General features: G+C 68.9%; 53 protein-coding genes and 2 pseudogenes. 29 read left to right on the top strand and 26 right to left on the bottom strand.

The features are described from left to right. The first annotated feature begins 347 nt into the window (after nucleotides 1-347). Complete coding sequence (locus tag BIV24_RS04070) at nucleotides 348-818, top strand: GNAT family N-acetyltransferase (protein WP_245766662.1); 471 nt, start codon at nucleotides 348-350, stop codon at nucleotides 816-818. Nucleotides 819-991: 173 nt separating this feature from the next. Here BIV24_RS04070 and BIV24_RS04065 read toward each other — a convergent pair whose 3' ends face one another. Next, nucleotides 992-2332, bottom strand: coding sequence for a DUF2254 domain-containing protein (locus BIV24_RS04065; RefSeq protein WP_071364738.1), 1341 nt, complete (start codon nucleotides 2330-2332; stop codon nucleotides 992-994). Between the two features lie 202 nt (nucleotides 2333-2534). On the opposite strand from BIV24_RS04065, the gene BIV24_RS04060 reads away from it, so the two are divergent. Both BIV24_RS04060 and BIV24_RS04055 read left to right on the top strand, forming a co-directional pair. Beyond that, nucleotides 2535-2798, top strand: coding sequence for a CopG family transcriptional regulator (locus BIV24_RS04060; RefSeq protein ID WP_071364737.1), 264 nt, complete (start codon nucleotides 2535-2537; stop codon nucleotides 2796-2798). After that, nucleotides 2795-3208 (top strand): type II toxin-antitoxin system VapC family toxin, encoded by a 414-nt coding sequence (locus BIV24_RS04055; RefSeq protein WP_071364736.1) that lies wholly within the window; start codon nucleotides 2795-2797, stop codon nucleotides 3206-3208. The genes BIV24_RS04060 and BIV24_RS04055 overlap by 4 nt, the downstream gene beginning before the upstream one ends. A gap of 62 nt (nucleotides 3209-3270) precedes the next feature. Here BIV24_RS04055 and BIV24_RS04050 read toward each other — a convergent pair whose 3' ends face one another. The 4 genes from BIV24_RS04050 to BIV24_RS04035 form a co-directional block, all read right to left on the bottom strand. Continuing rightward, on the bottom strand, nucleotides 3271-4011 hold the full coding sequence (locus BIV24_RS04050; RefSeq protein WP_245766661.1) for an amino acid ABC transporter ATP-binding protein: 741 nt from the start codon (nucleotides 4009-4011) through the stop codon (nucleotides 3271-3273). Next, complete coding sequence (locus BIV24_RS04045) at nucleotides 4008-4907, bottom strand: amino acid ABC transporter permease (protein ID WP_079167987.1); 900 nt, start codon at nucleotides 4905-4907, stop codon at nucleotides 4008-4010. Before BIV24_RS04045 ends, BIV24_RS04050 begins: the two co-directional genes overlap by 4 nt. Before the next feature lie 11 nt (nucleotides 4908-4918). After that, complete coding sequence (locus BIV24_RS04040; protein WP_071364734.1) at nucleotides 4919-5788, bottom strand: ABC transporter substrate-binding protein; 870 nt, start codon at nucleotides 5786-5788, stop codon at nucleotides 4919-4921. A gap of 216 nt (nucleotides 5789-6004) precedes the next feature. Next, nucleotides 6005-6865 carry an SAM hydroxide adenosyltransferase gene (locus BIV24_RS04035; RefSeq protein WP_071364733.1) on the bottom strand — a complete coding sequence of 287 codons (861 nt, stop codon included), beginning with the start codon at nucleotides 6863-6865 and terminating at the stop codon, nucleotides 6005-6007. Between the two features lie 963 nt (nucleotides 6866-7828). Here BIV24_RS04035 and BIV24_RS04030 point away from each other — a divergent pair. Both BIV24_RS04030 and BIV24_RS33790 read left to right on the top strand, forming a co-directional pair. Continuing rightward, the gene (locus tag BIV24_RS04030; RefSeq protein WP_071364823.1) at nucleotides 7829-8959 is read left to right on the top strand and encodes a hypothetical protein; all 1131 of its coding nucleotides are present in this window, start codon (nucleotides 7829-7831) and stop codon (nucleotides 8957-8959) included. A gap of 530 nt (nucleotides 8960-9489) precedes the next feature. Further along, nucleotides 9490-9987: a hypothetical protein gene (locus BIV24_RS33790; RefSeq protein WP_177198615.1), complete on the top strand. Its 498-nt coding sequence runs from the start codon at nucleotides 9490-9492 to the stop codon at nucleotides 9985-9987. A 108-nt stretch (nucleotides 9988-10095) separates the two neighbouring features. Here BIV24_RS33790 and BIV24_RS04025 read toward each other — a convergent pair whose 3' ends face one another. The 3 genes and pseudogenes from BIV24_RS04025 to BIV24_RS36180 all read right to left on the bottom strand — a co-directional run. Then, nucleotides 10096-10773 (bottom strand): DUF429 domain-containing protein, encoded by a 678-nt coding sequence (locus tag BIV24_RS04025; RefSeq protein ID WP_071364732.1) that lies wholly within the window; start codon nucleotides 10771-10773, stop codon nucleotides 10096-10098. A 548-nt stretch (nucleotides 10774-11321) separates the two neighbouring features. After that, complete coding sequence (locus tag BIV24_RS04020) at nucleotides 11322-13364, bottom strand: TerD family protein (RefSeq protein ID WP_071364731.1); 2043 nt, start codon at nucleotides 13362-13364, stop codon at nucleotides 11322-11324. A 244-nt stretch (nucleotides 13365-13608) separates the two neighbouring features. Continuing rightward, nucleotides 13609-13858 (bottom strand): annotated as a pseudogene (locus tag BIV24_RS36180) (tyrosine-type recombinase/integrase); the annotation flags it as partial. A 147-nt stretch (nucleotides 13859-14005) separates the two neighbouring features. Here BIV24_RS36180 and BIV24_RS04015 point away from each other — a divergent pair. After that, complete coding sequence (locus BIV24_RS04015) at nucleotides 14006-14359, top strand: antibiotic biosynthesis monooxygenase family protein (RefSeq protein ID WP_071364730.1); 354 nt, start codon at nucleotides 14006-14008, stop codon at nucleotides 14357-14359. 287 nt (nucleotides 14360-14646) lie between these two features. Here the strand turns inward: BIV24_RS04015 and BIV24_RS04010 are convergent, their stop codons facing one another. The 3 genes from BIV24_RS04010 to BIV24_RS04000 all read right to left on the bottom strand — a co-directional run bounded on the left by BIV24_RS04010 (nucleotide 14647) and on the right by BIV24_RS04000 (nucleotide 17971). Continuing rightward, entirely contained in the window at nucleotides 14647-15654 is a 1008-nt protein-coding gene (locus tag BIV24_RS04010) for a tyrosinase family protein (protein ID WP_071364729.1), read from the bottom strand. Nucleotide 15655: 1 nt separating this feature from the next. Continuing rightward, nucleotides 15656-15985 carry a hypothetical protein gene (locus BIV24_RS04005; protein ID WP_071364728.1) on the bottom strand — a complete coding sequence of 110 codons (330 nt, stop codon included), beginning with the start codon at nucleotides 15983-15985 and terminating at the stop codon, nucleotides 15656-15658. Between the two features lie 492 nt (nucleotides 15986-16477). Then, a complete protein-coding gene (locus tag BIV24_RS04000; RefSeq protein WP_071364727.1) occupies nucleotides 16478-17971 on the bottom strand; it encodes an MFS transporter in 1494 nt (497 codons plus the stop codon). 170 nt (nucleotides 17972-18141) lie between these two features. Between BIV24_RS04000 and BIV24_RS03995 the strand changes: the two genes are divergently transcribed. Then, nucleotides 18142-18513 carry a YciI family protein gene (locus BIV24_RS03995; RefSeq protein ID WP_071364726.1) on the top strand — a complete coding sequence of 124 codons (372 nt, stop codon included), beginning with the start codon at nucleotides 18142-18144 and terminating at the stop codon, nucleotides 18511-18513. Beyond that, nucleotides 18510-19754, top strand: coding sequence for an RNA polymerase sigma factor (locus BIV24_RS03990; protein ID WP_071364725.1), 1245 nt, complete (start codon nucleotides 18510-18512; stop codon nucleotides 19752-19754). The genes BIV24_RS03995 and BIV24_RS03990 overlap by 4 nt, the downstream gene beginning before the upstream one ends. A gap of 611 nt (nucleotides 19755-20365) precedes the next feature. On the opposite strand, the gene BIV24_RS03985 is transcribed toward BIV24_RS03990, so the two are convergent. After that, nucleotides 20366-21382 carry a DNA-directed RNA polymerase subunit alpha gene (locus BIV24_RS03985; protein WP_071364724.1) on the bottom strand — a complete coding sequence of 339 codons (1017 nt, stop codon included), beginning with the start codon at nucleotides 21380-21382 and terminating at the stop codon, nucleotides 20366-20368. Nucleotides 21383-21600: 218 nt separating this feature from the next. Here BIV24_RS03985 and BIV24_RS03980 point away from each other — a divergent pair, with 218 nt between their 5' ends. Continuing rightward, nucleotides 21601-21822, top strand: a complete 222-nt coding sequence (locus BIV24_RS03980; protein WP_071364723.1) for a hypothetical protein — start codon at nucleotides 21601-21603, stop codon at nucleotides 21820-21822. Between the two features lie 484 nt (nucleotides 21823-22306). Beyond that, the gene (locus tag BIV24_RS03975; protein ID WP_245766660.1) at nucleotides 22307-22753 is read left to right on the top strand and encodes a hypothetical protein; all 447 of its coding nucleotides are present in this window, start codon (nucleotides 22307-22309) and stop codon (nucleotides 22751-22753) included. A 68-nt stretch (nucleotides 22754-22821) separates the two neighbouring features. Here BIV24_RS03975 and BIV24_RS35015 read toward each other — a convergent pair whose 3' ends face one another. After that, complete coding sequence (locus tag BIV24_RS35015) at nucleotides 22822-23259, bottom strand: hypothetical protein (RefSeq protein WP_245766659.1); 438 nt, start codon at nucleotides 23257-23259, stop codon at nucleotides 22822-22824. A gap of 493 nt (nucleotides 23260-23752) precedes the next feature. Next, on the bottom strand, nucleotides 23753-25153 hold the full coding sequence (locus BIV24_RS03965) for a M1 family metallopeptidase (RefSeq protein ID WP_071364720.1): 1401 nt from the start codon (nucleotides 25151-25153) through the stop codon (nucleotides 23753-23755). Between the two features lie 260 nt (nucleotides 25154-25413). Between BIV24_RS03965 and BIV24_RS03960 the strand changes: the two genes are divergently transcribed. Then, complete coding sequence (locus BIV24_RS03960) at nucleotides 25414-25980, top strand: GNAT family N-acetyltransferase (RefSeq protein ID WP_071364719.1); 567 nt, start codon at nucleotides 25414-25416, stop codon at nucleotides 25978-25980. Further along, nucleotides 25977-26237, top strand: a complete 261-nt coding sequence (locus tag BIV24_RS33785; protein WP_143064557.1) for a hypothetical protein — start codon at nucleotides 25977-25979, stop codon at nucleotides 26235-26237. Before BIV24_RS03960 ends, BIV24_RS33785 begins: the two co-directional genes overlap by 4 nt. A 592-nt stretch (nucleotides 26238-26829) precedes the next feature. Here the strand turns inward: BIV24_RS33785 and BIV24_RS03955 are convergent. Next, nucleotides 26830-27378, bottom strand: a complete 549-nt coding sequence (locus BIV24_RS03955; RefSeq protein ID WP_071364718.1) for an SMI1/KNR4 family protein — start codon at nucleotides 27376-27378, stop codon at nucleotides 26830-26832. A 453-nt stretch (nucleotides 27379-27831) separates the two neighbouring features. Between BIV24_RS03955 and BIV24_RS03950 the strand changes: the two genes are divergently transcribed. Then, nucleotides 27832-28935, top strand: a complete 1104-nt coding sequence (locus BIV24_RS03950; RefSeq protein WP_071364717.1) for a hypothetical protein — start codon at nucleotides 27832-27834, stop codon at nucleotides 28933-28935. Nucleotides 28936-29286: 351 nt separating this feature from the next. On the opposite strand, the gene ku (BIV24_RS03945) is transcribed toward BIV24_RS03950, so the two are convergent. Beyond that, nucleotides 29287-30321, bottom strand: coding sequence for a non-homologous end joining protein Ku (ku, locus tag BIV24_RS03945; protein ID WP_245766658.1), 1035 nt, complete (start codon nucleotides 30319-30321; stop codon nucleotides 29287-29289). 231 nt (nucleotides 30322-30552) lie between these two features. After that, a complete protein-coding gene (locus BIV24_RS03940) occupies nucleotides 30553-30774 on the bottom strand; it encodes an IS3 family transposase (RefSeq protein WP_071364716.1) in 222 nt (73 codons plus the stop codon). 64 nt (nucleotides 30775-30838) lie between these two features. Between BIV24_RS03940 and BIV24_RS35005 the strand changes: the two genes are divergently transcribed. The 4 genes from BIV24_RS35005 to BIV24_RS03920 all read left to right on the top strand — a co-directional run bounded on the left by BIV24_RS35005 (nucleotide 30839) and on the right by BIV24_RS03920 (nucleotide 34541). Continuing rightward, the gene (locus tag BIV24_RS35005) at nucleotides 30839-31957 is read left to right on the top strand and encodes a site-specific integrase (RefSeq protein WP_079167985.1); all 1119 of its coding nucleotides are present in this window, start codon (nucleotides 30839-30841) and stop codon (nucleotides 31955-31957) included. Nucleotides 31958-31977: 20 nt separating this feature from the next. Next, the gene (locus tag BIV24_RS03930; RefSeq protein ID WP_079167995.1) at nucleotides 31978-32487 is read left to right on the top strand and encodes a DUF6262 family protein; all 510 of its coding nucleotides are present in this window, start codon (nucleotides 31978-31980) and stop codon (nucleotides 32485-32487) included. Between the two features lie 93 nt (nucleotides 32488-32580). After that, entirely contained in the window at nucleotides 32581-33624 is a 1044-nt protein-coding gene (ku, locus tag BIV24_RS03925) for a non-homologous end joining protein Ku (protein ID WP_071364715.1), read from the top strand. A 113-nt stretch (nucleotides 33625-33737) separates the two neighbouring features. Further along, nucleotides 33738-34541, top strand: coding sequence for a hypothetical protein (locus BIV24_RS03920; protein ID WP_071364714.1), 804 nt, complete (start codon nucleotides 33738-33740; stop codon nucleotides 34539-34541). Nucleotides 34542-34793: 252 nt separating this feature from the next. Here BIV24_RS03920 and BIV24_RS31220 read toward each other — a convergent pair. Then, nucleotides 34794-34919, bottom strand: a pseudogene (locus tag BIV24_RS31220) (non-homologous end joining protein Ku); the annotation flags it as partial. Between the two features lie 232 nt (nucleotides 34920-35151). Between BIV24_RS31220 and ligD the strand changes: the two are divergent. Then, nucleotides 35152-36033: a non-homologous end-joining DNA ligase gene (ligD, locus tag BIV24_RS03915; protein ID WP_071364713.1), complete on the top strand. Its 882-nt coding sequence runs from the start codon at nucleotides 35152-35154 to the stop codon at nucleotides 36031-36033. A gap of 21 nt (nucleotides 36034-36054) precedes the next feature. Here ligD and BIV24_RS03910 read toward each other — a convergent pair whose 3' ends face one another. Then, nucleotides 36055-36858, bottom strand: a complete 804-nt coding sequence (locus tag BIV24_RS03910; RefSeq protein ID WP_071364712.1) for a nuclease-related domain-containing protein — start codon at nucleotides 36856-36858, stop codon at nucleotides 36055-36057. Nucleotides 36859-36954: 96 nt separating this feature from the next. Here BIV24_RS03910 and BIV24_RS03905 point away from each other — a divergent pair, with 96 nt between their 5' ends. The 5 genes from BIV24_RS03905 (at nucleotide 36955) to BIV24_RS03885 (ending at nucleotide 42586) form a co-directional block, all read left to right on the top strand. Further along, entirely contained in the window at nucleotides 36955-37461 is a 507-nt protein-coding gene (locus BIV24_RS03905; RefSeq protein WP_245766657.1) for a protein-tyrosine phosphatase family protein, read from the top strand. Between the two features lie 105 nt (nucleotides 37462-37566). Next, nucleotides 37567-38289, top strand: a complete 723-nt coding sequence (locus tag BIV24_RS03900) for a hypothetical protein (protein WP_425442514.1) — start codon at nucleotides 37567-37569, stop codon at nucleotides 38287-38289. 80 nt (nucleotides 38290-38369) lie between these two features. Beyond that, on the top strand, nucleotides 38370-39575 hold the full coding sequence (locus tag BIV24_RS03895; protein ID WP_107459193.1) for an ATP-binding protein: 1206 nt from the start codon (nucleotides 38370-38372) through the stop codon (nucleotides 39573-39575). A 72-nt stretch (nucleotides 39576-39647) separates the two neighbouring features. Then, nucleotides 39648-41015 (top strand): FtsW/RodA/SpoVE family cell cycle protein, encoded by a 1368-nt coding sequence (locus BIV24_RS03890; protein ID WP_071364711.1) that lies wholly within the window; start codon nucleotides 39648-39650, stop codon nucleotides 41013-41015. Then, entirely contained in the window at nucleotides 41012-42586 is a 1575-nt protein-coding gene (locus BIV24_RS03885; protein WP_079167983.1) for a penicillin-binding transpeptidase domain-containing protein, read from the top strand. Before BIV24_RS03890 ends, BIV24_RS03885 begins: the two co-directional genes overlap by 4 nt. Nucleotides 42587-42589: 3 nt before the next feature. On the opposite strand, the gene BIV24_RS03880 is transcribed toward BIV24_RS03885, so the two are convergent. After that, a complete protein-coding gene (locus BIV24_RS03880) occupies nucleotides 42590-43696 on the bottom strand; it encodes a ferritin-like domain-containing protein (protein ID WP_071364710.1) in 1107 nt (368 codons plus the stop codon). A gap of 134 nt (nucleotides 43697-43830) precedes the next feature. Between BIV24_RS03880 and BIV24_RS03875 the strand changes: the two genes are divergently transcribed. The 4 genes from BIV24_RS03875 (at nucleotide 43831) to BIV24_RS03860 (ending at nucleotide 47397) form a co-directional block, all read left to right on the top strand. Continuing rightward, nucleotides 43831-44760 (top strand): AurF N-oxygenase family protein, encoded by a 930-nt coding sequence (locus BIV24_RS03875; RefSeq protein ID WP_071364709.1) that lies wholly within the window; start codon nucleotides 43831-43833, stop codon nucleotides 44758-44760. Nucleotides 44761-44902: 142 nt separating this feature from the next. Beyond that, on the top strand, nucleotides 44903-45646 hold the full coding sequence (locus tag BIV24_RS03870; protein WP_071364708.1) for a TetR/AcrR family transcriptional regulator: 744 nt from the start codon (nucleotides 44903-44905) through the stop codon (nucleotides 45644-45646). A gap of 169 nt (nucleotides 45647-45815) precedes the next feature. Further along, nucleotides 45816-46130: a hypothetical protein gene (locus tag BIV24_RS03865; protein WP_071364707.1), complete on the top strand. Its 315-nt coding sequence runs from the start codon at nucleotides 45816-45818 to the stop codon at nucleotides 46128-46130. Nucleotides 46131-46233: 103 nt separating this feature from the next. Next, entirely contained in the window at nucleotides 46234-47397 is a 1164-nt protein-coding gene (locus BIV24_RS03860; protein ID WP_071364706.1) for an NlpC/P60 family protein, read from the top strand. Here the strand turns inward: BIV24_RS03860 and BIV24_RS03855 are convergent. From BIV24_RS03855 to BIV24_RS03835, 5 genes are read right to left on the bottom strand one after another with little or no spacing between them, the layout of a single operon-like run. Then, complete coding sequence (locus tag BIV24_RS03855) at nucleotides 47358-48623, bottom strand: styrene monooxygenase/indole monooxygenase family protein (RefSeq protein WP_071364705.1); 1266 nt, start codon at nucleotides 48621-48623, stop codon at nucleotides 47358-47360. The genes BIV24_RS03860 and BIV24_RS03855 overlap by 40 nt on opposite strands. A gap of 40 nt (nucleotides 48624-48663) precedes the next feature. Then, nucleotides 48664-49302, bottom strand: a complete 639-nt coding sequence (locus BIV24_RS03850; RefSeq protein WP_071364704.1) for a GTP-binding protein — start codon at nucleotides 49300-49302, stop codon at nucleotides 48664-48666. Next, nucleotides 49283-49690: a DUF742 domain-containing protein gene (locus BIV24_RS03845; RefSeq protein WP_425442521.1), complete on the bottom strand. Its 408-nt coding sequence runs from the start codon at nucleotides 49688-49690 to the stop codon at nucleotides 49283-49285. Before BIV24_RS03845 ends, BIV24_RS03850 begins: the two co-directional genes overlap by 20 nt. Before the next feature lie 20 nt (nucleotides 49691-49710). Further along, nucleotides 49711-50214: a roadblock/LC7 domain-containing protein gene (locus tag BIV24_RS03840; RefSeq protein ID WP_071364702.1), complete on the bottom strand. Its 504-nt coding sequence runs from the start codon at nucleotides 50212-50214 to the stop codon at nucleotides 49711-49713. Beyond that, entirely contained in the window at nucleotides 50211-53165 is a 2955-nt protein-coding gene (locus BIV24_RS03835; RefSeq protein ID WP_071364701.1) for a sensor histidine kinase, read from the bottom strand. The genes BIV24_RS03840 and BIV24_RS03835 overlap by 4 nt, the downstream gene beginning before the upstream one ends. Before the next feature lie 369 nt (nucleotides 53166-53534). On the opposite strand from BIV24_RS03835, the gene BIV24_RS03830 reads away from it, so the two are divergent. Next, nucleotides 53535-54323, top strand: coding sequence for a protein phosphatase 2C domain-containing protein (locus tag BIV24_RS03830; protein WP_071364700.1), 789 nt, complete (start codon nucleotides 53535-53537; stop codon nucleotides 54321-54323). Nucleotides 54324-54342: 19 nt separating this feature from the next. On the opposite strand, the gene BIV24_RS03825 is transcribed toward BIV24_RS03830, so the two are convergent. Next, nucleotides 54343-54849 (bottom strand): MarR family winged helix-turn-helix transcriptional regulator, encoded by a 507-nt coding sequence (locus BIV24_RS03825; protein ID WP_071364699.1) that lies wholly within the window; start codon nucleotides 54847-54849, stop codon nucleotides 54343-54345. A 462-nt stretch (nucleotides 54850-55311) separates the two neighbouring features. Between BIV24_RS03825 and BIV24_RS03820 the strand changes: the two genes are divergently transcribed. Further along, entirely contained in the window at nucleotides 55312-56130 is an 819-nt protein-coding gene (locus tag BIV24_RS03820) for a lysozyme (RefSeq protein WP_071364698.1), read from the top strand. Nucleotides 56131-56183: the final 53 nt, after the last annotated feature.

The raw sequence follows: 56183 nt of genomic DNA, 5'->3' as shown, positions 1-56183 counted from the left end.
GCCCACGCGGAGGCGGAAGCCGTGCGCCGCCAAGTGGCCAGGAATCGTTCGACCGTTCACACCCCCGACAACCGACCGGACGGGCCACCAACTCCCTGACCACGGCGGCAGGCAATGCCGGCAGTCCTGCAGTGCCACGTCAGACCGAGTTGCTCTCCACCAGGAGCTGCCTTGGACGCGGTCACAGCCCGGCGTGCCAGTCCCGCTCCAGATCGCCTGTGTCGAATACGCTGCGAAAATGTCCAACCTGGCGTCCTCGACAACGCGGCCGCCAGGGAATACCGCCCGGTGGCGGCTCTGCACGTAGGCCCGGTTGGCGCAGCTGCCGGATACGGAAGGGACGTGGCATGAGATCCCCAGGCGTGCACTTGCGGGAGATCACCGACGACAACCGGGATGCCGTTCGCACCCTCCGGGTCCGACGTGGCCAGAAGCAGTTCGTCGCCTCCGTGTCCAAGTCGCTCAAGGAGGCGGCAAGGAAACCGGAGGCCAATCCCTGGTACCGCGCCGTGTACCGCGGCGACGAGCCAGTCGGCTTCGTGATGCTGTCGTGGAAACCGCCGGCTGGTCCTTACCAAGGGCGGCACTTCCTCTGGCGCCTCCTCGTCGACAAGCGGTACCAGGGGCGAGGGATCGGCAGAGAGGCGCTCCTGCAGATCGCCGCCCTGGTTCGCGCGGACGGCGCAACCGAGCTGCTGACCAGCTACCAGCCCGGCGACGGCGAACCGTGGCCCTTCTACCAGAAGTTCGGGTTCGAGCCCACCGGGGAGATCGACGACGGCGAGATCGTTCTGCGACTCACCTTCCCCGCTCGGTGAGCTCGTACGGAAACGCGGACGGTTGTGACCTCCGGTGGTCACATGCCCGGCCCCGGAGCGCACGACCACGTCGGCCAGGCGAGCCGAGAACGTGGCACGGGAATCGCGCCGGAGGTCGGCACAGGGGACAAGCCGTGGCGCTGCAGGACTGCCGGGATTGCCTGCCGAGGTGGTCAGGGAGTCGGTGGCCCCTCTGGTCGGTTGTCGGGGGTGTGAACGGTCGAACGATTCCTGGCCACTTGGCGGCGTACGGCTTCCGCCTCCGCGTGGGCGAGGGCGAGGTCGGTCGGCTGCGCCACCTCTCGCTCGGCGTCGGCGATGACGATGCGGGCCTGTTCCTCGATCGCCGCCAACCGCTCGGCATCGTCGGCGACCACGTCGGCGCAGTTGTGCAGCAGGCGGAGCAGGGCATGGGCGAGGGTCGGTTCACGGGCCCCGTAGCGTCGGATGAGCCCGCACATCACGGCGAGGTATTCCGGAAACCGCCGCCCAGGAATGATCACGGCGGCCCCGCCGGCGTCGCGGACGACGTGGTTGCCCAGGGGGCGCCGGGCGAGCACACAGAAGATCACGGACAGATGGTCGATGGCCTGCACCGCCGTGTACGGATCGTTGACCGCCGGAGACAGCGCCTTGCAGGCCACGTCGACCAGTTGCCGGATTCCGAGCGCAGCGTCCTGTTCCAGGGTGCGCTCGAATCCGATACGGACACCGGCGTCCATCATCTGCGAGAACTCCTGAGGGGCCGGAGCGGGATCATGCGGTGAAGCCCGCCAGATCCACGCCAGTGTCGTTCCCGCGACGACGTGTTCGCCCACCCGGGGCCGCAGCCGCAGACAGACACCGTGCTCGGCCGCGGTCCGCAGCAGCAGGTGCGGGCGCACCACCTGTACGTACCCGGAGCGGTGGGAGGCAATGGCCACGGCCCACTCCGGCACGTCGACGACATCCTCGCCACCCGCGAACACCCCGTCGCGGATCACCCGGACGGTGTTGCGCTCCACCACGCTCATGATCGCGTCGACCTGGATGGAGTGCACCAGATGGTCGGCGAAGAACACCAGCAGGCCGAGGCTGACGAACAGCAGGACGAGCGCGCCGCTCACCGCAAACCGGGGAAAGTTCGCGGAGCGGCCCCCTCCCGAAACACCGACCGTGTAGAGACCGGCCGCGCTGTAGGCGAAGGTGGCCACGAAGACGCTGAGCACGATCTGATTGGGCCGGTCGCGGAGAAAGTTGCGCAGCAGCCGCGGCGAGAACTGGGTGGACGACAGTTGCAGCGCGACCACGGCCAGGCCCAGCAGCACGGCGATGACCGTCACCATCGTCCCGGTGATCCCGATCAGCAGCGCCCGGGCATCGTCGGCGGTCCCCTGAAACGCCAGCGGCGAGCCCGAGCCGGTCTTGACGAGGGACAGCATCGACCCGGTGACCAGTGCGGCCACCACGGACAGGGTGGGAAGCACCCACAGCGACCCGCGAACGTACTCCGCCAGCGCATCACGTCGGATCATGGGCAACCCCCGCGCATCGATGCTTGGCCGGGTATGGCCAGTATCCGACGTGCGCGTCGACTGTCCAAGTGATCACTGAGATCACTGAGATCACGGCGTTTCGACAGTCCGCGTCCTCGGTCGATCCTGCTCAACGGGGTCGCCCCATAGCGAGCAGATGGATGGACACCCCTCAAGGATGACTGGCGGTAGGATAAAGGGTATGAGCGAGCCTACCGGCAAGTACTCGATCACCATGCCGCGCGACATCGCGGAGGCCGCCAAGGCCCGCAGCGGCCCCTCCGGCCTGTCCGCCTACGTGGCCGCCGCCGTCGCCCGCCAGATCGAACGCGACAACCTCAACGAACTCATCCAGGTCGCCGAAGCCGAGATCGGCCCCGTCACCGACGAGGAGATCCAGGCGCTGCGCGACCAGCTCCACCAGGCCCGCCTCGAGCAGACCCGCGGCAGGGCTGACGCGGTATGACCCGCTCTCCCGCCGTACCCGGCGGCACCTTGGTCCTCGACAGCGAGGGGCTGTCCAGGGCCGTGCTGCGCGACCGTACGGTCACCGGCTGGTTCGCCCTGGCCCGCGCCGACGACCTGAGGGTGATCACGTCCGCGGCCACCCTGGTCGAGGTGGTCCATCCCCGGATCAATCGCCCCGCCCTGGAGTGGACCCTCTCCCGCCTCATCGTGGAGCCGGTCACCGAGCCGATCGCCCGGCACGCCGCCGCCCTCCTTGCCGACACCGGCCGGCACGGCCACAAGTACGCCGTCGACGCCATGCTCAGCGCCACCGCCCTCGCCGCCCCCGGCCCCGTCACGATCCTCACCTCGGACCCCGAGGGCCTGACCGCCCTGTGCAGCGGCCAGGCCACCGTGATCAAGATCTGACCCAGGCCCTCGTCGGCGAGGGCCCCCTTCAGCCCTGCCGAGGGATCAAGGACTTCGGGGCACTAGCGTTCCAGCACGCGGGACAAGAAGCGCCGGGTCGACTCGTGGCGGGGGTCGGTGAACACCTGCTCCGCGGTGCCCTGTTCGCGGATCACGCCGTCCTGGAGGAAGCAGACCTGGTCGGCGGCCTGCCGGGCGAAGCCCATCTCGTGCGTGGCCATCAGAATGGTCAGGCCGCGCTCCTTCAGGTCCGTGACCACGTCCAGCACCTCGCCCACCAGTTCGGGGTCGAGCGCCGAGGTGATCTCGTCGAAGAGCAGCACCTGCGGATCGGTGGCCAGGGCCCGGGCGATCGCGGCCCGCTGCTGCTGGCCGCCGGAGAGCCGCTCCGGGTAGTCGTGCGCCTTGTCCGCGAGGCCCAACCTGGCGAGCAGTTCGCGGGCCGACTCCTCGGCCTGCCTGCGCGGCACCTTGTGCACCTGGCGCGGGGCGAGCGTGATGTTGTCCAGCACGTTCAGGTGCGGGAACAGGTTGTACGCCTGGAAGACGATGCCGATCCGTCGGCGGGCCAGGTTCGCGTCCAAGCGGGGATCGGTCAGCTCGGTCCCGCCGAGATGGATGGTGCCGTCGTCGACGACGTCCAACAGGTCGATGCAGCGCAGCAGGGTGGATTTGCCTGAGCCCGATCCGCCGATCAGGCAGACCACCTGGTGCTCGGCGACTTCCAGGTCGATCGAGCGCAGGACCAGGCGTGAACCGTACGCCTTACGCAGGGCGCTGATCCGCAGCAGTGGCTCGTTCACTGTCCAGCCTCCGCCCAGGTGCGCTGTGCAGCGCGGCGCTGCAGTCGGTCGGCGTACCTCGTCAAGGGGATGGTCATCGCGATGAACAGGGCTGCCGCCCCCAGGTAGGGGGTGTAGTTGAAGTCGTAGTTCGCCTTGATCTGCGCGACCCTCAGCGCCTCCAACGGCCCGAGGACGGCCACCAGGGCGGTGTCCTTCTGCAGTGCGATGAAGTCGTTGAGCAGGGGCGGCAGGACGTTGCGCACCGCCTGCGGGAGGATCACCCGCCGGAGGGTCTGCGACTCGCTGAGCCCGAGCGCCCGCGCGGCGTTGCGCTGCGCGGGGTGAACCGAGTTCAGGCCGGCCCGTAGCACCTCACCGACGTAGGCGGTGTAGGAGAGCACCAGCGCGATCACCCCGAGCAGCCAGGGCTGGGAGGGGGTGCCCTGCAGCTGGAGCGCCGGCAGGCCGAAGCCGACCAGGAAGACCAGCAGCAGGGTCGGCACTCCGCGGAAGACGTCCACGTACAGGGTCGCGGCCAGGCGCAACGGCTGCAGGCCGGGCGCCCGGGTGACCCGCACCAGGGCGATCAGCAGGCCCAGGACGAGGATCAGCACCTCGGCGATCAGGAACATCTGGACGTTGAGCCAGAAGCCGTCCAGGATCGCGGGGAACGTCTTGCGGAACTCCGCGCCGTCCAGGAACCGGCTGTGCAGCCGGTCCCAGCCGGGCGAGGCGACCACGGTCGCCGCCACCGCCACCAGGCTGACCAGGGTGCACAGGCTCGCGGTCCATCTGTTGCGCCGCTGGCGGGCGCGGCGGAACCGCTCCCGCTCGCGCTGCCGCTCGCTCGGCCGGTACTGCTCGTCCTGCGGGTTGGCCTGCTGATCCAGCTCGGCCGTGGTCTCGTGCTTCACTGTGCGACCCGCTACGGCTTGAGCTCGGGGGCGTTGGCCGAGGCCGACAGCCACTGGGAGGTGATCTTGTCCAGCGTGCCGTCGGCCTTGAGCGCGGCGAGCGCCCGGTTGACGCAGGGGGTCAGCCCGCTGCCCTTGCCCAGCAGCAGGCCGAACTGCTCCGGCGTGCCGCCGTGGTAGCCGAACTGGCCCAGGATCTTGCCACCGTGCACCTGTGTGCCGGCCAGGTAGAACACCGTCGGCAGGTCGGTGACGAGCGCGTCGATCTGGCCGTTCTGCAGGGCGTTGATCTCGTCGTTGGTGGTGTTGAAGACGCTCGGCTGCCGGCCGGGCTTTATCTCGTCGAGCACCGCCTGGTAGCTGGTGGTGGCAACCTGCACGCCGATCTTGGCGTCCTTGAGCGCGGCCAGTGAAGTGGCGCCCGCGTACTTGGACTTGTTCAGTACCAGGACGGCCTGATTGGCCGTGTAGTAGCTGGTGGAGAAGTCCACCGCCTTCGCCCGCGCCGGGGTGCTGGAGATCTGGTTGATGTCGAAGTCGAAGTTCTTCGGTCCCGGGGCGTAGGAGTTGTCGAACGGTTCGACCACCCACTTCACCTGGCTCCGGCTGAAGCCGAGCTTGTCGGCCACCGCGTAGGCCACGGCACTTTCGAAGCCCTTGCCGTTGGACGGGTCGTTGTGGTCGAACCACGGCGTGTAGGCCGGGGAGTCGGTGGCGACGGTCAGCTGCCCCTGCCGGTGGAGGCTCGGGCTGGTCGCGCAGTTGCCGGAGGCCGTCGCGGTGGCCGTGGCCGTGCTCTGGGGCTGGGGCGCGCAGGCGGCGGCCGTCAGCACCACGACGGCGCCCAGCAAGGCGGCGAGGGAGGTGCGGGAAAGGGACATGGGGGTTGGTTCCTTTGGAGATGCTGTCCGGAACGGACGGTGCGAAAGAAAAGCGGGGGCAGTGCGCTCAGCGACACAGATCGGCGGCGCAACGCACGTGGCCAACGTGCCGACGGCGCACGAGGCGGAGGATTCCGGACATGCGCTTCAGCATTCCGGGCGGTGCGCTGCAGTGTCCATCGAGGCGGCCGTCGTTCGAGACGCCGCGACAACGCGTCAGCCGGTGGGATGGAGGACCCGGTCGCCTTCGCGCAGACCGAACAGTTCGGCTGCGGAACCGCCCCGCACCACCAGTTCGGCGAATCCCAGGCCCGAACTTCCGGTGGTGATACCCGGCTCGCCGTACGGCACATCGGGCAGCCGGTCGTAACAACGCACCTGGATCCGGCGGCCGTCGCGGGCGCTGTGGACGGACAGGCCAGCCGCCGCCCGGTGGCCGGGGATGGCAGCGACGGGGCGGTCCAGCTTGCAGTTGCCGAAGTTGTCCACCACAGCGACCCGCACCGCGCCGGCCGTCTCGGCGCCCACCGCCCGCTGGTCGGGCCCGCCCACGACATGCGGCCGCGCGGGGACCGGGCGACCGTCCACCAACCAGCGGGCCAGCAGCGGCACGTACCAGAGGCTGCGGAACTGGGTCCGCCCGATCTCCTCGGCCTCGGCCGGCGACAGCTCGGCCCACTCAGCGGCCGCCGTCTCCACCACCTCGCGCACGTCGGTGACCTGAACTTCCGTCAACTTAAGGTAGGTCGACAGCGGCGCGAGGACTCGGGGATTCAACGTGCTGATCACCAGGTGCTGCTTGTGGCGGAAGTAGCAGAACGGCGCCCCGTTGGGCCAGGAGCCGTCCCGCGGCGCGATATTGACCAGCACCACGACCGGGTGCGTCGGCCCGCCGACGAGATCGGTGGCGCGCAGCAGGTCGAGCAGCGTGAGCGCGGCGACGCCCTCCGGGTCCGGCCCGGTCAGCGGAAGGACACTCGGCGTGGCCCCGAAGAGGGCGGCGATCCTGGCCGACTGTCGGGCCACCGCGTTGGGGTCGGCGCAATCGGTGAGCGAGATGACCGGGGGGTGGGTCATGGTGAGGTCTCCTGCGGATGGAGTCGGCCGCACGCGGCAGCCACGGGGACGACTGGGGGTGGGTGAGGAGCGCGGGAGGCAACGGGGACAACAAAAAACGGACCCCCGTTGCCGGAGGGTCCGTCGCGTCCTGCGCGCACACGGCTTCGCTAGCGAAGCGCCTCCGAAATTCGGGGCATCATTCGCATCATGGCGAGGGTGGCGGTGTGCAGCATGGAGGGCACGTTAGCACCGCAAATACCCACCCGGTCCACCCTGACCAGCATGTGGACCGGGACCGTCGCGGGGAGGGGCTACGCGGGCCGGGCGGCAAGGACCGCGTTGGCGAGTGCGAACCGGGTGACCCGCTTCTTCAACGCCAGTGAAGTCGAGCACCGTCTGGTCCCGCGGGGTGGACCGCGGCACCGTACAAAGCGCTCGCCGGGGTTGTGGATCTGGACCGGTATCACGGCCAGTAGGCGACGACGGCGGTGGCCGACGCGCTGGCCGAAGCGACAGTCGCCCGGGTAAGGGGAGCAGGCGGGGGGCAGCGAGGTTGCCGGCCGTTCGGCGGGCCGCGCTGACGTGCGGGGTGCGAGCGATGGGGGTCCCCCTGTTCGAGCGCAGTCGAGAACTTGGGGGAGGGTGTGCGACGACTCGTGCGGCGCACTGGGCGCGTGGCTGCGCCGAACGGTGGCGGGAGGCGAAGTCGGCCGGCAAAGCCGTGCCGGTCTGCGACAGTTCCTCTCCTGTGCTGCTCTCAGCGTGGAGAGGCTCTTCGTCTTGTCGCTGCACCGCAGCCTGCCCGCGGCGGCCAGTTACACCGCCGCCGCGAGTTCCGCTCTCGCATCGTGCTCCATCGCCCGCTCGGTCCACACCGCCTCCACAGCACACACCTCCCCACAACCGCTCGCCTCCCTCACCCCACGGCGTCCGCTCGGCTTCGCGTCCGCGCCCACCCGCGGCGGCGATAGGGTCCGCCCTGTGAGCGAGTACCAGTACTACGAGTTCCAGGCCCTCGATCGACCGCTGAGCCGCGAGGAGCAGGAGCAGCTGCGGGCCATCTCCACGCGTGCCCGGATCACGGCCACCAGCTTCACCAACACCTACAACTGGGGCGACTTGAGCGGCAGTCCACGCCGCATGGTCGAGAGCTACTTCGACGCCCACCTGTACGTCACGAACTGGGGCACCCACCGGCTGATGCTGCGTCTGCCCAAGGAAGCCCTGACCTTGCCCACGGTGAAGCCGTACTGCCTCGACCACCACGTCGACGCCTGGACCACCCGCACCCACCTCCTGCTCGACCTCACCAGCGAGGACGAGGGCGGCGATTGGGTCGAGGACGCCGACGACTCCCTGGCTGCCCTCATCGGCGTACGCGACGAACTCGCCACCGGCGACCTGCGCCCTCTCTACCTCGCCTGGCTCTCCGCGCTCACCGCCTGGGAACTCGAAGACGACGAAGAAGAGGAGTACCAGACCTGCCCCGAGCCGCCCGTCCCCGCCGGGCTCGGCGAACTGACCGCACCGCAGCGCGCGCTCGCGGACTTCCTGCGCGTAGATGACGACCTGCTGACAGTAGCGGCCCAGGCCAGTCCCACCGCGCCCAAGGAGCCGGCCAAACCCACGAAGAAGGAACTCGCCCCGCTGATCGCCGCCCTCCCACAGAAGGAAAAAGACGCTCTGCTGCTGCGGCTCGCCCTCGGCCCGGAAACCGGGTTGCGCACCGAACTCCTGCACCGCCTGCGCGGCACCGCAGCCCCCACCACGGTCCCCGGGCGCCGATCAGCGGCCCACCTCCTGGACGCCGCCCACACACGGCGCAGCGAACGCCGACAGCGCGCCGAACGCGAACGAGACGCAGCTCGCAACCAGCACCTGACCGCCCTCGCAGGCGAGGCCGAACACATCTGGCAGCAGGTCGAGGCACACATCGCCACCAAGAAGACCAACGCCTACGACCAGGCCGTCACCCTCCTCGTGGAACTACGCGACGCGTACGTCCACACCGGCCGGAGCACGGACTTCCGACAACGCCTCACCAACCTGCGCGAGGACTACCAGCGCCGCCCCAGCCTCATCCACCGCCTCGACCACCACGGCCTCCGGTAACACCCCACTCCCCTGCCTGCAGGCTTCCGTCCCGAAACCACCGCGCGGTTGAGCATCCGGGACGCCCCGAGGACATGGTCGAGAGAGTGGCCTTCCTCGCAGGACCGGCGCGCTGGGCAAACGGCCAGGTACTTGTTCCGCAACGGTGGTCTTGCCTGAACTGAATCCTTCCCGATCACACAGCAATCACAAAACCGCTGGTCACGCGGCTCTGGTCAAACCTCAGAGGATCTGCACCCTTTTCGGATTACAGGAAAGCAGCATCCCACGTTCAGCACGTTCGACTTGCCTCGCAAAGAGTGAGGGCCAAGACTCGGTGTTGAACGTGCGCATCACGCCTGGTCACCGATGTCTTCAGGTGACGCTACATCAGGACAAAGTGATGGCTCGCACCCCTCCGACCTGCAGGAACGTGAACCTCCGGCTGTAATGCCAGTCAATTGATCGGGTAACTCGAATGCAGGCCCCTCAAAGAAGGGTTAGGGCATCAGAAAGTGAACATAACAAGCACCGTTAGGGTGGTCGCTAGTGTGGCATTCGCTCTGATGGGCGTGCCAGCCACCGCCTCGCCAGGAACAGCTGCTGCCAGGGATGTCGGTACAGAGAAGCTATACCTGACGTTCACCGGAGCCGCGCAGTACGGGTATCCGTTTAAATCAAAGAAGCCGGGGGACGAATTCGGCGGCAGCGGGAAAGTTAGCGAGAGGAACACCAAAGTAGGCGACGGAAAGTTCTCGTACTACTGCAAAATCACTGCTGTCAGTACCGCCCCCAACACGCTCACCAGCATCTGTCACGCTGCGCTGGACCTTCCCAAAAAAGGTCAGATCATACTGGAGGCACTGGCCACCCAAAAGGCTGGCACTTCGGGTTTCCGGATGGCGGTCACGGGTGGAACAAACGACTACGAATCTGTAAGGGGTCATGCTGACTTCACTGAAAAACCATCACCCGCGAGAATCGCCGTCTCTCTGGTCCATCCAGTAAAGACGCCGGCGGTAGCGCCCGGCGTGGCAGCACCTCGCTGACCGGTACTGTCAAGTACTGCAGCCGGAGTTCGGCTTGCCTCGCCTGGTGAGGTTGCGGAAGATCGCCATCGCGCGGGGCGCGTTTCCGGTGCGGACCGGATGGATTGATCAGTATCGAATCTCGACGAGGCGCCCTTCTGCATCAAGCTCGGGCACCTCCGGAACCCGGTTCGCTGTCCCGAGCGCGATCCGGTGCGCCGACCAGGCCGCGGCTGCGGCGTCAAGCACGTCATCCACGGGAATGCGGTCTGCCTCACCAAGCTCGTCCGGGAGCACGAGGCCGGCCTCGGCCAGCAGGGAGCGGCGCAGGGCCTGGCCGCGCCAGGTTTTCTTGGCGTAAACCAGCGGCACTCCGTCGGCCAAGGCGTAGAAGGACACCTCGGGGTGCGCCTCGTGGATCCGCTCATCGGCGAGCCAACACGCCCGCGCCTCAAGCAGCTTCGGTCTCAGTGCCCACGTCTGCTGGCTCAGCCGATTGCCGGTGAGCTCCTGGCATCGGCCTGCGGCCGCCCTGTAGTCCTGCTCCTGCCACGCCATCCTTGGCGCTACGGGGAAAACGCTGCTGCGCCGCACCCCGAGCAGCGCCCTGGCCGCGAGATCTGCGGCACGCCATCCCTTCTCGACCAGGCCCAACGGCATGTCCACCGCGATCGCATCCACCTCGGCGGCGCGCTCGATCAGCCTCTCGAGCCGGGGATCCACCAGGCTGCCCGCGTACGCGCCGTCCGTGAGTCTGATCCCGACCCACCCCTGCTTACCACAGGCATCGACCCCAAGGACGTCCATCCCACCCCTCCCCTCGCGCGCAAGCCCGAGCCGCAACGTAGCAGCACCCACGGTCCCACGCCGCCCGCCGCCATTCCCATCTGTCTGTGCCCTGCCGGGGACGCGCACCTGCGACCTCTGCCAACGCTCTACCGGTTCAGCCGGACGACAGTCTGGATCACCAGCAGCCCGCCCCCGATCGGCGAGTCTCCCTGTTCCCACGCCCAGAGTCCCCCGCCTGGGGCACCCTGTATGAGGTGCCCCAAGACCCCGACACCAGCGGAAACGCTGAGGCCGAGGTCTTCGCGTATGTGCAGGCGTATGCCGCTGGAAGCGGCCCTATGACGCCCTCTGTGGATTATTCGCGGACGGGATCTTGAGGCATCTGCCCTGGTCGGACCGCGGAACGGCGAAGGCCCCGGCCGGATCCAGGGGCCCGGAGGCTAGCGCTGGGCGCAGTCACTCGTCGTCGCGCAACAACTCTTCTACTTTGCCGTTGGCGCTCTCCTGCCGACCGTCAATCGCCACAACCACATGCAGTCCGAGGCGACCGATGCGGTCGCTGAGCGTCAGCCCGTCATCGTCCCTCCCTCAGACGACGCTCGGCGAGGCGTTGCACCGTCCAAGTGGACTACCACGGTGCTGTAAAAGCGATGTACCGCGTCGTCGACGCTGCGAATGAACCCGGACTCCGCATTGCCACGGCTGCTTCCCATGCCCTTGAAGAGGGATAGACGGAAGCCTTCGATTTGGGCGCCGTTCCCCTTGGGTAGCATGTCGGCCGGCTCGGGGCGGAGGCGTTCCAGCGTTCCCCGTGGGCCTCCTGTTTCCCCTTCGATGAGGGTTTCGATGTGGAGATCCGCCGGCGCCTCGGTCAAGCGTCGGACGAGCCGCTTCGCCCACGCCAGGGGGTAACCCTGCTCGGGTGCGGGGATCTGGATGGAGGTGCGGAGCTTGCCTGTACGCAGGTCTGCGCTGATCGCCAGGACCCCGGGCGTTCCCTCGATGCGCAACTCCGCTTGGAGCTTCCCGTCGAGACAGAGCTGATCGGCGAGGCGGTCTCGGAGTGCCTTCGGATCGTTTCCGCGCTTGGCGCGTTGGACAGGCAGTACTTTCTGCCCCAGTTCGCCGCCCAGCCGGAGGCAGACCTGGCGAATGAGCCGCTCCCAGCTCTCCACGACCTCCAGTGCGCGTGGGTCTCCCTGACAGAGGGTTTCGTCGTCGATTCCGTTGCGTACCGGAACCCAGGCCGGGCCCATGTTCTGGAAGCCGTGGCAGCCGGAGTTCTCGTGCTGCAAGTAGTGCAGCAGTTCCTGGAGGAGCCAGGCGTGCGCCGCGTTGCCGACACCCTCGTGCCGGATCAACATCTGGGCCTGATGGGCGACTTCCGCCCATGAGAGGTGCCAGAGAGCAACCTTGTGCTTGCGCCGTCCGTCGATCCTCACTTCGACGAGTGGGCTGCCCTCCAAGGCGACGTCGTTCGACAGAGTGATCACGGCTTCGTAGCCACGGCGCGCAGCGATGTCCATGTAGGCCTGCACCTGTTCGGCCTTGAGCGCATTGCCATTGGTCTTCGTCTCAACCAGCACGGTCCACAGCTTGCCGGCGCGCTCGACACGGATCACTCCGTCGGGGCGCCGCGGGCTGTCACCGTGCGGAAGGGTGACCTCGGTGAAGGTCTCCATACGGCCGGCCGGCGCCCCGAACGCGGCGGTGAGTCTCCTGCCGAACTCTGGTACCTGCGCCATCACCGACAGCAGCACCGAGGTGGCACGCATTTCACGGTCCCGGTCACTCTTGAGTACCGATACCGGGAAGAGTCTGGCCTCTTTCCACGACTCGTTCTCCGCCAGCGTTTTCTTGGCCGCCTTGGGTAGGGTGACCTTCTTCTTCGCGGTACGAGGTCGTGTGGTCGGCTTCCTCGGCTCGACCTCGTCGTCAGGCCGACGAGGAGCGGGGACGGCCCCCAGCGCCCCCTGTGGCGTCGGTACGTCGGTCGACGCCGGTGTCGTCGTGTCCGCCTGATCGTCGATGCCGGCGTTGTCCTGTGCTTCCTCTGCCGCCGCGTCGTCCTCGATGTCTACGCCGAAGTCCGTGGCCAGACCGGCGAGACCCGTGTCGTAGCCCTGACCGACGGCGCGGAACTTCCACTCTTCCCCACGCCGGTACAGCTCGCCGAAGATGATCGCGCTCACCGAGTCGGCGTCGTCGATGGCGAAGCGAAGGAGTTCGTCACCACCCCCGTCCGCCAACGACAGCTTCACGCCCTCCAATTCTCCGAAGCGAGCACCCTCGTACCGGCTAGCAGCCACGACGATGCGGTCGACCTCGGACGGGACCGCGGTCAAGTCGAAGCTGATCCGGTCCTCACTTCCGTCTGCCGCCGGAGTCTTGCCCAGAAGTTGCACACTCCCGTCGGCGGCAACCGGGTTGTTGTAGAAGTAGAAATCGGTGTCGCTGCGGACCTTGCCATTCGCGTCCAGCAGCAGGACGGACACATCGGCATCCCCCTCGCCGGTCGGGCTCCCCCAGCCCAGACTGACGATCACCGAAGCGACGTTCTCGCTCAGGGCTGACAGGGGTACATTCGAGCCCTTGACCATTTCGCGCATAAAGCCCCCCAAAACGACGCAACTCGAGCACGAGAACACCCCCCACCCCAGCTGTCCGATGCGCAGCACTATGTGACCAGCCGCACACAGATGACTGTAGTGCCCACAGGGCGCGATCGCAGGAGTCGCGGAGAATCTGTGGAGCATTCATGGAGATGGTCTTGAGGTATCCGCCCTGGTGAGCTCAGTAAATGGGAGGGCCCCCAGACGAGTTCAGGGGCCCGGAGGCTAGCGCCGAGCACGGTCACTCGTACTCGCGCAGCAGCTCATCAATCTTGCGGTTGGCGACCTCCTGCCTGCCGTCGATGCACTTGACATGGCGGCAGAACCTCAACGCTGTTGCCCGCCCGCTCGGCGACCTCAGTTGCATCCACCCCAGAGTTGAGCCACGTCGACAGCGCCGAGTGCCTGAGGTCGTACGGCCGGGCAGCCGGCGGTGGAGCAACCGCGGCCGGCGACAGGGCGAGCGCCCGGGCTTCCTGCCAGACGCGGGCGTGGACGTCGAGCGCGACTCCACGTCCCGCCGTCAAGTGGCCGGAGAACGTCAGCTGAGAGAGCTTTGGTCAAGATCCGGATCCCTTATGTATCCCGTTCAGGAAAGACGCTGGATCATTGGGCGCGTCCTGCCTCACAGTGGCGCCATGAGCAATCACTCCGAAGCGCCTGTCGCGCCCGTCGAGGCCTTTGAACCCCCCTACTACGTCGCTGTCTTCACTGCGGTGCGAACCGAGGACCAGAGCGGCTACAGCGAGACCAACGCACGCATGGAAGACCTGGTGAAGGACGTCCCTGGGTACCTGGGGATGGACCATGCGCAGACTCCTGATGGGCTGGGCATCACCGTCGGGTACTTCCGCGACGCCGACGCCCTCACGGAGTGGCGGAGCAACGCTGAGCACCGCGCGGCGCAAAAGCGCGGGCAAGTCGAGTGGTACCGGAGCTACACGCTGCATGTGGCGAAAGTGGAGCGGAGTCACGGGTTCAAGCGAGCGTAGGTGCCCGCAGAGCCCGACAGCGGTCTGCCCAGCCGAGGCCACCTCGGCGACCGTCCCGCCACAAGCTCGCATCGAGCGGGTCGGCGTGCCCCTCGCGTGTCCGATCGAGCGGGAGACCGCGGGAACGACGGTCAGTCACGGGCACCGCGAACGGAAACGGCCTCCGACCAAACGTGCTGGTCGGAGGCCGTCCACCTGCGGAGGGTGTGGGATTTGAACCCACGGTGACGTTGCCGCCACGTCCGTGTTGGCCCCGTCGGCGGTGGTCGGTGGTTGTGGCGCTGATTTCAGGGCAGTTGGTCGTAGGTGCACCAGTTGCTCACGTCCAACATGTCTTTCGGTGTATAGGGGTAGCTCGCGGGGAGGGCGAGGGTGTCGCCGATCCGCTCACCGGCATATGTATCCGGGGCTGTCATGTCCGGGGTGTAGATCCGGCCGTATCGTTGCAGCCAGCTCTCCCAGGTCCGGTCCACGTTGCAGTGGTGCAGGAAGAAAACCGGGTCGTTGGGGGAGCTCATGGGGAGCATGTCTCCGCCCGTCCACAGGTGAACCTGATTGTGCGTCCAGGGCCGCGTCGCTGGACGCCAGCCTTCGAGCCGGCTGCGGAAGCCGTCCGAGTTGACGCTGAAGTCGATGACGTCGTACCGGTCTTCCGGTCTGGGGTTGGGGTTGTCTGGCGCGAATTCGAGGGCCGCTTTCACGTCCGCGCTGGTCGGCAGGGTCGCCCAGCCTTCCGGCCACGGGCGAGCAAACTCCCGGACCAGACCCCGCCCCCGGCCGTTCCCGGCCTGGGACGGCTGCCCGTCGGAGCCGGTTTCGATGCGGACGGTGAAGTTGTTCGGGTCGTTCGGGAAGAAGCCGAACGGCCCGTCGGAGACGGGGTTGCCTTGCCCGCCCATGTACCCGGGCGTCCAGATCGGGGCATCGGTCGGCGAGCCGTCGTCGCCGTCGGCCGACCAGTCCCAGTACGGCAGCGCAAAGCTGCTGTCTCCGAGTATCCGTTGAATGTTGTACTCCAGGAGGATGAGCATCAACCGGTGCCACGGCAGAAAGACCGGCCCCCGGTGGGCGTAGTTGCGCAGCATCGGGTCGCCGTTCCGCGGAATGGGGAACATTCCCGCCCGGATGTGCCAGATCACGAACAGGTCGTACGTGTACACCGGGTTTACCGGGCCCGGGATGCCGAAGCTGTTGGTGGTGCGCCCGGTCGACTCCTTCTTGAGCAGGCCGACGCCCGTGATGTATTTCTTCGCCGCGTTCTGGTCGTGCAGGATGTTTCTCCGGACCAAGGCCATCTCAGCCGCCTCCTCCGAAGTGGTCGGGATAGGTGGACATCAGTGCCCGGACGGCGTCCAGCGCCGAGGTGAACTGGTGATAGGGCAGGGCGGGGCTGTACAGCATGCCGCTGTCAGCCACGTGCAGCTGGGCCGTCACCGGTGTCCCGTCCACGACGACGTCGTAGGTGGTGGTGACCGTGATCCGCTGCCCCTGGTGCTCCGTCGTGCGGACGGAAGGCGCCGGGCCCGACGTCTGCTCTCCAGCCGGCCGGGCCAATTCGGCCAGGTAGCGTCCGAGTGTGTCGGGCGCGGCGGCAGCAGCGACTTCTTCCGGGTCGATGGCTGTCATGACGGACTCCCTGATGATGATGGATCGGAGGGCAGGGGGAGTGTGGGCATCCCTCCATTTCCACCATCCTCGGCCCGGCCCTGGCTGTCCACTGGGCCATTTGGTCAAGAGACTTGCCAGCCTGTAGGCGGCTTCCATCCGCGGGCCCGATCGCCCTTTGCACCTTCCACGGGACAACGGCCGATCCTGACGGGCACGGTGCTTCGCGTCGATCGCGCGAGCCTGCGCTTCCTTGACGCCGCAGCGCTGGGCGCCTTCCTGACCGAGGCGGGCTTTGAGATCGAGGCGCAACACAGTGACGGGCACCGCGAATCCGTGACCGATGGCAGCCGGGAGATCATCAAGATTGCTCGCCCGGGAGGCCGCAGACTCGGTGATCAATTCCAACCAGGATTTCCAGGCCGCACGAGCCGCCAACCGCCGGCTGATCACCCGGCTCAACCGGCTCAACACCACGCGCCCGGCAGACGCGTGACGTTGGCCTCGGCAGGGCTATGAGCGCGTCGCCTCGTGGTCGGGGAGTGCGGCCGGGGTGGTCCTGGTTGCCGGGCGCATGGTCGGAATCAGCACAGCCAGCCCGGCGAAGATGACCGCGGCGACGACGCCCGTGACGTGCAGGCTGGCGGTGAATGCCTCCCGCGCGGTGTGCAGCAGTTCCGCGCCCTGGCCGGCGGGAAGGTGCCGGCTGGCGGCGACCGCGCCGGCCAGGGAGTCCGACGTGCCGTCCATCCGGCTGCGGTAGACCACCGCGGCCACCACGCCGAGCAGCGCGAAGCCAAGAGAGCCGCCGATGTAGTTGCCGGTCTCCGACATCGACGCCGCCGAGCCGGCTCGCTCTGGCGCCACCGACCCGACCACCAGCCCGGTGCCCAGCGCGAAGAGCGGTCCTGTGCCCAGCGCAAGTACGGTGATGCCGGTCATCACCAGCGGCAGGGCGCGCGCCCCGGCGACGCCGACCAGCAGCAGGCCGCCCAGCGCCGACACAGCCAGGCCTCCGGCGATCGCGGTCGTCTGCGTCATCCGCCTGGCCAGCGCCGGCGCGGCCATAGTGCCGACCGCCACGCCCAGGCCCATGGGGGCAAACAGCAGCGCCGACGCGGCCGGCGAGTAGCCCAGCACGTTCTGCAGATACTGGGTCACCAGCAGGCCCGTCCCGGCCATGGCGATGCCGGCGAAGACCAGTGCGACGAGCACGGCCGTGAACGGGCGACTGTGCAGCAGTCGCAGGTCCAGCAGCGGCGTGGAAAGCCGCAGCTGCCGGCGCACGAATGCCACACCGGTCGCTGCGCCGACGGCGAGAGCGACGGCCGGCACGAACGGCGCGCTCTCGACGGCCAGTTGCTTGATGCCGTAGATCATCAGCAGTACCGCTGCGAGCGACATGCCGACGCTGACCGGCTCCAGCCGCCCGGCATGGTCGCTGCGGAACTCCGGCAGCAGGACCGGTCCGGCGATCAGCAACAACGCCATCGCCGGCACCGATACCAGGAACACCGACCCCCACCAGAAGTACTGGAGCAGGAACCCGCCGAGCACGGGTCCGATCGCGCCGCCGACGAACTGGCAGGTCGCCCACATCGCGATCGCCTTCCCGCGCTGGCGTTCGTCGCGGAACATGTTGGTGATCAACGCCAGGGTCGACGGCGCCAGCGTCGCCCCGGCAACGCCCAGCAGTGCACGCACGACGATCAGCATCAGCGGGTCGACCGCGAACGCGCTCACGACCGACAGCACAGCGAACGCCGCCGCGCCGATCATCAGCAGCCGGCGGCGGCCGATCCGGTCGCCGAGCGTCCCCATCGTGATGACCAGGCCGGCCACCATGAATCCGTAGCTGTCACTGATCCACAGCTGCTCGACGTTGTCCGCCCCCAGGTCGGCGCTCAGCCGCGGGAGTGCGAGGAGCAGCGCCGTCGTGTCCAACGCGACGAGGAAGGTCGGCAGCATGAGGAGAATCAGCCCCAGCCACGCCCGGTTGACTCGCATCCGAACCTCTCTGTTCTCTTGACGTTTCGCCCGTTGGTCGGAGCGGCGGAGAGGTTCTTGACATCGGACTCGTGTGGAGTCTTTCGGCGGACGATGTCAAGACGGCAGCGGCGGCTCCGACCACCAGGCGAAGGGCCCTGCCGGGGCTCGCGAACCATGAGGAGTACGACATGCAGTTCCTTATCAGCCTGCACATCAACCCGGCCGTGCTGGACGCGCTGACCGACGCCGAGAAGGCGGCGATCGGCGAAGGCCACGGCAGGTTCATCCAGTCGCTGAAGCAGTCCGGCGAGCTGATCACCACGCAGGCCCTCGTCGACCCGTCACAGGCCGCCGTGGTGAGCGTGCGCAACGGCCAGCCGGTGGTCACTGACGGCCCCTTCCTGGAGGCCAAGGAGCACCTGGGTGGCTTCTACCTGGTCGACTGCGAGGACAAGGACCGGGCGATCGAGCTGGCCACGCAGATCCCGGACGCCGCGATCGACGGGCTGGGCGTCGAGGTGCGGCAGGTCATGTTCGCTGACGGACACTTGGAAGCATGACCGCACCGAACATCGAGGACCTGCTGCGTGAGCTCACGCCGCAGGTCCTCGGCGCGCTGGTACGACGACACGGCCAGTTCGAGGACTGCGAGGACGCTGTGCAGGAAGCCGTCCTCGCCGCCACCGTCCAGTGGCCCGCCGAGGGAGTGCCGAACAACCCGCGCGGCTGGCTGGCGACGGTCGCCTCCCGTCGGCTCATCGACCGGATGCGCAGCGACCACGCCCGCCGCGAACGGGAGGCCGCGACCGCCATGGAGGCCCCGCCCGCCGAGGTGCCGGACACCGACGACACGCTCGTACTGTTGTTCCTGTGCTGCCATCCGAAGCTGACCGCAGCCTCCCAGACCGCCCTGACGCTACGGGCGGTCGGCGGCCTGACCACCGCCGAGATCGCCCACGCGTTCCTGGTGCCGGAGGCCACGATGGCGGCAAGGATCAGTCGGGCCAAGCAACGCATCAAGGCCGCCGGCAGCACGTTCACCCTGCCGGACGGTGCGGTGCTCGAGGAGCGGCTACGGGTCGTCCTGCACGTGCTCTACCTGATCTTCAACGAGGGCTACACCGCCTCCTCGGGCAGCCACCTGCACCGCGCCGACCTCGCGCACGAGGCGATCCGGCTGACCAGGACGGTGCACGCGCAGCTGCCCGAGGACAGCGAGGTGACCGGTCTGCTCGCGCTGATGCTGCTGACCCACGCCCGTCGCAAGGCACGTACGACAGCGTCCGGCGACCTGGTGCCGCTGGACGAGCAGGACCGCAGCAAGTGGGACCGCGCGCTGATCGACGAGGGCACCGAGCTGGTCAAGGCGTCGCTGGCCGGCCCGGCTCTGGGGCCTTACCAGCTGCAGGCCGGCATCGCCGCCACACACGCTGACGCGGACACGGCCGAGGAGACCAACTGGCCACAGGTGCACGCCCTTTACCTGATCCTGGAACGGATCGCGCCCAACCCGATGGTCACCCTCAACCGCGCGATCGCGCTCGCCGAGACCGAGGGCCCTCAGGCCGGGCTCACCCTGCTGTCCACGTTGGACAGCGACGACCGGATGGCCGGGCATCACCGGCTGCTGTCTGTACGGGCGCATCTGCTGGAGAAGACCGGCGACGCGGCGGGGGCGTACGAGCACTACCGGCGCGCCGCGAAGTCCACCGCCAGCCTCGCCGAGCAACGCTACCTGGAGTCCCGGGCCAGCCGAGTGACACGCCTTGCACCACAGGCGTTGCGATCGATACAGCGCTGAGTCACTGCCACTGAGCTGCGAGGACTCCGTTGCGAGTCCGCCTCAGGATCGGCGGCCTCCAAAGAAGCCTCCCTCTGCGTGAGGATCCACCACGACGGCGCAGCTCATACCGCTACGGCACAGAGGTGCGTGCCGTTCCCGGTCTTGCTCGACACCGAGTACGAGGAGGAGGCACCGCCGCCGACGCCGGAGCTCGAGTACATCCAGTACGCGGGTGATACTTCGCCTTGCGATGCTCCCCCACGGTCTGAAGGGCGTGGGAGGTGCCCCCAGCACCGGACGCCGCGAGCTTTCCGGCAAGCCTTTCCGGCCACAGCACCAGCGGAGCAATATGCATCGAACAGCCCCCTCGGAGTGATCTCCGAGGGGGCTGTTTCGTGTCCCGGGGTACAAACGGGGGACGGCGCGTCAGGCGGCGTTCTCGGCCGCACCCGGGGGACAGAAGGCAAGCCACGGTAAAGCTGGCGGCCGCCTTCGCCATCTTGATCAGGTTCGGAGGGCTTGGGCGTCTGCATCTCCGCCGGTGGGCCCTCGAGGAACCGGGTGCGGTCGGCCGGTGCTCATCGCCGGCTCCTCTGCCTTCGTGGCTCTCCCGCGACCCGGCGCAGCGTTCAGTACTGCTCGGTCTCCGTGAAACCCGTACTCGCGTTGTCGTCCGCGTCGAAGACGGCGGCGGTCGGGTCGAATCCGGGCGGGCTGTCCTTCAGGGCCAGGCCCAGGCCGGCCAGCTTCGCCTTGACCTCGTCGATGGACTTCGCACCGAAGTTGCGGATGTCCAGCAGGTCGGCCTCGGAGCGCGCCAGGAGCTCACCCACCGAGTGGACGCCCTCACGCTTGAGGCAGTTGTAGGAGCGGACCGTGAGCTCCAGCTCCTCGATCGGCAGCGCGAGGTCGGCGGCCAGGGCGGCGTCCGTCGGGGACGGGCCCATGTCGATGCCCTCGGCGTCGATGTTGAGTTCGCGGGCCAGACCGAACAGCTCCACCAGGGTCTTACCGGCGGACGCCATGGCGTCACGCGGACGCATGGCCTGCTTGGTCTCGACGTCGACGATCAGCTTGTCGAAGTCGGTGCGCTGCTCGACACGGGTCGCCTCGACCTTGTAGGTGACCTTGAGAACCGGCGAGTAGATGGAGTCGACCGGAACACGGCCGATCTCCTGGCCCGCCTGCTTGTTCTGCACGGCGGAGACGTAACCGCGACCGCGCTCGACGGTCAGCTCCATCTCCAGCTTGCCCTTGCCGTTGAGCGTGGCGAGGACCAGGTCGGGGTTGTGCACCTCGACACCGGCCGGGGGCGCGATGTCGGCGGCCGTGACCAGACCCGGGCCCTGCTTGCGCAGGTACATCACGACCGGCTCGTCGTGCTCGGAGGAGACGACCAGTTGCTTGAGGTTGAGGATCAGGTCGGTGACGTCCTCCTTGACGCCCGGCACGGTGGTGAACTCGTGCAGAACGCCGTCGATGCGGATGGACGTGACCGCCGCACCCGGGATCGAGGAGAGGAGCGTACGACGAAGGGAGTTGCCGAGGGTGTAGCCGAAGCCCGGCTCCAGTGGCTCGATCACGAACCGGGAGCGGAACTCGTCGACGACCTCTTCGGTCAGTGAGGGACGCTGAGCAATCAGCACGAGGTATTGCCTCCAGTGTTTGGCGCCCGCTATGTGACGCCGTAGACACCACGAAGGGTACGGGCGATTCAGCCTCCTATGCGTCCGAACCGCCCGACCCCGCCCGTCTGCCGGCCGATCGGCAGGCTCAGCTCTTGCTGGAGTGGAGTCCAACGATCAGCTACTCCTGCCCCTGAGAGTCGGCCACCGGCGCAGTTCGTAGGTGCATACTGGGGACGATGACAAAGCCTGCTGCACCGAAGCGTCATTTGCCAACCAGCCCCTTCAAGGCCCCGGTCACGCCGCCTCCCAAGCACTTCGCCGTGGGCGACCAGGTCACACACGACGTGTATGGCCTCGGCCGGGTCATCGGCATCGAGGATGGAATCGCGGCGCTCGTGGATTTCGGCTCGGCGCAAATGCGGATCTTGAGCCCGTACGCCAAGATGACCAAGCTGTAGAACCGCTGTGCCCGGTCACGGCACGCCAGGGCCCTTCGGGGACCGGTAACGAAAAGGAGACCTCTCATCGATCCGACGTCGCTGTTCTCTGCCCTGGAAGGGCAACCCCGCCGTGCTGCTGCAGCATCGCCGCCTCCGACGACAAACCCCTTCCAGGCCCCGGACTTCGGGGAGGAGGAGATCTTCCTGCTCGAGGATGTACAGGGGCCCGCCTCGGGCATGCGTGCCGCGCAACCCAAGGCAGCTTAGCTCCCACGCGTGCGGTGGTTTCGGCAGTCGGCCGCGGATCGTCTCCGTTTCCTTCCACGCCACCGCCATGCGAGAGACAGATCTTCGAGCCCTCAACCGGTCCGGCACCAGACGTTCCACCATCGTCATCACGATCACTGCCGTAGGTGCCAAGTCAGCTGCAACGACCTCTGAACGCCTGGGCGTGCAGGCGGTCTTGTGATGTTCTGCTCCGGTGGATGGTGTTCTCTCAGCCTTGATCGCGATCGTCGGAACGCTGCTGGGCTCTACTGTGACGCATGCCTTCCAGCGCAATGCGTCTGCACACGACCGAGTGTTCGCAGCCCAACAGCAACTCCGCTCGGATCGGATGACCGTGTACAGCGACTTCGCCGGAGCGCTGACAGAGTTCCGGCGCGGCCAGCAAGATCGCTGGCACCGCCGGAACGAGGATCCGGACAGCTCCGTGTCCTTCGAAGCTCGCACAGAGGCATACCGGCTCCGCGGGATCGCCCTCCACGCGCTGTTCCGAGTCCAGCTCATATCAAGCACTCAGAGGCTGATCGACGCCGCACAAGATGCCTACGACCTGACGTCCGCGATGCCCAAGGCCGCCGACAGGGCGGAGCTGAGTGCGCGCGGCGCACAGGCACGAGAGGCCTTGGAGCAGTTCATCAAGCTCGCTGCCTCTGACGTGCAGTAACGCCGGGGAAGCCCCGGAGCGCTCTGGGGGCCGGCCGTATCCCGTTGATAGAATCCGGCCTTCTGCGTTCAGTACTGCGGCAGCGTCGCAGTGGCCTTGTGGCCGGCCTCGATCTGCGTGATCCGCTCGGCGAACATCCTTGCCCCCTGGGTCAGCATCGGCTCACTCGCGCCGCCCTCTACGAACGTGGTGGCGACCACTGTGCCAACCCGCATGGTGACGTATTCACCCTGCAGGCCTCCCCCGCTCATGGTGTAGGCCCGGCTCTCGTTTCCGAAGGTCGGCTTCGACAAAGCAGGGTTGCTGCCTGCTTCGCGCTTCATCCCGTCCCTCGCATCCTGCGCGCTGCTGTAAGTGGTGATCTCGAAGTTGGCGTAGTGCGTAGCCCCGGACAGAGCGTACTTGGCGCTACCGAACCACTTGCCCTTGCACTCTTGCACGCTTGGACAGTCGAGGTGCCCGTCTGCGGTATTGACGTAAGCGCTGACGGCCTCCAGGCCCCCCATAGCCCCAGGGTCCGGAAGGGCGCTCTTGACCTGGTCCTCGTTCAGTACCGTGGCCGAGTCGGGCACGGTGGGCGCTGACTTCGGGGTGTGGCTGCCGCTCGTGCCTTTGTGCCCGCCGCTTCCTCCGGAACTACTGACGTCGTCTCCACCGCATGCCGTGAGCGTGCCCCACAAGACACCGACCACAGCGGTCGTTGCTACCGCGAGACGCGTCCTCGACACAGTCGTTCCTGCCACGTTCAGTTCTCCCCGTCAGCGATCAACTTGGCGTGCTGATCATAGAGTTGCTCACGGATTGCTGTCCGGACCCGCGTCGACAGAGCAACGACGAGGCCCCTGGACGCGATGCCAGGGGCCTCGGTGGCGGGCAGGGGCGTCTACTCGTACGCGCGCAGCAGGTCCTCGACACGTCGGTCGGCGACGTCGTGCCGTCCGTCACGGCACTTCACGTAGCGGGTCGGCGGAGCCTCGAGGCAGTTGTGCCGGGGGCCCTCTACCGGATGCGGTGGGTCTTCCAGAAGGAGGTCAGGTCCTTGTCGGTCATGGACTGGGCGGTTTTCTTGAAGTCGGCGGTGGTGGAGATGCCGTACCAGTGGTCGCGGGCGTAGCGCTTGAGGAGGCGTGCCATGGTGTCGGCGCCGAGGGTGCGTTCCAGGTCTGCCAGGGCGCAGGGGCCGGCGGAGTAGACGAGGTGGTATGTGCCGCGATGGTTCGCCCAGTAGTCCATCGAGCTGGTGAGCGCGGCGTTCCGGTCGGGCCACTCGTCCGGGTCCCAACAGTCGTTGGTGTCCAAGCCGTAGAAGCGGTAGTTGGCGTACTGGGCGAAGCTCTCGTCCAGCCAGGGCGCACGGTATTGGTCGTTGCCGACGATGCCGTACCACCACTGGTGGGCCACTTCGTGGACAACGGCGCTGCCCTCCTCTTCGGTGCCGAGCAGGACCAGGCCGGGGTATTCCATGCCGCCGCCGAACTGCGGGGTCATCACCAGGTCGAGTTCGCCGTAGGGATAGCGGCCGTACTCCGTGCTGAACCGGTCGACGGCGGCGGCGCCGTCCTGGCGGGTGATGCGCACGCCCTCGGCAGGCGTGTCGGGTGCCCAGTACGATCTGACCCGCACGCCGCCGGGCGTGGTCTGGGCCGCGGTACGGAACGGGCCCGCCGCCCACGCGAAGTCCCTTACGCGGTGAGCGACGCTGTGCGTGACGGTGCGCCCCGGCGTACCGGGGCTGGTGCGGGTGCGGCCGGTCGCCGGGACCTTGAGGGCTGACGGGTGGTCGAGCGTGACCTGGAAGTCGCCGGCCAGGGTGTAGGAGCTCTCGCCGGGCGCCACGTACGGATCGAGGTGCCATCCCGTCGCGTCGTGCACGGCGAGCACGGGCAGCGCGTTGCCGAGGAAACGGAAGGCGCCCTCGCTGCCGAAGCGGTCGTTGCGCTCGGGCACGGTGAGGGACACGTCGAAGGAGACGGCCGTGCGCCGGCCCTGCTCGAGAGGTGCGGGCAGGGTGATGCGCAGCGCGGTGCAGTCCACGCTGAGCGGGCCCGCCGTGCCGCCGCGCACCCGGGACACGGTGACGGGGGAAGGGCTGCCGGGAGTGCCGCAGGCGTCCATGCCGTTGCCCCAAAGCCGCAGGTACACCTCGCGCAAGGGCTGGTTGGAGGCGTTGCGGAAGGACACGCGCTGCCGGCCCTTCCAGTGGGTGCCGTCGGCGTCGGCGCGCAGGGTCACGTCGTAGCGCGGGTGATCGGGTGTCGCGGCCTGGGCGCTGTTCACTGCGGCCGTGGGTTTGGGGGCGGCGTCGGCACCGGCGCCGGTGCCGGCTGCGACGAGCAGCGCGAGCAGGGCAACGAGCAGGCGACGAGGGGACGTTGACGGCCATGCGGGCGGGGAAGGCATGGCAGCGGATCATGCCACGGCGCTTCCGGCATGCGCCCCCGTGTGCGGGAAGTGAACAGGCCTGTTCCGTTTGCAGGTCAGGAAACCGGGCGATAGGCGAGGCAAAGCACGCAGGCTACTGACCTGCGCACCCCTGACAGAAACCAGATAGCGGCAGTGGAGCAGAATTCACTCAATGCGCGGCAACGTCCCGCTGATAGCGTGTGGTGTTCGATGTGCATGGCCGACAGCGCCTGCGACCAACTGAGGTGGGGGCCACGATGAGCGGCATATGGACCAGTGAAAAGATACGTCTGCGGGGTGTCGAGCCGGAGGACTGGGAAGGCTTTCGAGCCCTGGCTCAGAACACCGTCGACGTCCGCAACGCCGACCTGGTCGAGCCTCCACGCTCAGACGAGAGTTTTCGTTCCTGGACCGCCGAGCGTGCTGGGCGTCCGCCAGGAGGCGAAGCGTTCCGGCTGGTGGTCGAGGTGCTGGCCGACGGCGCGTTCGCAGGGTCTGTGACAGTCGGCGAGACCGACAGCCGTGCTGGGCGATTCAAGACGGGCATCGAGATCACCCGCGACCACCGCCGCAGAGGATATGCGGCCGAGGCCACCGAACTGATCCTCACCTACATGTTCGCCGAGCAGCGCTACAACAAGTGCGAAGTAGAGGTCTACGCGTTCAACGACGCCTCCCTCGCCCTCTACCACAAGCTGGGCTTCGTCGAGGAGGGACGGCTTCGCCGGCATGAATTCTTCGCCGGCAGCTACCACGACGTCGCGCTGCTCGGCATCACCGCTGCCGAATACTGGGCCACTCACCAGCTTCCATCGGTGCGGTGACCTCCACCATCGTCTGCGTGCGGCGAGCAAGAGAACCGGGTCACCGTGAGTCGCGCCTGTCAGGGACGCAACTGCAGGGATCCGGGGCCACCGAGCTGTCGGCATCCGGCAACGGTTCCGGCGTGACGAGGCTCTCCAGAGCTTTCCGAACACAAAAAAGCCCCGACGATCAGATCGTCGGGGCGGATCAGTTACTTCTCAATGAAATCTATCGAGAACTTGGTCCGCAATTACATCATCAACACCGAAGAATTTGAGGATCTCCAGACCGATCCGAAGTCCCCAGTATACGCCTTGTATAGTGATTCGCTTTACGGGTGCTGTTTGACTTGTGGTATTCGACTGCGTAACAGGGGCGCCGGATTCCTCCGGCCCGGTATGCGCTAGATCATGTCGACCTCCTTCTCTTGTTCTCGGCTGCTCGTTGCGATGCTGTGCTGTGTTGTTGTGCTCACCTTGCATTGCCATGAGGGCCCTCCTCTGTCTCGGCACCACTGGTTGTGGAGCCTGGTCTGGGAGGTGCCGCTCGCGAGGGGGCTTCCTGCATGGACTGCCCACATCATGCCCGCACGGCAGCGCGGTAATCAACCACCGCAAGCGCAAGGGTTGTTGACGCAAGGCCACCTGCAACTCCGGCAGCTCCGAGCTCGTTCCCCTGTTCATTGACCGCCGACCGTGGCGTCCCCAAGGCCACCCTGATGCGGCGCCTCGCCGGTTGCGTCCTGCGAAGTGGTGTACGGGCCGGAGCTGTCTCCGGAGCCACCTGAGGTACCTGAAGACCTCGTGGCCGGCTTGTTCGCCGGCAGCGGGGCCTTGACCTCTCGGGGCACCACCAGCCGCCGTTCAAGGTCACATTGCGTCGAACCAGGGCTTGCCCTCGGCCCAATGGCGGACCCAGCCGGCGAAGCCGGACTCGCCGGTGGTGAAGCCGAACTCGGACCCGAACGGTCCGGCACCCTCGCCGCAGATGTTCCAGACGTGTCCACGGTGGAGGCCTGTGACGATCAGGTGCCAGTACATGCCGCAGCCGTCGGTGCCCAGCACGATCGACCCGTGGCCGAAGACCGGCTCCAGCATCGGGCCCAGCTCGTCGTCCGGCAAGTCGTCCTCCTCCCACAACCACGGCTCCGTGAGCGGGAATGGCTTGGCCAACTCACGGGCCGGGCTGTCGTCGCCCCAGTCGTCGGGCAGCTCGGCCAGCGGCACCAGGCCGAAGTCGGGCGGGCCGAAGCCGCAGCCGTCGGCTATCTCCGCGACGCAGGTCCGGTAGGGCTCAGGCAGCGTGATCCCGTGTTCCGCCTCGAAGGCGCGGACTGCCTCCCAGCCCAAGGGCTCGCCGGTGTCAAAGGCCGCCCGAAGCATGCGCAGATCTTCGGGGCCAGCGTGCTCGGTGTCCATGGGGCACATGGCTATCACCCACCAGTGTCAGATCACGGGGTGGGTGGCCCCGGACCGGCCTGTCAGGCTCGACGTGAAGCACTCTGACATCAGCGGCCGGCACCAGCAGCCGCGAACGTCGGTGGTCGAGACCGGACACCAGCGACCGGCCGACCGAGGTACACGATGCGTCGACGACGTCGACAGTTCCTCAAGATCGACCGACCTGACAAGAATGGGGCCCGGTCTCGAAGCCGACATCCGGCACGGGCGCGGTCCTGTCTGCTGGACGGCTCCCGTCGGCTTGCACCAGTCGCTGAGACTCCACCTCACCCCCACCGACCTTTCGCACAGGTTCCCTGGGCCGGGGACCCACTGGCGGCGATCACGGAGCCGAACTGCGCTGTGTGATGATGCACGAAAGGTGACCGGCCCTGGGGTGGGGCTACGTGCGTGAGAAGGGTTGGGCCCATCGTGGGCAAGGGCGGGGAGTCCATACCGGACGAGGAGTGGGAGCGCTTCCTCCGTGAAGCCGAGGCGGGGACGAAGGGCGCGCCCGAGGAGCCTTCGGCGCGGGCCCGGATGGTGGCACGGCGACTTCAGGAGGAGACCGGCCCGCCGGAGCCGTGGCGGAGTCACCAACCGGCCCGGCGGCAAAGAGGCAAGGGCTGGTACGCGGTCGGTCTGCTGGTTGCGGTCGCCTTGTTGGTCGTGGCGGTGGATCCGGAGCGGGTGGCCGGATGGTTCGGGGGCGGGGACGGAGGCGGCGAGAGTGCGCCACTCGCCGCGGAGTCGACACATCCGGATCAGCCGCCACCGACGGAACTGGCAGCCCGACAGCCGACCATGAAGCAGCCGTTCAGGGGGTCGCCCGCGCAGCAGTGGGGTGACGGGACGGCTGGAATCGGCCTGCCCGAGGCCCGGGCGACCGGCTGGATGAGCAAGGAGCAGGTCGCCCAGGAGCTCGAGAAGACCCGGGACTTCCTCGCCGCGTCCAGCCTGAATCCCGGTGTGCTGCGCGGGGAACGGCCGGAGAAGGCGATCGCGTTGATCAATCCTCATCAGCAGGACGTCCAGGACTACCTGTCGACCGCGTTCCGCGCGCCCAGCCGGGAGAACGATCCTCTGCTGCTGTTCAGCCGGTTCGACAAGACGAAGGTCCGGCTTGTCGGGGATGTGGTCAAGACGCGAGGACGGATCACGTACCGAGAGGGCAAGCGCGGGGCGGTCGAGGTGACCACCGATATCACGTACGTATATCCGGTCGTACGCGCTGCGGAGGGAAGCGACGACGTCGCGCGCACCATCGTGCGTCGCGAGGTCGTGATGAGTTGGGACGACCCGGCCAAGATCGTCATCGAGCCGGGGACGTTCTCCCTCGTCTCCTACAAGGTGGACACCACCAACGGCGGCTGCGACACCTTCACCGGCTACCTCACCCCCAGGTTCAACGCAGAGCGCGCGGCCTCGGACCCGGGAGACGGCCCCGAGGTCGACCCGTACGACCGGAGCACGTCGATGGAAACGCGTATGCGGGAGGCCGGCGACGCGGGGTGCGGGACTGCCACACGGTCGTGAGCGGCTGCCGGTGATCCCGCCGCGGCCGCCCGGGGCCATCCGCCGGCGGCGACAGCGGAGCCAGCCTAGACCACGCCGCATCCGTCAACTCGCAACGATCGAGCACGAGATCACTGATCAGTGTGTGCGGGTCGGAACCGCGCGCGGGGCTGGCTACGAACAGACTCAGCCACGCAGGGGCACCCGAACGCCAACGACCCCGGAAGTTCTTGGGCCTTGGCGACGGCCGGCGCATTTCACTCGTACTGACGCCGGTCCTCCCTCCACGCCGTCGAGCGTACGGACCGCCTCCCACACCCCGGCGGGAGCCGGGGAAGAACGGACGCATGTGACGGCGGGTGCGGCCGGGGCTCAGGCCGTGCGCTTGCGTGCTGCCGTCTTCTTCCCGGCGGTCTTCTGGGCCGCCGTCTTCTTTGCCGGGGCCGCCGACTTCGCGGTCGTCTTCTTCGCCGCGGTCTTCTTGGCCGCCGTCTTCCTCGCCGCCGGCGCCTGCTCGCCGCCCCCGGCCGCCTTCGGTGCCCTCCGCGCGCTCTTGCGGGCCGGCAGACGTCTGACCTCGGCCGCCTTGCCCGCCTCACCGGCTTCCTCGCCCCTCGACTCCTTCGCCGCGCGCACGCTCTTCTCCAGGGCGGCCATCAGGTCGAGGACCGTGCCGCCCGTCGCCGGTTCGGGGACCTCGGGAGGTGCCTCGCCGGCGGCCTTCGCGGCGATCAGCTCCTCGACGGCCTCGCGGTACTCGTCGTGCAGGTCGCTCAGGTCGACCTCGCCGAGGGTGTCCATGAGGGCGTGTGCCAGGTCGAGTTCCTTGTCGTTGACCGTGACCCTCGTGTCCGGGGCGATGCCCTCGGGTGCGCGGACCTCGTCCGGCCACAGCAGCCCGTGCAGGGCGATGGCGTCCTCGACCACCCGCAGCATGCCCAGGCGCTCGCGGCCACGCAGCGCGAACTTCGCGATGGCGACCTTGTTGCTGCGCTTGAGGGCCTCGCGCAGCAGCGCGTACGGCTTGGCGGCCGGGGCACCGCTCGCGGCCAGGTAGTAGGCGCTGTCCATATGGAGCGGGTCGATCCGGTCGGCCGGGACGAAGGCCACGATCTCGATCGTCCGGGCCGTCGGGATCGGCAGATGGGCCAGCTCCTCCTCCGTGATCGGGATGATGGAGCCGTCCGCGTCCTCGTATCCCTTGCCGATCTCCCCGTGCGTGACCTCACGGCCCTCCAGCTCGCAGAACTTGTGGTAGCGGATGCGGCCGCCGTTCTCCGGGGGTCCGAACGTGTGGCGTGACGTCGTAGCACACTTCCTCGTTGAGCGTGCCGCGACGGTTCTCTGGGGGTGTTGCTCCGTAGTGGACCGTTGCTTTCTGTCCGTGGAGTGAAGTGAGGGGATCAACAGGTGCGTGCTTTTCCGGTCCGGATGCCGTCCGGTACTGCGTACTGGACAGTGGTCGATGCCGAAGTACAGGTGGTGAACGAAGCCGACCGGTACTTACGGGGCCTCAGGTTGAGCAAGGACCGGGCCGAGTCGACGACGAAGGCGTACGCCGAAGCGATCGCGCTGTTTCTACGCTGGTGTACGGCGACTGGACGAGATGAGGTTCCCCCGCTGCGCGGGAGTGGCTGACTAGCTGGTCAGGGCGGGTTGGCGGGGTTTCAGGTTCACTGGTTCGGCCGCTGCCTGGTTGGCGTAGTGCTTCTCCTCGAACTCGATCGGGCTGAGGTAGCCGAGCCGTTTCTGGATGCGGCGAGGGTTATAGAAGCCGTCGATGTACTCGAAGAGCGCGAGGTTCGCCTCGGCTCTGGTCGCGAAGACGCGGCCTCGGATGCACTCGGTCTTGATCAGCATCCACAGGTTCTCCCCAGGGCGTTGTCGAACGAGTCACCGACCGAGCCCATGGATGCTTGAATAGTTGCCTTCGCTGGTCGGCCGAACCCGTAACGGCAACGAGAACCGGGTGGCCGTCGAATTGCTGATCGACACCGGGAGGCGGCCCCAGGAGATCTGTCAGCTGCGCTGGGACTGCCTCAAGCAGGACGCCGACGGACAGCACGTGCTGATCTACGACAACTACAAGGCCAACCGCCACGGACGCCGGCTACCGATTTCCCAGGCCACGGCTGGCGTGATCACCAGACAGCAGGAACTGATCCGCGCCGACTTCCCCAGCACACCGACCGACCAGTTGATGCTGTTGCCCACGCGGGTGGCCAACCCACACGGCCGGAAGCCTATCGCGCCGGGATGGCTCTCCGGCCGCCACCGCGAGTGGATCCGGTCGCTGCCGGAGTTCCTGGTCCCCACCCGTGTCGAGTTGGACGGTCAGCCGGTCACCAGGATGATGCCCTTCGACAAGTCCAAGATCTTCCTTTACGCGTACCGGCACACTTACTGTCAGCGACACGCGGACGCCGGTGTCGCCGTCGATGTCCTCAGAGCCTTGATGGATCACCGGCGCCTGGACACCACTCAGACCTACTACCGGGTCACCGAAGAGCGGCGATGCGAGGCCGTCGACCGCGTCACCGAGATGCAGTTCGACCGGCACGGCAGGCGCATCTGGCGGCAGGCCAAGGAGCTGCTCGACTCCGAGCACGCTCGTCGGGCCGTCGGCGAGGTCGCCGTTCCCTACGGTGTCTGCACCGAGCCGTCGAACGTGGCAGCGGGTGGACACGACTGTCCCGTCAGATTCCGCTGTGTGGGCTGCGGTCATTTCCGTACTGACATCTCCTACCTGCCCGACTTGGAGGCATACCTCGCTGACCTGCTGCGCAACCGCGAGCGGATCGCCGCCGCGCTGGACGCGGATGACTGGGCCAAGGCCGAGGCAATGCCGTCGGACGAGGAGATCCGCCGTGTGAGACGACTCATCAAACGAGTCAAGGACGGCCTGGACGACCTCGACGCAAGCCAGCGTGCCGAGGTCGAGGAGGCCGTGTCCGTGGTCCGTCGCGGTCGGCAAAGCGTCCTGCTGGGGATGCCCCGTGTCCGCCAGCCTCTCCCCGATCTGCGACCAGAAAGGCCACTGTGACCAGCAAGAACACTCTCCCCATGGCTGAGGGGCGACGGGGGGACTCAGCACGCCGACACCAGCGAGTCGAGAAGGTCCTCAGCGCCGCGGTCAGAGAGGGCGGAGATCTCACCGTCTCCGGCATCGCCCGGGCCGCCGGAGTCGACCGCTCCTTTCTCTACCGACACCGCGACCTTCTGCAACTCATCCACACCGCAGCAACGACACCGCCGTCCGGCGAAGGACACGCCCAGGTCAGCAGAGCCTCCCTGCAAGCCGACCTGGCGAACGCCCTGGAGCGCAACGCCCGGCTCACAGCCCGAGTCCGGCAACTGGAGAACCGGCTGTCCCAACAGCTCGGTGAACAGGCCTGGCGCGACTCCGGCCTCGGCGCGCCCACCGATATCGACCACCTCCAGCGGCAGATCACCACCCTCGAACAGCGGATGGTGGAACTCCAAAGCCAACTCGAAGATCGAACAGAGGAACTAGCGGCCGCACGTGCGGCCAACCGAGAGCTGACCCGCTCACTCAACCAGGCCCATCGCTGACCGCACGTCCCCTCCCAACCATCCAGGTGGCGCATGCCGGGATGCGATCTGCGGCCGACGGAGGTGCCATGGGAAAACAGGAGGTGGGAGGCCATGGCCCGAGCGGTCTGGAGCGGTGCTCTCTCATTCGGGCTCGTCGCCCTGCCGGTGCAGCTGTTCACCGCCACGGAGAGCCACACGATTCGCTTCAACCAGCTCCAACGTGGAACGTCCGACCGAGTGCGCAACAAGCGCGTCAACGAGCGCACCGGCGAGGAAGTCCCCATGGAGGAGATTGTCAAAGGCTTCGACATCGGGGACGAGTATGTGATCGTCGAGCCAGGCGAACTGGACGAGATCGCCCCTGGCCAGTCCAAGTCGATGGAGATCACCGGGTTCGTCGACCTGGACCAGGTCGAGCCGGTCTTCTTCGACAAGGCCTACTACCTGGCCCCCAAGGGCAAGGAGTACGCCAAGGTCTACGCTCTGCTTCACAGCGCCCTGGCCCAGGCGAACAAGGTCGGCATAGCCACCGTCGTTATGCGCAACCACCAGTACCTGGTCGCTGTGAAGGCCGAGGGCGATGTCCTGGCGATGCACACCATGCACTGGGCGGACGAGGTCCGCGACCCTCATCGGGAGATCGGAAGTCTCCCGGAGGAGACTCAGGTCGCCGAGAAGGAACTGCAGACGGCGGTGCAGCTGGTCGAGGCCCTGAGCATCGACTGGAATCCGGACGAATACCACGACACCTACCGAGAGAAGGTGCTCCAGCTCGTGGAGGCCAAGCGCACCGGTCAGACCGTGGAGAAGGGCGAGGCTCCACCGCGCTCCACCAACGTCATCGATCTCATGGACGCGTTGCGGGCCAGCGTCGAACAAGCACAGACCACAAGGAAGGGAAGCGGGAAGGGGACGCAGGAAGCTGCGGGCACGAGTCCTCCGACACGGTTGAAGACAGCGGCAGAAAGGCGCGCCGACCGCACGGCCGGAAAGGCGCCGAAGTCATCAAAGGCTGAGCTGGAAGGGTTGAGCAAGGCCGAGCTCTATCAGCGCGCATCGGACGCCGACATCCCCGGCCGTTCGTCAATGACCCGCGAGGAACTACTCAAAGCCCTCTCCGGCAAGAGGGGACGTCGCACCGCACGAGTCTCCTGACGCTGCACCTCAGGGCAGCTGTCCCGCCCGAGTGGGGACGATGACCGGCCGGGCTCACAGCGTGTGGTAGAGGTGAACATCGAGATGGCTCGACGACGCTATAACCTCCGCCTGTGACCAACAGCCGCAGGCAGACCGAGAATCCTCGCCTCGACGGGCTACCTGACTATCAAACGCTTCTGGACGGTACGGATTGGGCGTCGCTCGCCACTGCGTGCGGGACGGGTGAATCCCTGCCGGCGGCGCTGGCACGCCTCCTCGACCCCGACCCGGTCGTCAGGGCAGACGCCGCCAAGGACGCGTTCGGGGGAGTAACCCACCAGAACACCATCTACGAAGCCACCGTGCCCGTAGCGCTCTACGTCGCTGCCATCCTCGACCACCCGGCCATCACGGCGGGCGACGTCGGCCACGATGCGGACATGTCACCGCGTCACCCGACCCTCGTGAGGCTACTTAACTGGCTCAGCGACACCGCCTACGACGCCGACGACGAGTGCGTCGCCCTTGGCGAACGTCATTACGGCGAGGGGTTTCTCCACGAGTACGGGGAGATGCGCGCGTTTCGAGACCTGCGCCCGGCGATCTTCTCCGCTGTCCGCCCTCTACTCAGCCATGACAACGCGCACGTACGTGACGCGGCCTTGGTCGCAGCCATCCCCCTCGCAGAACACCCCACTCTCACCACGCACCGGGGTGAGCTGGTCGACCACGCCCGCCATCTGCTGGCCACCAGCACTGACCGCCACAACAGAGACCGCGTCCTGGACGCGCTGAAGGCATGGCGTCACGACACCAGCGACCTGGAGAACGCAGCCGACATCGCAGCCCGGGAACGTCACGCCCGTCTCATGGCCGAACGCGCTTCCTGGGCAGGCGACTGGACAGGTGGCTACACCGAAGACCCGCCATTTTGACTCTGCCCCGCGGAGCCCATCCGCTGATCACCCAGCGTGGCCACACCACACAAGCTGAGCCAGAGCCACGACTCGTGAACAAAACCAGTCCACGCCATTCGGATCACGCGTGGTCGCAAGCCCAAGAAACCAAGCCGAACGACAACACCGGACACACCAATCCGCCACAGTTGTTGCACTTGGCACTACCCGAAACGGCCGCTCTCACCTGCGCCGACGCCGCACTCCCACCACCAGTACGCCGCACACCCCCAGAGAACCGCCGTCCTCCAGATGAATCTGCCGGAAGGAGATCGAGCGGCTCTCGGCGGCGTTCACCAATTTGATCGGGATGCTGACCAAGCCGAAGGAGATGGTGCCGTTCCAGATGGATCGCACGTGCCGCACCTTTCCGATGGTTGTTCCGACAGGTTCCGATGGTTGTTCCGACAGGTTCCGATGGTCGTTCCGACAGGTTCCGATGGTCGTTCCGACAGATTTCGATGGTCGTTCCGGCAGGATCCGATGGACCCCGGCTGGTTCCTGTGCGTTTCGACGGGCCCCGATGGATTCCAGTGAATTCCGGCAGGCTTTAGCCGTCTATCCACCTGTTTCATGGGATTCTCATCGTATGACGCCGATCACAGAGGTGGAGGGGCGACGGCTCGCGCTCAGCAACCTGGAGAAGGTCATCCATCCCGCGACCGGCTTCACCAAGGGCGAGCTGCTGCACTACTACGCGACCGCCGCGGACGCCCTGCTGCCCCACCTCCACGACCGCCCGCTGTCCTTCCTGCGCTACCCGGACGGTCCGGACGGGCAGGTCTTCTTCGCCAAGAACGTGCCGCCGGGTACGCCCGCTTGGGTCACCACGGCACAGGTGCCGCACTCCGAGGGCCCCGCCCGCATGGTGGTGATCCAGGACCTGGCGAGCCTGATGTGGGCGGCCAACCTCGTCACCGAGTTCCACACCCCGCAGGGGCGCGTCGACGCGCCCGACGAGGCCGACCGGCTGGTCCTCGACCTCGACCCGGGCACGCCCGCCACCGTCGTCGAGTGCTGCGAGGTCGCCCTGTGGCTGCGCGAGCGGCTAGCGCGGGACGGCATCGAGGCGTACGCGAAAACGTCCGGTTCGAAGGGGCTGCACCTGCTGGCGGCGGTGGAGCGGACGCCGTCGCGGCGGACCGCGGAGTACGCCAAGAGCCTCGCCGTGGAGGCGGAGGAGGCGCTGCCCCGCCTCGTCGTCCACCGCATGACCCGCAGCCTGCGGCCCGGGAAGGTCTTCGTGGACTGGAGCCAGAACGCTGCCCGCAAGACGACGGCAGCGCCCTACACGCTGCGCGCCCGCACCGAACCGACCGTGTCGACGCCGGTGACCTGGGAGGAGGTGACTGACTGCGCCTCCCCCGGCGATCTCGTCTTCCGCGCACCGGACATCGCGCCCCGCCTGAAGGCGCACGGCGACCTGCTGGCACCGCTCCTCGACCCCGCCCACGCCGGGCCGCTGCCCTGACCCCGCACGCCCTCGGTCCCCTCACACCCGCGACCAGATGTGCCGGTCCCGCGCCATCGCGTGCAGGGCCTCCACGTCCGCCGGTTTGAGTACGCCGCCCAGGCGGGCGAGGTCCGACAGGTCCGTGTCCTTCAGGACGCGGACCTGCCGCGGCGGGGTCGCGATCTCCAGGCGGGCGGGCTCCACCAGGGCCAGGACCGGGTGGATCTCGGCCGTCAGGGCGTAGGAGGCCCGGTCCGCGTCGACGCGTACCCGGCGCAGCAGCGGCTGCGGATCGTGGCGGCCCACCGTCACCATCGGGTCGGCGACGAGGATCCGCTGCCTGCGGGCGTAGAGCGAGTGCACCGCGAACAAGCCGCCGGGTCCGATCACCAGGTGATGGATGCGGTCCCCGCCGGGCAGCGGCACCGAGTGCAGAGTGTGCCAGCCGGCGCCCTCCAGCCGGTCCAGTGCCTCACCGACCGCCTGCTCGGCGGCGAGCGCGCGGCGCCGCGGGTCAGGGCGCAGCCGGTGGGCGGGCCCCGGGTCACGGTCCAGTGCGATCACCAGGGCCTCGCCGGGCCGGTTCGGCGCCAGGTCGTCGTCCGGGTGGAGGGAGAGCCGGGCCAGCTCCGCCGGGGTGGGGACGGGCGGCGGCCCCACCGCCACCGGGCCGGTCAGGAACGGGCCGAGGGCGTCGAGCACTTCCTGCCGCCGGTCCTCGCTGAGCAGGTTGACCCGGCCCGCCTCACGGTCGTACCAGGCGACGCTGCTCCCGTCGATGCCGCACACATACAGGCGTTCCCGCCCGTGCCGCCGGGCCGGTATGACGCGCAGTCCGCTCATGCACAACACCCCTCGACCATGGGAACAGGCGGGGTGCTCCGCGGGCAAGAACCCGGCTACCTTGGTGAGCGGTTGGGGAGTCAGTGGGAGGCCTCGTTGCGAACCCGCGGAATGCAACCCGATGTGCCCGCTCCGGACAGCCCGTGGAGCGAGATCGTGCCCGGCCTGTGGATGGGCGGCCACGAGTTCGCGCGGCATTCTGGAGAGCTGGAATTCGCCGTCGTACACGATGAGTTCGATCTGGTGCTGACCCTGTTGCGGCTGCCGGGGCACGGTCCGGACGGCGGGGTCGAGCACCATGTGTGGCCGATACCGGACGGGCCGCTCGACGGGACACAGATCGCAGGGGTGATGCGGCTCGCGCAGGCCGCCGACGACGCGTTGGAGGAGGGCCGCCGGGTCCTCGTCCGCTGCTATCACGGCTACAACCGCTCGGGATTGGTCATCGCGCACGCGCTGATCCGGGCCGGTCATAGCGCCGACGAGGCGATCGGCATGATCCGCGCCCGCCGCGGACCGTGGGCGCTGCACAACAAGTTGTTCGTGGAGTACCTGCGGGCAGGCCTGGACACGGCCCGCCTCCTGGAGGAACTCGCGGAGTGACGTCCGCGACCTTGCGATGGGTCGCGATCCGTACACCGCTTCTGAACATAGAGTGAACAATCGGTCATACAGTGAACAACCGGCCCTCAGGTGACCCTTAAGGACGTGGACGTGTTCCCCAGCCGCCGTGTGCGCGCAGCCTTCGGCCTCGCCGCCACCGCCCTGCTGCTGGCGGGCTGCGGCGACTCCGGCGCGCTGCGCGGCGCGGGTCCGACCGCCACCGCCGTCGGCCCGGTGGATCTCTGGCCGCAACTACCGCCCGCCTCCACCCCGGCCCTCGACTTCGGTGTGACGGACACCGAGACCATCAAGGGCATCACCGCTGCGGGCGACGACATCCACCGTGTGGACCCGCTGAACGTCGTACGCGCCGAGGTCGCCGCTCACCCGGACGTGTACTCCGGCCCGCACGCGGTGTACCGGCAGACGCGTGATCGGCTCAAGGACTGCGGCACACAGGGCACGCCGGACGGGAAGTGTCCGCTCCTGCGGGCGTACTACCGGGATCTCACCGGGGACGGGAAGGACGACATGGTGCTCGGTATCCGCTTCCCCGGCAACCAGCTGGCGGTGCGCGTCTACACCTTCGAGCACCACAGGCTGGTGCAGGTCATGGGCACCGCGGACAGCGTGGTCAGTGTGGAGCTGGCGGGCCGGGACGTGATCATCCGCTCGCCGTCGACGCTTCCGGGGTACGAGTTCCGCACGGTGTGGAGCTGGGACCCGCACCAGCACGCGATGCTGGCCAGCCGAGACGAGATCCTGCGGGTGCGGACCGCGTTCCGGGGCCGTCCGGCTTCGCCCGTCCCGTCGGAGAGTGCCTGGTGACCCCGCTGCGAGGGGCCCTCGGGCGGCTGCCCCACTGGACCGCCACCCTCACCTGGAAGGCGGCCGCCTTCATCACCGTGATGTGCTGCGGCCTGGCCGCCCTGCTCGGCGTGCTCGTCCATGTCCAGGTCACCGACCAGACCGTCGGCGAGGCCCGGGGCCGGGCGCTCGACCGGCTCGGCCAGGCGACGCTGGCATACGAGGCGGGCGGGCGGCTGCCGTTCCGTGCGGGCATCGACCTGTCGGGGCTGCCGGCGCAGCTGAGGGAGCTGGCGCGGGAGGGGTACCGCGGCACGATGGTCGGCACCGGCGACCCGCGGCCCACCATGTGGGCGGCGGGCCCCGCCGACGGCGGACGGACGCTCGCCGTACAGGTCGACTACGCCCAGGGAGCCCACACCATCGCGGGCCTCGACCGGGCGATCCTGTGGTCCTCGGCCCTGGCGATCGGCGCGACGCTGTTCGTCGGGGCGTTCGCGGTGACGCGTGTGACGCGGCGGCTGCAGGGCACCGCACAGGTGGCCCGGCGGATCAGCGCGGGCGACCTGGACGCGCGCGTGGACGACCCCCGGACGAAGGACCCGACGCGCCCACAGGACGAGGTGGCCGCGGTCGCCGGCGCCCTGGACACGATGGCGTCCACGCTGCAGGGCAAGCTGCTGAGCGAGCAGCGGTTCACCGCGGATGTGGCGCACGAGCTGCGCACCCCGCTGACCGGGCTGCACGCCGCGGCCGAACTCCTGCCGCCCGGACGGCCGACCGAGCTGGTGCGCGACCGGGTGGCCGCGCTGCGCACGCTCACCGAGGACCTGCTGGAGATCTCCCGGCTGGACACGAAGAGGGAACGTCTCGAACTGGGCACCGAGCGGCTCGCGCCGCTGGCCGAGCGGGTGGTCCGGGCCTCCGGTACCGGGACCGAGGTCCGGGTCGTGCGCGACGCGCGCGTGGAGACCGACCGGCGTCGCCTGGAGCGCGTGCTCGGCAATCTCGTGGCGAACGCGCACCGGCACGGACGTGGCCCCGTGGTGCTGACGGTCGACGGCCCGCGCGTCACCGTACGGGATCACGGGGACGGCTACCCGGACTACCTGCTGGCGCACGGGCCGCAGCGGTTCCGTACCGAGAGCGGCGGGAAGGGGCACGGGCTGGGGCTGACGATCGCGCTCGGCCAGTCGGAGGTGCTGGGCGCCCGGCTGGAGTTCGCCAACGCCCCGGACGGCGGAGCGGTGGCCGCGCTGGCGCTCCCCGGGCGCGTAGGGAACGCGACCGACGGCCTCGAGGGCTGACCCAAACCACCGGAACGACCCGATTGCCCTCATAACGGGACACCGTGTCCGCCCACTTGCTACGTTCCGTTCATGATCCAGCCCGGAACGCCAGGGGCCAGCACGGTGGCGGACACCCCCGCTCCCGCCCTGCGGCTGCCCCGGCGCCGTGGCATCGAGTTCTCGCTCATCGTTCTCGCCGTCCTGATCTCCGTGTACGGCTACTGCGCGGTCGGCCTCGCCAAGAACGGCACCCTGCCGCCCGGTGCCGCCCATTACGGCGCCGGGCTCGGCGGGCTCGCGCTGCTCGCGCACTGCGCGGTGCGCCTGCGGGCCCCGTACGCGGACCCCCTGCTGCTGCCGATCGCCGTGCTGCTCAACGGCGTGGGCCTGGTGCTGATCTACCGCCTCGACCTGGAGACCCCGGGCCACCGGGCGGCCCCCACCCAGCTGTACTGGTCCACGGCCGGCGTGGCGCTCTTCGTCGCCGTCGTGGTGCTGCTGCGCACCCACCGGCTGCTCCAGCGCTACACGTACGTCTGCGGGGTCGCCGCGCTCCTCCTGCTCGTCCTGCCGATCTTCTTCCCGCCGTTGAACGGAGCCCGGCTCTGGCTCAGGATCGCCGGATTCTCCATCCAGCCGGGCGAGTTCGCGAAGGTGCTCCTCGCGGTCTTCTACGCCGGGTACCTGGCCGCCAACCGCCATGCGCTGGCGTTCTCCGGCCGCCGGATCGGACCACTGCAACTGCCCACCGGACGCGTCCTCGGCCCGGTCGTGGCGATCTGGCTGCTGAGCGTCGGGGTGCTGGCCCTGGAGCGGGACCTCGGGACCTCGCTGCTGTTCTTCGGCCTGTTCGTGGTGCTGCTGTACATCGCCACGGGCCGCACCGGCTGGGTCGCCGTCGGGCTGCTGCTCGCGTTCCTCGGCGCGCTCGCCGTGGCCCGCCTGGAACCGCACGTGCACGGCAGGGTCCATGAGTGGCTGCACCCCTTCGCCTCGATCGACGCGGGCCAGGGGGCGGGCCAGATCGCCCAGTCCCTCTTCGCGTTCGCCGCCGGCGGCGCTCTCGGCACCGGGCTCGGCCTCGGTCACTCGATCCTCATCGGCTTCGCCGCCAAGTCGGACTTCATCCTGGCGACGGCGGGCGAGGAACTGGGCCTGGCGGGCCTGTCCGCACTCTTCCTGATCTACGGCCTGCTGGTGGCGCGCGGCTACCGGGCGGGCCTGGCGCTGCGCGACCCGTTCGGGCGCCTGCTGGCCCTCGGGCTCGCGTCGATCGTGGCGCTCCAGGTGTTCGTGATCGCCGGCGGGGTGACGGGCCTGATCCCGCTGACGGGCCTGGCCATGCCCTTCCTCGCGCAGGGCGGCTCGTCACTCGTCACCAACTGGATCATCGTCGCGCTGCTGATCAGGATCAGCGACTCGGCGCACGGCCCGTACGAGGGGACGGCGCCGCCATGAGCCTCCCCCACGATCTCGACCTCGCCCGACCCGGGGGGACCCGAACCGTCCGCCGGGCGGCGGCCCTGTGCGCGCTGCTCCTGATCGCCCTGCTGGTGAACGCGTCACGGGTGCAGATCGTCGAGTCCTCCCGCTACGAGGACAACCCCGCCAACCGCCGTCCGATGATCGCCCGGTACGGCCAGCCGCGCGGCGACATCGTCGTCGACGGCCGCGCGGTGACCGGCTCGCGGGACACGGGCCGGATGTTCCGCTACGAGCGCACGTACACCGACGGCCCGCTGTACGCGCCGGTCACCGGCTTCGCCTCGCAGGTGTACGGGACGACGCTGCTGGAGGACGCGCAGGACGGTGTGCTCGCGGGCACCGCCCGGCTGCTCGCACCGCTGCCCGCGTGGAACGACGTCGTACGGGGGCGCAGTCCCGGCGGCGACGTCGTCACCACCCTCAACGGGGCGGCGCAGCGGGCGGCGTACCAGGGCCTGGCCGGGCGCCCCGGCGCGGTGGCCGCGATCGAGCCGTCGACGGGGCGGATCCTGGCGCTGGTGTCGGCGCCGTCGTACGACCCCGGGGAGCTGTCCGGGTCGAGGGCGTCCGTCCCCCGGGCCTGGACGCGGCTGAACGGGGACGCGGCGCGACCGATGCTCAACCGGGCGGTCCGGGAGACGTATCCGCCCGGTTCGACGTTCAAGGTGGTGACGGCCGCGGCGGCGCTGGACACGGGGGTGGTGACGGACCCCGACGACTGGACGGCGTCTCCGGACCCGTACCGGCTGCCCGGCACGACGACCCTGCTGACGAACGAGGCGACCGGCTGTGCGGACGCGTCCCTGCGGTATGCCTTCACCTGGTCGTGCAACACGGTGTTCGCGAGGCTCGGCGTGGAGGTCGGGCTGCGGGACATGACGGTCGCGGCGACGGCCTTCGGCTTCAACGACCCGAAGCTGCGCGTCCCGTTCGCGGTGGCGCCGAGCACCTTCGCCCGGAAGCTGGACGCGTCGCAGCTGGCGTTGTCCTCGATCGGGCAGTTCGACACTCGGGCGACGCCGCTGCAGATGGCGATGATCGCGGCGGCGGTGGCGGGCGAGGGCTCGGTCATGGCGCCATACCTGGTGGAGAGGACGACGACCGGGACCGGCGACACGGTCTCGGTGGCCGGCCCCCGCACCCTGCACCGGGCGATGAGCCCGGCGACCGCGGCGCTACTGCGGGAGATGATGAGGAACGTGGTGGAGGAGGGGACGGGCCGCAATGCGGCGATCCGCGGCGCCACGGTGGGCGGCAAGACCGGCACGGCCCAGCACGGCGTCGGCAACTCCGGGAAGCCGTACGCCTGGTTCATCTCCTGGGCGCAGGCGGACGACGCGCCGCAGCCGGCGGTGGCGGTCGCTGTGGTGGTGGAGGACGCGGCGGGCGAGCGCGGTGAGATCAGTGGGGGCGGGAACGCGGCGCCGATCGCGAAGGCGGTGATGGAGGCGGTGCTGAACTCGGCACCACACCAGCTGAACTCGCCACCGCACCCGAGGAGTTGCCGGGGGTCCGCCTGCTGGGGCGGCGCCATCGCCCGCTAACTTCTAGTCCTCCGCCCCCGCCTCGATCGCCTCCCCCACCTCGGCGACGCGGGCCTTCTCCTCCGCGGCGAAGCGCTCCGCGTCCAGCCTCTCGGCCAGCTCCTCGTCCTGGGCCATCAACAGCTCCAGGTTCGAGTTGCCCATCTCGAAGACGCCCATGTCGACATAGGCCTGCTGGAGGCGTTCGCCCCACAGGCCGATGTCCCGCACGCAGGGGACGATGCGACTGAACAGCAACTGCCGGAAGAGCTGCAGGAACGGGGACCTCTCGCTCAGTTCCTCCGCCTCGTCCCGGGCAATGCCGAAGTTCTCCAGCACCTCCTCGCCGCGCAGACGGTCCCGCATCAGGTAGCAGCCCTCGATGACGAACTCCTCGCGTTCGCGCAGTTCCGCGTCCGTGAGCTGCTTGTAGTAGTCCCGCAGGGCCATGCGGCCGAAGGCCACATGCCGGGCCTCGTCCTGCATGACGTACGCCAGGATCTGCTTCGGCAACGGCTTGTCCGTGGTGTCGCGGATCATGCCGAAGGCCGCCAGCGCCAGGCCCTCGATGAGCACCTGCATCCCGAGGTAGGGCATGTCCCAGCGGCTGTCCCGGAGCGTGTCGCCGAGGAGCGACTGCAGGTTGTCGTTGATCGGGTAGAGCATGCCGATCTTCTCGTGCAGGAAGCGGCCGTAGATCTCCGCGTGCCGCGCCTCGTCCATGGTCTGGGTCGCCGAGTAGAACTTCGCGTCCAGGTCGGGGACGGCCTCCACGATCCGGGCCGCGCACACCATCGCGCCCTGCTCGCCGTGCAGGAACTGGCTGAACTGCCAGGAGGCGTAGTGCCTGCGCAGCTCACCCTTGTCCCGGTCGGTCATCTTCGCCCAGTACGGCGTGTCATGGAGGGCCAGTACATCGTCCGGTGTGCCGAGAGGGTCGTACGGGTCGACCTCCAGGTCCCAGTCGATCCGCTTCTGCCCGTCCCACTGCTTGTCCTTGCCCTTCTGGTAGAGGGCGAGCAGCCGGTCGCGTCCGTCGTCGTACTCCCAGTTGAACCGCGCCGCACCGCTCGCGGGCACCTGCCAGAGAGGACTTCCCGGATCATTGGCGTACAGCTCATGGCTCGGCATACACCCCACGCTCACACGCGGTAGACGCGCCGTCAACAAGTGACGCGCGAGGGATTGACGTCCTTACTGACAGGCAGTCTCATAAGACGTGACCGCCGGTAACCGGCGTTCCGTTCGACAAGGTGGGGACAGCGATGACGACCGTGACGGAAGCCGATGTGCTGCGCGACGCGCTCGGCCTGCTCAAGGACCGGGAGCAGGTGGCCGAGCGGCTGCTCGGCTCTTCCGCCAAACACTCCTTCGACCCGGACAAGGAACTGGACTGGGACGCGCCCTACGAGGACGGCAAGTGGTTCTGGCCGCCGGAGCTGGTGTCCCTGTACGACACTCCGCTGTGGAAGCGGATGAGCGAGGAGCAGCGGATCCTGCTCTCCCGGCACGAGGCAGCGGCGCTCGCCTCGCTCGGCATCTGGTTCGAACTCATCCTGATGCAGCTGCTGGTCCGGCACGTCTACGACAAGGCGGCGACGAGCGCCCATGTGCGGTTCGCGCTGACCGAGATCGAGGACGAGTGCCGGCATTCCAGGATGTTCGCGCGACTCATCGCGCACGGCGGGACGCCCTGGTACCCGGTGAGCCGCGCGCACCAGAACCTGGGCCGCCTCTTCAAGACGATCTCGACCACGCCCGGGTCCTTCACCGCCACCCTCCTCGGCGAGGAGGTGCTGGACTGGATGCAGCGGCTCACGTTCCCCGACGAGCGGGTGCAGCCGCTGATCCGCGGGGTCACGCGCATCCATGTGATCGAGGAGGCCCGGCACGTCCGCTACGCCCGTGAGGAGTTGCGCCGCCAGATGCTGACCGCTCCGCGGTGGTCGCGGGAGTTCACGCGGGTCACCTCCGGGGAGTTCGCGAGGGTGTTCTCGGTCGCGTTCGTGAACCCCGAGGTGTACACGAACGTGGGTCTGGACAAGCGGGAGGCCGTGGCCCAGGTGAAGGCGAGCGGCCACCGCCAGGAGCTCATGCAGACGGGCGCGAAGAAGCTGACGGACTTCCTGGACGACATCGGGGTGCTGCGGGGAGTGGGCCGGCGGCTGTGGAGGTCGTCGGGACTGCTGGCGTGAGCGCTCGACGCGGGCGGGGGGAACCGCCCCGTCGTCCAAGTCTCCGTCAGTGCGACGCGTGCGGGGTGGAGGTGCGGCCCCGGGGACGAACCCCTCGATGCCGGATGTCTCTTCCCGCGGCGGCACGATTACGCTGCGAGGCATGACCTCCGAGGCCCCCACCCGCTCCTACCGTCGGCTCGGCGTCGAGGAGCGGCGCCGTCAACTGCTCGAGGCCGCGCTGCTCCTCTTCGCGCACCGCGCCCCCGAGGAGGTATCGCTGGACGACGTGGCCGAGGCGGCGGGGGTCTCGCGCCCGCTCGTGTACCGCTACTTCCCCGGTGGCAAGCAGCAGTTGTACGACGCCTCGCTGCGCTCCGCCGCCGCCGAGCTCCAGCAGTGCTTCGCCGAGCCCCCGCAGGGGCCACTCAGCCGGCGCCTGGGCCGGGCCCTGGACCGCTACCTCGCCTTCGTCGGCCGGCACGACGCCGGCTTCAGCGCCCTGCTCCGGGGCGGCAGCGTGGTCGAGACGTCCCGCGCCAGCGCCATCGTGGACGAGGTGCGCCGGGCCGCCGCCGAGCACATCCTCAGCCATCTCGATGTCGAGGAGCCCGGTCCGCGGCTGCGGATGACGGTGCGGACGTGGATCACCGCCGTCGAGGCCGCCTCCCTGATCTGGCTCGACGAGGACAAGCAGCCGCCGGTCGACGAGTTGCGGGACTGGCTCGTGGACCAGTTCACGGCCGGCCTGGTGGCCACCGCCGGACGCGACCCGCAGACCGCGGCGGTGGTACGGAACGCACTGGCCCTGGAGAGCGCCGAGGGACCGCTCGGCGCTCTGGTGCGAGGCGTGCTGCCGGCGGTCGCCACCGCGGACCACCTGCTGCGCCCCGGCGCAGCAGACTAGTGCCGCGGCAGGCAACGTCTGCCCGTCAAGGAGCGGCGTCGTGGGGGCACCTCCCGCTCTGGGGGTCCCCTGCTCGAAGAGCTTGGGGGAGCGTGCCGGGCGTCGCGACGGGGCGAAGGTTGCCTGCCGGGGCACCAGGCACCGGGTCCGTGAGAGGGACACTGGGGTTGTGAAGAGCCAAGACACCCCGTTCGTGGGCGGGCCCCTGGACGGGCGCGTCCTGCCGGTCCTGCTCGGTCCGACCGGCCACCCGCCGAAGACGTACCGCGTCCCGGTCCCGGACGCGGCCGGCGGTCCGCCCACCGTTCTCGTCTACCGGCGCGTCCAGGCGGGAGCGAGCAGGAGGCTCGGCCTCCCCCTGGGCTGGCGGTACGAGTACGACCCCGAGGGGGACAGCGGCGGCGGTCTGCGGTGGCCGTGGTCCAAACCGCGCCCGAATCCAGGCGCCACGCCGGGCGGCACGCAGGACGCCGCCGACGAGTGACGTCCTTGGACCGAACCGACCACTCGGTGAGCAGCCGAGGCTCAGTCAGTTCATCATTCCGATGCGAGGTGGACCGACCACCCCCCGCACCGGAGGTGATGCCATGTCAGGAGTGCTGTCCCGCCTGCTCTGTACGGCGGCGGTGACCGCCTCGGCGGTCCTCGTCCCCGCCCCCGCCGTCGCCGCCGCGGCCCCGGGCGCCGGCTCGGTGAAACAGCCGGACACCCGCTCGGTCCCCCATCTGCTGAAGGATCTTCAGCGGCTCTACCGGCAGGCTGAGAAGGCCACCGAGACCTACAACCGAACCGCCGAGAAGCTGAAGAAGCAGCGGGCCGAGGTCGCCCGGCTCGACCGGCAGCTCGCCCGGGCCCGGCACGCTCTGCAGAGCAGCCGGCGCGAGGTCGGCCGGCTCGCCCGGCAGCAGTACCGGAGCAGCACGGAGATCTCCCCGTACGTACGCGTGCTGCTCGCCCGCGATCCGCAGCACGCGCTCGACCAGGGCCATGTGATCGGGCAGCTGGCGCGTGAGCGGGCCAAGAGCATGAACCAGCTGACGGACGCCGCGAAGCGCGCCGACGGCCTGGCCCGCAAGGCGCGCAAGGCCCTCGACGAGCGGATCACGCTGACCGCGCGGCAGAAGAAGCAGCGGGACGACATCCAGCGGCGGCTGAAGGACGTCGAGACGCTGCTCGCCTCGCTCAGCGCCGGGCGGCTCGCCGAACTGGCCGAGTTCGAGCGGGGCGGGGCCGCAGCCGCTCAGAAGAAATTCCTGGCGTCCGGCGCCCTCAGCGACGCCCGCCCGCCGACCGCGAAGGGCGACAGGGCCGTGCGCTATGCCGTCGAGCAGATCGGCAAGCCGTACCAGTGGGGCGGCGCGGGCCCGAGGTCGTACGACTGCTCGGGGCTGACCTCGCAGGCCTGGGTGCACGCGGGGCGGGCCATCCCGCGCACCAGCCAGGAGCAGTGGGCTCAACTGCCGCACGTCCCGCTGACGCAGCTGCGCCCGGGGGACCTCGTCGTCTACTTCCCCGAGGCCACACACGTGGCCCTCTACCTCGGCGACGGCATGGTCGTCCAGGCGCCGCGGCCGGGAACACGGATCAAGGTGTCCCCGATCGCGGCCAACCCCGTGCTCGGGGCCGTACGGCCGGACCCCGGCGGACAGCCCCTGCGCTCCTACGCACCGCCGGCGCTCCCCCAAGCGGCGGCGAACGGCTCGGACACGGGCTACTCGGCTGCGGCGGCGCCCGCGACCGACGCCAGATAGGCCTCCGCCTTCTCCGGGTCGAAGAAGAAGTTCTCGAAGTCGGCCGGGTTGTCGAAGCCGTTGACGAAGCGGTCGGCCACCGGCTGGAGCGCGCCCGCCGCGCCGATCAGGTTGAGAACGTGCTCCGGCGGCACGCCGAGCATGGCGTTCGTCCACTTGGTGACGTGCTGAGCGATGTTCCAGTAGCGGTCGAAGGTCTGCTGCATCCACTCCTCGTCGAACGGCCTGTCGCCGTGTTCGAGGATGGAGGCGAGGTATGAGGCGGCGCACTTGGACGCCGAGTTGGAGCCCTGGCCGGTGACCGGGTCGTTGGCGACGACGACGTCGGCCACACCCAGGACCAGGCCGCCGCCGGGCAGCCGGACGACCGGCTTGCGCACGGTCGGGGCGTAACGGCCGGCGAGGGTGCCACCGGCGTCCGTGAGTTCGACCTTCGCGGTCCGCTCGTGCTCCCAGGGCGTGTACCTCGCCATGAGGTCCAGGGTGAGGGACAGGTGCTGCGCCGGGTCCCTGACCTCCTTGAAGACATCGAGCGGGCCCCCGGGGATGCCCTCCCAGAACAGGATGTCGGCACGGCCGGAGAAGGTGTAGGTCGGCATGATGAACAGCTCGCCCACGCCGGGGACCAGGTTGCAGCGGACCGCGTCGAACTCGGGGTGCTCCGGGCGCGGGGCCAGGCCGTGCACATACGAGACCGCCAGCGCGCGCTGCGGCTCGCTGTACGGGGAGCGGGAGGCGTCCCGCTCGAACATCGACACCAGTTCGCCCTTGCCCGCCGACACCAGGACGAGGTCGTAGACACGGGAGAAGTAGTCGAGGTCGCCGACCGCCACACCGTGGATGACCAGCTGGCCGCCGCGCTGGACGAAGGCCTCCGTCCAGCCGGCCATCTTCACCCGCTGGTCGACCGACTGCGCATACCCGTCGAGCCGGCCCACCCAGTCGATCGCGCGCTGGGCAGGGCCCTCGTCGAAGGATCCGGGGGCGGCGACCGAGACGCCGAGTCCCTCGATCCTCGGGGCCTGGGACTCCCAGAAGTTCAGCTGCAGGTCCCGCTCGTGCTCGAGCGCCGTGTGGAACATGCACTGCGTCGACATGACCCGGCCGGTGCGGATCTCGTCCGCGGTCCGGTTGGACATCAGGGTGACCTCGTACCCGTGCGACTGCAGGCCGAGGGCGAGCTGGAGACCGGACTGACCGGCTCCCACGACGAGTATCTTGCGCATGCGAGTAGTGCCTCCTACGACTTCCGGACTGCTGCGGGGATCATTCGGGGGTTTCCTCGAGTGCGTGGGCCACCAGGGCCAGCAGGGCCTCGATGCCCGAGATCCGACGCCGCGCGTCCATGACCATGACAGGTATATGCGCGGGTATCGTCAGCGCCTCCCGCACGTCCTCCGGCTCGAACCGCTCGCTGCCGTCGAAGTGGTTGACGGCGACGACGTACGGCATCCCACAGCTCTCGAAGTAGTCGAGCGCCGGGAAGCAGTCCTTGAGGCGGCGGGTGTCGGCCAGCACGACGGCGCCGATCGCGCCGCGCACCAGGTCGTCCCACATGAACCAGAACCGCTCCTGGCCCGGTGTGCCGAACAGGTACAGCACCAGGTCGTCGTCCAGCGTGATCCGGCCGAAGTCCATGGCGACGGTCGTGGTGACCTTGCCCGGCGTGGCGCTGAGATCGTCGGTCTCCTTGCTCGCCTCGGTCATCAGCGCCTCCGTCTGCAGAGGCGTGATCTCCGAGACGGCGGTGACCATCGTGGTCTTGCCGACGCCGAAGCCACCGGCCAGCACGATCTTCGTGGCGATCGGCGCGCGGGTGCGGTCCGTCTGCCAGGGCCGCACGGTCTCGTCGGGCTCGACGAGAGGGGGGACGCCGCGGGCGGCGTCAGAGACGGCGGAGTCCACTCAACACCCTTTCCAGCAGAGCGCGGTCCGGACGGCCGGTGCCGTGACCGGTTCCGGTTCCGTACACTCGGATCTTTCCCTGGTCCGCGAGGTCGCTCAGGAGTACGCGGACCACGCCGAGCGGCATCTTCAGCAGCGCGGCGATCTCGGCCACCGTCCGCATGCGGCGGCACAGTTCGACGATGGCCCGCATTTCCGGCATGACCCGGGTCGCGGCTGAACCGTTCGTCAGTTCCTTGCGCTCCTCGGGGGCCTCCAGCGCCGCCACGAGCGTCTCCACGAGGAGGACGTGGCCGAAGCGGGTGCGGCCGCCGGTGAGTGAGTAGGGGCGGACGCGGGCGGGTTTTCGGTCACCGCCGCGGACCGGCAGCTTGGGCGTATCGCTCAGGGGGCTGCTCACCGCACTGCTCATCGCGTACTCCCGGCCGACTCGGACTCAAGGGATTTCCTCAGCTCACTGCGGAGTTCGGGCGTCAGGACGTGTCCGGCGCGGCCGACGAAGAGCGCCATGTGGTACGCCACCACGCTCATGTCGCAGTCCGCGGAGCCGTGCACGCCGAGCAGCGAGCCGTCGCTGATGGACATGACGAACAGGCTGCCCTCGTCCATGGCGACCATCGTGTGCCGGACCCCGCCGAAGTCCATCAGCTTGGCGGCACCGACGGTGAGGCTGCCGACCCCGGAGACGATGGTGGCGAGGTCGGCGGAGGACCTCTTGGGGCTGCTCGGTCGTCCGGCGTGACCGGAGCGGGCCTGCGTGTTCTGGCCGGGGTCGGACGACAGCAGGAGCAGGCCGTCGGAGGAGACCACCGCGACCGACAGCAGTCCCGGCACCTCCTCGACGAGGTTCGTCAGCAGCCAGTGCAGGTTGCGTGCCTCACTGCTCAGTCCGAAGGTACTGGGCGCGGTCAACTGCTTGCCTCCTCGACTGTGCCCCCCGGTGCTTCTCCGTCCTGTGCGGCACCGGGTGCGGCGGTGTGCGGTGGAGTCGTGAGCCGGGGCGGGGCCGCCTTCGTCTCCCCCGTTCTCTCGGCGTTCTCCGTCTCGATGTGGTGGTAGCCCGCCGTGGCCCCCCGGTGGAATCCGCCGAGCCTGCGACGCAGCGCCTCGGCGTCCACACCGCCGGCCCGAGGACGGGGGGCCTGGGCCGGTGCGGAGATCTTGGGGGTGCGCTTGGGGAGACCCTTGGTGGTGAGCCGGGGGGTCGCGGACTCCTGGGGGGTGTCGGACTCCTCGGGCAGGGGGTCCTCGGCGACGGACTGCGGCGCGCCTTCGTCGGCGGCGCGCTCGTGCGCGTCGGGGCCGATCCTGTACGGGTCTGCGGCAGGCTCGGCGGGGGTGGCGACGGGTGCATCGTCCGCGTCCGTGGAAGGAGCGGGGGGCGCGTCCTCGAGGGGAGCGTGGTCCGCATCCGCGCGGTCGGCGGGGTCCGGGTCCTGGGTCACCGGCGCGAAGAGCACCATGGTGGTCTCGGGGGACGCCTCGGGCTCCGGGACGGTCTCCGCGAGAGGCTCCGCGACGGTCTCCGCCGAGGTCTCCGTGACGGCCCCCGCCACCTCGGGCTCCTCGGCGGAGTCGGTCCCCGCTTCCTCGGCGGAGTCCGAGTGCTCCCGCAGGGCCTGTTCCGCCGCCGCGATCAAGGAGTCCTCGTCGCTGTCCGGCTCCTGGGCGGTGATCCGCACCCGGGTGCTCAGGACGTTCGAGTTGACCTCCGCGTCAGCGCCGGGCAGGGACAGCGTGTGCGCACCGGCCGAGGCCGGGCCTGCGGTGGGGACGGCCGTCGTCGGGGTGGCGGCGAGAAGGGACTTCGGCAGTACGGCGACCGCCGCGACGCCGCTTTGCTTCTGCTCGCGCAGTTCGACGCGGACGCCATGCCGGTGGGCGAGGCACGCCACCACGTACAGGCCGAGCCCGAGGCCCTCGCCGTCCTCGTGGTCGTACGGGGCGTTCGGGTCGAAATCGGCGAGCCGGGCGTTCAGCCGGCTCATCCGGTCCTCGGACAGGCCGATGCCCTCGTCCTGGACGGAGAGCATCAGCTCACCGTTCTCCAGAAGCCAGCCGGAGACCTCGACGGCCGCCTCCGGCGGCGAGAACGACGTGGCGTTCTCCAGGAGTTCGGCCACCAGGTGCGAGAGGTCGTCGGCGGCGAAGCCCGCGAGATACGTGCGCGGCGGCAGCGCGCCGACGCGGACGCGCTCGTACCGCTCGACCTCGCTGACCGCAGCGCGTACGACGTCGACGAGCGGCACGGGCCCCGGGTGCTGCTGGACCTGCTCGGCGCCGGCCAGGACGAGGAGGTTCTCGCTGTGCCGGCGCATGACCGTGGCGAAGTGGTCGAGCCGGAAGAGCGTGGAGAGGCGCTCCGGGTCCTGCTCCCGCTCCTCCATGCCTTCGATGACGGCGAGTTGACGATCGACGAGACCCACGGTGCGCAGGGCGAGGTTGACGAAGGTGGCGCAGGTGTTGTTCCGGACCTGCCCCAGGCGGGCGGACGCGTCGGCGAGTTCGGCGCGGAGCTTTTCGCGCTCGTCGGCCATGGTCTGGCGCTGGCCGACCAGGTGCTTGCGGTCGGCCTCCAGGGTCGACAGGCGCTCCTGGAGCGCGGCAGCGTGCGCGTGCAGGGCGTTGACGGAGCGGACGACCTGGGCGAACTCGTCATTGCGCCCGGTGAACTTCACCGGTTCCTCGGCGGCCGGGTCGGCGGCCACGCGGGCCGATCCGAGACGCAGGACGGCGAGCGGGCGGGTCAGCGTACGGGCCATGGCCATGGTGATGCCGACGGCGACGAGCAGGAGTACGCCGAGGACGGCGATGCGGATCTCCAGCGCGGTGACGTCGTCGTCACGCAGTTGCGCGAGCTGCTTGCTGCGGGCCTCGTAGAGCGAGGACTCGACGCCGCGCATCAGGTCGACCCGGGAGGAGAGGGCGGCCTCGACCTTCTTGGGGTCGTAGCCGAGTTCGTCGTCAGAGAGCGTGGGCTGGTCGGCGAGGGCCGTGAGGTACTTCTCGGCGGAGGTGACCTCGGGTCCGGTGACCGTGGACTCGTAGGAGTTCTTGGCGGCCTGGGGCACGGTGTCACGGAAGCCGGCGATCGCCGCGTCGGAGCGGACGGCGGCCTGCTGGGCTGCGGCGGTGAGCGCGTCGCGCCGTTTGGTGTCGGCTTCCGAGGAGACGCTGGTGGTGGTCGGCAGGCCGGTGATCGGGTTGTACGTGGTCTGGGTGACGTGCGGAACGTTCAGGGCGGCGAGAAACAGTCCGCGGGCGGCCGCCGACTGCTGCACCGCGCTGTCGAGTTCGGCGAGGGCGTGGGCGCCCGCGCCCGCCCGCGGCGGCATCTTCTCGGCCAGGTCCACGGCGAGCGCGTGGAGTTCGCCGATGATCGAGGAGTACTCCCGATGCGTCTCAAGAGCGGAGCTCTTCCCGGTGAGCGCCGCTCTCCGTACGGTGGCCACGTCATCGAGGTCCTTACGCAGCACGGCGGAGAGGTCCGCATGGGCGCGCAGGTCCTCGATCTGCCGGTCGACACGGACGCTCTGCTGCTCGGCGGGCGCCTTGGACTTGGGGCGCCCGGCGGCCACGTACGACGTGACGCCGTCGCGCTCGTCGGCCAGGGAGTGGGCGAGCACGAGCGCGTCCTGGGTCTGCTCGGCGAGCGTCACCAGGTTCTGGGAGTCCTTCAGCTGTCCCGAGGCGGCGATGACGCTCGGCGCCCCGGCGCCGGCGATCGCGGCGGCGACCACGGCCACAGCGATGATCAGGCGGTTGCGGACATGGGCGGGACGGCCGCTGCCCGCGGACTCGGACGAGGCGTCCCGTTCGGGAGCCGTCTGCCTGCCTGTGCGCCGAGGCCGCATCTTCTGCACCGGTGCTCGCAATCCTGATTCGTGTACCCATGACCCGGGGGCGACGGCCCGTCAACTGGGCTGTCGTCCCGGTACGACGATTTCCGACCCTCCCAGTGCCGGTGCGCAGTGATCCCGCTTCCCCCGACCCGCCACCCGAAGGAGTGAACCTCGGTGGGGAGTTGGCGAGCAAGTCCCTCGGGCCCGCTCCGATGCCTTGTACGGCAGGCCGGTTGGACGTAGGCGGCGCGCTTTGGCAGTATTCGCGCCCACGCTTCACCGGAGTTGATCATTCCGCCGCAAACCAGGCACCTGACCTGCCAGATCACACGTTCGACGATCACTGTCGGCCTTTATGGACCCCGTGAAGGGCTCGTGCAGACTGGCTGGATGCGTACGGAACTGATTTCCGAGCCCGGCGACCCGGCACGCCCCGACGAGGACTTCGCCGCACTCGCGCTTCCGGCCTCAGGACAGGGCGGGGCGCTCGTCGTTCTGGACGGTGTGACTCCACCTGCAGGCGACGACGGCTGTCTGCACTCCGTCTCCTGGTTCTGCGCACAACTCGGCGGCGCACTGACCGAACTGTCCGTTTCTCACAGAGATCTGACGCTCACTGAGATCCTCTCCCGTGCCATCCGTCGCACCGCCGAGGCCCACGCGGCCACCTGTGACCTTTCTCACCCGCGCACCCCCCAGGCGACGGTGGTCCTCGCCCGCTGGTCCGAGACCGTGGTGGAGTACCTGGTCCTCTCCGACTCGGCCCTGCTGTGCGAGGCTCCCGACGGTGCGATCACCCCCTTCCTGGACGACCGCCTGGCCCGCGTCCCGCGCGCCTGTCTGGCGACGGACGCGATCGCGGACGCCACGGTCCGCAACAAGGAGGGCGGCTTCTTCACGGCCGCCGCGGACCCCTCCGTGGCGGCCCGTGCGGTGACGGGTGAACTGCCGCGCTCCGCGGTACGTGCCCTCCTGGCGCTGACGGACGGTGCGGCCCGCTGGACGGAGAAGTTCCACGAGGGCAGCTGGGCGGACCTGTTCGCCGTCGTGCGCAAGGAGGGGGCGGCGGCTCTGGTGGAACGCGTCCGGGCTCTGGAGGCGGCCGACCGCGAGATGCGGGTACATCTGGGCCGCAGCAAGACGCACGACGATGCGACGGTGGTGTACGTGGAACCCTGAGGGATCGCCCCCGGTCCGCCTACTTTTCCATGCCCAGGTTCAACTGACGGATCAGGCGAGCCAGTTCGGCGACCTCGTGCCGGTCCCAGCCGGCCAGTTGGTGCACATACCGCGCACGGCGCGCCTCGCGCACCCTTCCGACGCGGCTGCGGCCCTCCTCGGTGAGGTGGACCAGCCACGCCCGGCCGTCCGCCGGGTCGGGCTCGCGGGCCACCAGGCCCAGCTCCTCCAGGGCGCGCAGCTGACGGGACATGGTCGCCTTGCCGACACCGATGTAGGCCGCGAGCTCCGTCGCGCGCTGCCGGCCGCACTCGTCGAGGCGGGCCAAGAGTCCGTAGGCGGCCGACTCCAGATCCGGGTGGACTTCGCGGGCCATCTCGCCCTGACTGGCCCGGGCCCGCCGCAGGAACACCGTCAGCTCGCGCTCCAGGGACAGGAATTCCCGGTCCGCTCCGCCGTGTTCCGCGCCGTCCTCCGGCCCGCCGGATGGGACCGGACGCCCCTCGCCGTTTCCGTACTCGTGCACGTCAGCCCCTGCCTGAAGTTTCCGGGTCCAGTACCCCCGTCGCCGCCGTCGGCGCCGCATCAGTATTTCGCAGGTGCGACGTGCTCTCCTGCCCGAGGGGTCGGGAGATTCCCGCCTGCCCTGCGGTGGCGGACACACCGGGCGCGCCCGGCGGCTTCTCTTCCGGTCGCCGGGACGAGCGCATGACCCGTCCGGTACGGGGGCAGGATGTTCCGCACCGCGCCGACCGCCGGGGGATGCGCAGGGCCACAGTTTGACGGTCCGGCACCGGTAGGCCACCGACGACTCCGCATGCCCTCTTCCCAGGGGCGGTCTACGGGCGTAACTTCTTTACGGCAAGCATGGCATGCCCACGTCATCAGTGGCGGTGGGTCGACCGTCATCCGCTCTCCCCACCGTGCGGCCGTGGGACATGCCCGCGTTTCCCCCCACCGAGCACCACCCGACTTTCGGAGGCACGCCATGTCCGTGCACAGATCCGGAACGGCCCGCGTACGGCGGCTGACCGTCGTGGGAGCCCTGCTCGCAGCGTTCTCGTTCGCCCTCGCCGCCCCCTCCTCGGCCGCCACCACCCCCGCCCGCGGCTCCGCGACCATGGGCATGGGTGTCCTGGCACACGACGGCAGCAGCGGTACGCCCCCCACCAGCGACGCCACCCAGACCGAGGGCGTCGACGTCGCCGGCTATCAGGGCAACGTCGCCTGGTCCACCCTGTGGAACAGCGGCGTCAAGTGGGCGTACACGAAGGCGACCGAAGGGACGTACTACACGAACCCCTACTTCGCCCAGCAGTACAACGGCTCCTACAACGTCGGCATGATCCGCGGCGCCTATCACTTCGCGACCCCGGACACCACGAGCGGAGCCACTCAGGCCAACTACTTCGTCGACCACGGCGGCGGCTGGTCCAGGGACGGCAAGACCCTTCCCGGCGTGCTCGACATCGAGTGGAACCCGTACGGCGCCGCCTGCTACGGCAAGACGGCGAGCACCATGGTCAGCTGGATCACCGACTTCCTGAACACGTACAAGGCCCGCACCGGCCGCGACGCCGTGATCTACACGGCCACCAGCTGGTGGACGCAGTGCACCGGCAACTACGGCGGCTTCGCCTCCAAGAACCCGCTGTGGATCGCCCGCTACGCCTCCGACCCGGGCACACTCCCGGCCGGATGGTCGTACTACACCATGTGGCAGTACACGTCGTCGGGCCCGACGGTCGGTGACCACGACAAGTTCAATGGGGCGCTGGACCGGGTACAGGCTCTCGCCAACGGCTAGCGCGACACCGACCCGGCCGGGGGTCCGGGGGTTGCCCCCGGACAAACACAGCA

Source organism: Streptomyces colonosanans (assembly GCF_001866645.1).
Classification (GTDB): domain Bacteria; phylum Actinomycetota; class Actinomycetes; order Streptomycetales; family Streptomycetaceae; genus Streptomyces; species Streptomyces colonosanans.
This window is presented reverse-complemented; position numbering and strand designations above follow the sequence as displayed.

What these genes read in the sequence shown, in the direction of transcription:
- BIV24_RS04070 (WP_245766662.1), top strand. Translation starts at nt 348, where the DNA reads ATGAGATCCCCAGGCGTGCACTTGCGGGAGATCACCGACGACAACCGG.
- BIV24_RS04065 (WP_071364738.1), bottom strand. Translation starts at nt 2,332, where the DNA reads ATGATCCGACGTGATGCGCTGGCGGAGTACGTTCGCGGGTCGCTGTGG.
- BIV24_RS04060 (WP_071364737.1), top strand. Translation starts at nt 2,535, where the DNA reads ATGAGCGAGCCTACCGGCAAGTACTCGATCACCATGCCGCGCGACATC.
- BIV24_RS04055 (WP_071364736.1), top strand. Translation starts at nt 2,795, where the DNA reads ATGACCCGCTCTCCCGCCGTACCCGGCGGCACCTTGGTCCTCGACAGC.
- BIV24_RS04040 (WP_071364734.1), bottom strand. Translation starts at nt 5,788, where the DNA reads ATGTCCCTTTCCCGCACCTCCCTCGCCGCCTTGCTGGGCGCCGTCGTG.
- BIV24_RS04035 (WP_071364733.1), bottom strand. Translation starts at nt 6,865, where the DNA reads ATGACCCACCCCCCGGTCATCTCGCTCACCGATTGCGCCGACCCCAAC.
- BIV24_RS04025 (WP_071364732.1), bottom strand. Translation starts at nt 10,773, where the DNA reads ATGGACGTCCTTGGGGTCGATGCCTGTGGTAAGCAGGGGTGGGTCGGG.
- BIV24_RS04020 (WP_071364731.1), bottom strand. Translation starts at nt 13,364, where the DNA reads ATGCGCGAAATGGTCAAGGGCTCGAATGTACCCCTGTCAGCCCTGAGC.
- BIV24_RS04015 (WP_071364730.1), top strand. Translation starts at nt 14,006, where the DNA reads ATGAGCAATCACTCCGAAGCGCCTGTCGCGCCCGTCGAGGCCTTTGAA.
- BIV24_RS04010 (WP_071364729.1), bottom strand. Translation starts at nt 15,654, where the DNA reads ATGGCCTTGGTCCGGAGAAACATCCTGCACGACCAGAACGCGGCGAAG.
- BIV24_RS04005 (WP_071364728.1), bottom strand. Translation starts at nt 15,985, where the DNA reads ATGACAGCCATCGACCCGGAAGAAGTCGCTGCTGCCGCCGCGCCCGAC.
- BIV24_RS04000 (WP_071364727.1), bottom strand. Translation starts at nt 17,971, where the DNA reads ATGCGAGTCAACCGGGCGTGGCTGGGGCTGATTCTCCTCATGCTGCCG.
- BIV24_RS03995 (WP_071364726.1), top strand. Translation starts at nt 18,142, where the DNA reads ATGCAGTTCCTTATCAGCCTGCACATCAACCCGGCCGTGCTGGACGCG.
- BIV24_RS03990 (WP_071364725.1), top strand. Translation starts at nt 18,510, where the DNA reads ATGACCGCACCGAACATCGAGGACCTGCTGCGTGAGCTCACGCCGCAG.
- BIV24_RS03980 (WP_071364723.1), top strand. Translation starts at nt 21,601, where the DNA reads ATGACAAAGCCTGCTGCACCGAAGCGTCATTTGCCAACCAGCCCCTTC.
- BIV24_RS35015 (WP_245766659.1), bottom strand. Translation starts at nt 23,259, where the DNA reads ATGGGGGGCCTGGAGGCCGTCAGCGCTTACGTCAATACCGCAGACGGG.
- BIV24_RS03965 (WP_071364720.1), bottom strand. Translation starts at nt 25,153, where the DNA reads ATGCCTTCCCCGCCCGCATGGCCGTCAACGTCCCCTCGTCGCCTGCTC.
- BIV24_RS03960 (WP_071364719.1), top strand. Translation starts at nt 25,414, where the DNA reads ATGAGCGGCATATGGACCAGTGAAAAGATACGTCTGCGGGGTGTCGAG.
- BIV24_RS03955 (WP_071364718.1), bottom strand. Translation starts at nt 27,378, where the DNA reads ATGGACACCGAGCACGCTGGCCCCGAAGATCTGCGCATGCTTCGGGCG.
- BIV24_RS03940 (WP_071364716.1), bottom strand. Translation starts at nt 30,774, where the DNA reads ATGCTGATCAAGACCGAGTGCATCCGAGGCCGCGTCTTCGCGACCAGA.
- BIV24_RS03930 (WP_079167995.1), top strand. Translation starts at nt 31,978, where the DNA reads ATGGCTGAGGGGCGACGGGGGGACTCAGCACGCCGACACCAGCGAGTC.
- ku (WP_071364715.1), top strand. Translation starts at nt 32,581, where the DNA reads ATGGCCCGAGCGGTCTGGAGCGGTGCTCTCTCATTCGGGCTCGTCGCC.
- ligD (WP_071364713.1), top strand. Translation starts at nt 35,152, where the DNA reads ATGACGCCGATCACAGAGGTGGAGGGGCGACGGCTCGCGCTCAGCAAC.
- BIV24_RS03910 (WP_071364712.1), bottom strand. Translation starts at nt 36,858, where the DNA reads ATGAGCGGACTGCGCGTCATACCGGCCCGGCGGCACGGGCGGGAACGC.
- BIV24_RS03895 (WP_107459193.1), top strand. Translation starts at nt 38,370, where the DNA reads ATGTGCTGCGGCCTGGCCGCCCTGCTCGGCGTGCTCGTCCATGTCCAG.
- BIV24_RS03890 (WP_071364711.1), top strand. Translation starts at nt 39,648, where the DNA reads ATGATCCAGCCCGGAACGCCAGGGGCCAGCACGGTGGCGGACACCCCC.
- BIV24_RS03885 (WP_079167983.1), top strand. Translation starts at nt 41,012, where the DNA reads ATGAGCCTCCCCCACGATCTCGACCTCGCCCGACCCGGGGGGACCCGA.
- BIV24_RS03880 (WP_071364710.1), bottom strand. Translation starts at nt 43,696, where the DNA reads ATGCCGAGCCATGAGCTGTACGCCAATGATCCGGGAAGTCCTCTCTGG.
- BIV24_RS03875 (WP_071364709.1), top strand. Translation starts at nt 43,831, where the DNA reads ATGACGACCGTGACGGAAGCCGATGTGCTGCGCGACGCGCTCGGCCTG.
- BIV24_RS03870 (WP_071364708.1), top strand. Translation starts at nt 44,903, where the DNA reads ATGACCTCCGAGGCCCCCACCCGCTCCTACCGTCGGCTCGGCGTCGAG.
- BIV24_RS03860 (WP_071364706.1), top strand. Translation starts at nt 46,234, where the DNA reads ATGTCAGGAGTGCTGTCCCGCCTGCTCTGTACGGCGGCGGTGACCGCC.
- BIV24_RS03855 (WP_071364705.1), bottom strand. Translation starts at nt 48,623, where the DNA reads ATGCGCAAGATACTCGTCGTGGGAGCCGGTCAGTCCGGTCTCCAGCTC.
- BIV24_RS03830 (WP_071364700.1), top strand. Translation starts at nt 53,535, where the DNA reads ATGCGTACGGAACTGATTTCCGAGCCCGGCGACCCGGCACGCCCCGAC.
- BIV24_RS03820 (WP_071364698.1), top strand. Translation starts at nt 55,312, where the DNA reads ATGTCCGTGCACAGATCCGGAACGGCCCGCGTACGGCGGCTGACCGTC.